Origin of the sequence: Sulfitobacter sp. (assembly GCF_036960155.1) — a bacterium.
Classification (GTDB): Bacteria; Pseudomonadota; Alphaproteobacteria; order Rhodobacterales; family Rhodobacteraceae; genus Sulfitobacter.
Map to the genome: position 1 here is coordinate 321 of NZ_JBALWB010000021.1, position 57671 is coordinate 57991.

The 57671-nt window shown below is 52.6% G+C and carries 51 protein-coding genes, 1 tRNA gene and 2 pseudogenes (1 of these 54 only partly in view); 25 read left to right on the plus strand and 29 right to left on the minus strand.

Annotated elements, in window-relative coordinates; genetic code table 11:
* From V7775_RS23130 to V7775_RS23145, 4 genes and pseudogenes are all read right to left on the minus strand, one after another.
* Positions 1–2280: beta strand repeat-containing protein (locus V7775_RS23130; protein ID WP_335754307.1), on the minus strand; the 2280-nt coding region annotated here is incomplete at its 3' end.
* Positions 2281–3348: 1068 nt separating this feature from the next.
* Positions 3349–4472 (minus strand): annotated as a pseudogene (locus V7775_RS23135) (IS256 family transposase); the annotation flags it as partial.
* 438 nt (positions 4473–4910) lie between these two features.
* Positions 4911–5498 carry a GcrA family cell cycle regulator gene (locus V7775_RS23140; RefSeq protein WP_335754308.1) on the minus strand — a complete coding sequence of 196 codons (588 nt, stop codon included), beginning with the start codon at positions 5496–5498 and terminating at the stop codon, positions 4911–4913.
* Positions 5499–5593: 95 nt separating this feature from the next.
* On the minus strand, positions 5594–6502 hold the full coding sequence (locus V7775_RS23145) for a DMT family transporter (protein ID WP_335754309.1): 909 nt from the start codon (positions 6500–6502) through the stop codon (positions 5594–5596).
* 272 nt (positions 6503–6774) lie between these two features.
* Here V7775_RS23145 and V7775_RS23150 point away from each other — a divergent pair, with 272 nt between their 5' ends.
* From V7775_RS23150 to gndA, 4 genes are all read left to right on the plus strand, one after another.
* Complete coding sequence (locus tag V7775_RS23150; protein ID WP_335754310.1) at positions 6775–7950, plus strand: aspartate aminotransferase family protein; 1176 nt, start codon at positions 6775–6777, stop codon at positions 7948–7950.
* Positions 7951–8020: 70 nt separating this feature from the next.
* Positions 8021–8926 (plus strand): ornithine carbamoyltransferase, encoded by a 906-nt coding sequence (gene argF / locus V7775_RS23155; protein WP_335754311.1) that lies wholly within the window; start codon positions 8021–8023, stop codon positions 8924–8926.
* Entirely contained in the window at positions 8916–9923 is a 1008-nt protein-coding gene (locus tag V7775_RS23160) for a 2-dehydropantoate 2-reductase (protein ID WP_335754312.1), read from the plus strand. Before argF ends, V7775_RS23160 begins: the two co-directional genes overlap by 11 nt.
* A gap of 63 nt (positions 9924–9986) precedes the next feature.
* Positions 9987–11414, plus strand: a complete 1428-nt coding sequence (gndA, locus tag V7775_RS23165; protein WP_335754313.1) for an NADP-dependent phosphogluconate dehydrogenase — start codon at positions 9987–9989, stop codon at positions 11412–11414.
* Position 11415: 1 nt separating this feature from the next.
* On the opposite strand, the gene hrpB is transcribed toward gndA, so the two are convergent.
* Positions 11416–13839 carry an ATP-dependent helicase HrpB gene (gene hrpB, locus V7775_RS23170; RefSeq protein ID WP_335754314.1) on the minus strand — a complete coding sequence of 808 codons (2424 nt, stop codon included), beginning with the start codon at positions 13837–13839 and terminating at the stop codon, positions 11416–11418.
* 95 nt (positions 13840–13934) lie between these two features.
* On the opposite strand from hrpB, the gene meaB reads away from it, so the two are divergent.
* The 3 genes from meaB to V7775_RS23185 all read left to right on the plus strand — a co-directional run bounded on the left by meaB (position 13935) and on the right by V7775_RS23185 (position 15952).
* The gene (gene meaB / locus V7775_RS23175; protein ID WP_335754315.1) at positions 13935–14906 is read left to right on the plus strand and encodes a methylmalonyl Co-A mutase-associated GTPase MeaB; all 972 of its coding nucleotides are present in this window, start codon (positions 13935–13937) and stop codon (positions 14904–14906) included.
* 144 nt (positions 14907–15050) lie between these two features.
* Positions 15051–15350 carry a 50S ribosomal protein L28 gene (gene rpmB, locus V7775_RS23180; RefSeq protein WP_335754316.1) on the plus strand — a complete coding sequence of 100 codons (300 nt, stop codon included), beginning with the start codon at positions 15051–15053 and terminating at the stop codon, positions 15348–15350.
* Between the two features lie 125 nt (positions 15351–15475).
* Positions 15476–15952, plus strand: coding sequence for a copper chaperone PCu(A)C (locus tag V7775_RS23185; protein WP_335754317.1), 477 nt, complete (start codon positions 15476–15478; stop codon positions 15950–15952).
* A gap of 7 nt (positions 15953–15959) precedes the next feature.
* Here V7775_RS23185 and V7775_RS23190 read toward each other — a convergent pair whose 3' ends face one another.
* A complete protein-coding gene (locus V7775_RS23190; RefSeq protein ID WP_335754318.1) occupies positions 15960–16655 on the minus strand; it encodes an NAD-dependent deacylase in 696 nt (231 codons plus the stop codon).
* A gap of 12 nt (positions 16656–16667) precedes the next feature.
* Positions 16668–17627, minus strand: a complete 960-nt coding sequence (locus V7775_RS23195) for a LysR family transcriptional regulator (protein ID WP_335754319.1) — start codon at positions 17625–17627, stop codon at positions 16668–16670.
* A 138-nt stretch (positions 17628–17765) separates the two neighbouring features.
* On the opposite strand from V7775_RS23195, the gene V7775_RS23200 reads away from it, so the two are divergent.
* From V7775_RS23200 to V7775_RS23225, 6 genes are all read left to right on the plus strand, one after another.
* Complete coding sequence (locus V7775_RS23200) at positions 17766–18653, plus strand: carbon-nitrogen hydrolase family protein (RefSeq protein WP_335754320.1); 888 nt, start codon at positions 17766–17768, stop codon at positions 18651–18653.
* Between the two features lie 66 nt (positions 18654–18719).
* Positions 18720–18938, plus strand: coding sequence for a translation initiation factor IF-1 (infA, locus tag V7775_RS23205; protein WP_005978431.1), 219 nt, complete (start codon positions 18720–18722; stop codon positions 18936–18938).
* Between the two features lie 42 nt (positions 18939–18980).
* Positions 18981–19559, plus strand: a complete 579-nt coding sequence (locus V7775_RS23210; protein WP_335754321.1) for a Maf family protein — start codon at positions 18981–18983, stop codon at positions 19557–19559.
* Positions 19556–20581, plus strand: coding sequence for a ribonuclease E/G (locus V7775_RS23215; RefSeq protein WP_335754322.1), 1026 nt, complete (start codon positions 19556–19558; stop codon positions 20579–20581). Before V7775_RS23210 ends, V7775_RS23215 begins: the two co-directional genes overlap by 4 nt.
* The gene (locus V7775_RS23220; protein ID WP_335754323.1) at positions 20578–20763 is read left to right on the plus strand and encodes a DNA gyrase inhibitor YacG; all 186 of its coding nucleotides are present in this window, start codon (positions 20578–20580) and stop codon (positions 20761–20763) included. The genes V7775_RS23215 and V7775_RS23220 overlap by 4 nt, the downstream gene beginning before the upstream one ends.
* 101 nt (positions 20764–20864) lie before the next feature.
* A tRNA-Phe gene (locus V7775_RS23225) sits at positions 20865–20939 on the plus strand.
* A 746-nt stretch (positions 20940–21685) separates the two neighbouring features.
* On the opposite strand, the gene V7775_RS23230 is transcribed toward V7775_RS23225, so the two are convergent.
* The 5 genes from V7775_RS23230 to V7775_RS23250 form a co-directional block, all read right to left on the minus strand.
* Complete coding sequence (locus tag V7775_RS23230; protein WP_335754324.1) at positions 21686–22024, minus strand: hypothetical protein; 339 nt, start codon at positions 22022–22024, stop codon at positions 21686–21688.
* Positions 22025–22048: 24 nt separating this feature from the next.
* Positions 22049–22276: a hypothetical protein gene (locus V7775_RS23235; RefSeq protein ID WP_335754325.1), complete on the minus strand. Its 228-nt coding sequence runs from the start codon at positions 22274–22276 to the stop codon at positions 22049–22051.
* A complete protein-coding gene (locus V7775_RS23240) occupies positions 22273–23106 on the minus strand; it encodes a DNA adenine methylase (protein ID WP_335754326.1) in 834 nt (277 codons plus the stop codon). The genes V7775_RS23235 and V7775_RS23240 overlap by 4 nt, the downstream gene beginning before the upstream one ends.
* Positions 23107–23240: 134 nt before the next feature.
* Positions 23241–23561 (minus strand): DUF7694 domain-containing protein, encoded by a 321-nt coding sequence (locus V7775_RS23245; protein WP_335754327.1) that lies wholly within the window; start codon positions 23559–23561, stop codon positions 23241–23243.
* A gap of 13 nt (positions 23562–23574) precedes the next feature.
* On the minus strand, positions 23575–23946 hold the full coding sequence (locus V7775_RS23250) for a DUF1353 domain-containing protein (RefSeq protein ID WP_335754328.1): 372 nt from the start codon (positions 23944–23946) through the stop codon (positions 23575–23577).
* A gap of 278 nt (positions 23947–24224) precedes the next feature.
* Here V7775_RS23250 and V7775_RS23255 point away from each other — a divergent pair, with 278 nt between their 5' ends.
* The 7 genes from V7775_RS23255 (at position 24225) to V7775_RS23285 (ending at position 33481) form a co-directional block, all read left to right on the plus strand.
* Complete coding sequence (locus V7775_RS23255; protein WP_335754329.1) at positions 24225–25421, plus strand: hypothetical protein; 1197 nt, start codon at positions 24225–24227, stop codon at positions 25419–25421.
* The gene (locus V7775_RS23260; protein WP_335754330.1) at positions 25403–25897 is read left to right on the plus strand and encodes a hypothetical protein; all 495 of its coding nucleotides are present in this window, start codon (positions 25403–25405) and stop codon (positions 25895–25897) included. Before V7775_RS23255 ends, V7775_RS23260 begins: the two co-directional genes overlap by 19 nt.
* A gap of 155 nt (positions 25898–26052) precedes the next feature.
* Complete coding sequence (locus V7775_RS23265; RefSeq protein ID WP_335754331.1) at positions 26053–26343, plus strand: helix-turn-helix domain-containing protein; 291 nt, start codon at positions 26053–26055, stop codon at positions 26341–26343.
* On the plus strand, positions 26343–27656 hold the full coding sequence (locus V7775_RS23270; protein ID WP_335754332.1) for a type II toxin-antitoxin system HipA family toxin: 1314 nt from the start codon (positions 26343–26345) through the stop codon (positions 27654–27656). The genes V7775_RS23265 and V7775_RS23270 overlap by 1 nt, the downstream gene beginning before the upstream one ends.
* A 62-nt stretch (positions 27657–27718) precedes the next feature.
* On the plus strand, positions 27719–30619 hold the full coding sequence (locus tag V7775_RS23275) for a UvrD-helicase domain-containing protein (protein WP_335754333.1): 2901 nt from the start codon (positions 27719–27721) through the stop codon (positions 30617–30619).
* Positions 30620–30788: 169 nt separating this feature from the next.
* A complete protein-coding gene (locus V7775_RS23280) occupies positions 30789–31346 on the plus strand; it encodes a hypothetical protein (RefSeq protein WP_335754334.1) in 558 nt (185 codons plus the stop codon).
* An 863-nt stretch (positions 31347–32209) separates the two neighbouring features.
* Positions 32210–33481 carry an alpha/beta hydrolase gene (locus V7775_RS23285; RefSeq protein ID WP_335754335.1) on the plus strand — a complete coding sequence of 424 codons (1272 nt, stop codon included), beginning with the start codon at positions 32210–32212 and terminating at the stop codon, positions 33479–33481.
* A gap of 660 nt (positions 33482–34141) precedes the next feature.
* On the opposite strand, the gene V7775_RS23290 is transcribed toward V7775_RS23285, so the two are convergent.
* The gene (locus tag V7775_RS23290) at positions 34142–34387 is read right to left on the minus strand and encodes a hypothetical protein (protein WP_335754336.1); all 246 of its coding nucleotides are present in this window, start codon (positions 34385–34387) and stop codon (positions 34142–34144) included.
* Between the two features lie 168 nt (positions 34388–34555).
* Between V7775_RS23290 and V7775_RS23295 the strand changes: the two genes are divergently transcribed.
* Positions 34556–35104, plus strand: coding sequence for a hypothetical protein (locus V7775_RS23295; RefSeq protein ID WP_335754337.1), 549 nt, complete (start codon positions 34556–34558; stop codon positions 35102–35104).
* 174 nt (positions 35105–35278) lie between these two features.
* On the opposite strand, the gene V7775_RS23300 is transcribed toward V7775_RS23295, so the two are convergent.
* The 4 genes from V7775_RS23300 to V7775_RS23315 all read right to left on the minus strand — a co-directional run bounded on the left by V7775_RS23300 (position 35279) and on the right by V7775_RS23315 (position 41153).
* Complete coding sequence (locus V7775_RS23300) at positions 35279–36100, minus strand: aspartate dehydrogenase (protein WP_443070159.1); 822 nt, start codon at positions 36098–36100, stop codon at positions 35279–35281.
* 504 nt (positions 36101–36604) lie between these two features.
* A complete protein-coding gene (locus V7775_RS23305; RefSeq protein ID WP_335754339.1) occupies positions 36605–38632 on the minus strand; it encodes a TRAP transporter permease in 2028 nt (675 codons plus the stop codon).
* 87 nt (positions 38633–38719) lie between these two features.
* Entirely contained in the window at positions 38720–39724 is a 1005-nt protein-coding gene (locus tag V7775_RS23310) for a TAXI family TRAP transporter solute-binding subunit (RefSeq protein WP_335754340.1), read from the minus strand.
* A 148-nt stretch (positions 39725–39872) separates the two neighbouring features.
* A complete protein-coding gene (locus V7775_RS23315) occupies positions 39873–41153 on the minus strand; it encodes an aminotransferase class V-fold PLP-dependent enzyme (RefSeq protein WP_335754341.1) in 1281 nt (426 codons plus the stop codon).
* A 100-nt stretch (positions 41154–41253) separates the two neighbouring features.
* On the opposite strand from V7775_RS23315, the gene V7775_RS23320 reads away from it, so the two are divergent.
* Positions 41254–42156: a LysR family transcriptional regulator gene (locus V7775_RS23320; RefSeq protein WP_335754342.1), complete on the plus strand. Its 903-nt coding sequence runs from the start codon at positions 41254–41256 to the stop codon at positions 42154–42156.
* Between the two features lie 325 nt (positions 42157–42481).
* On the opposite strand, the pseudogene V7775_RS23325 reads toward V7775_RS23320, so the two are convergent.
* From V7775_RS23325 to V7775_RS23360, 8 genes and pseudogenes are all read right to left on the minus strand, one after another.
* Positions 42482–42754 (minus strand): annotated as a pseudogene (locus V7775_RS23325) (transposase); the annotation flags it as partial.
* 255 nt (positions 42755–43009) lie between these two features.
* Positions 43010–43339, minus strand: coding sequence for a hypothetical protein (locus tag V7775_RS23330; RefSeq protein ID WP_335754343.1), 330 nt, complete (start codon positions 43337–43339; stop codon positions 43010–43012).
* 266 nt (positions 43340–43605) lie between these two features.
* Positions 43606–44616, minus strand: coding sequence for an ABC transporter ATP-binding protein (locus tag V7775_RS23335; RefSeq protein WP_335754344.1), 1011 nt, complete (start codon positions 44614–44616; stop codon positions 43606–43608).
* Positions 44616–45605 (minus strand): ABC transporter ATP-binding protein, encoded by a 990-nt coding sequence (locus V7775_RS23340; protein ID WP_335754345.1) that lies wholly within the window; start codon positions 45603–45605, stop codon positions 44616–44618. The genes V7775_RS23335 and V7775_RS23340 overlap by 1 nt, the downstream gene beginning before the upstream one ends.
* Complete coding sequence (locus tag V7775_RS23345) at positions 45602–46486, minus strand: ABC transporter permease (protein ID WP_335754346.1); 885 nt, start codon at positions 46484–46486, stop codon at positions 45602–45604. Before V7775_RS23345 ends, V7775_RS23340 begins: the two co-directional genes overlap by 4 nt.
* Positions 46486–47460 (minus strand): ABC transporter permease, encoded by a 975-nt coding sequence (locus V7775_RS23350; protein WP_335754347.1) that lies wholly within the window; start codon positions 47458–47460, stop codon positions 46486–46488. Before V7775_RS23350 ends, V7775_RS23345 begins: the two co-directional genes overlap by 1 nt.
* A 68-nt stretch (positions 47461–47528) precedes the next feature.
* A complete protein-coding gene (locus V7775_RS23355; protein ID WP_335754348.1) occupies positions 47529–49100 on the minus strand; it encodes an ABC transporter substrate-binding protein in 1572 nt (523 codons plus the stop codon).
* Positions 49101–49198: 98 nt separating this feature from the next.
* Positions 49199–50143 (minus strand): LysR family transcriptional regulator, encoded by a 945-nt coding sequence (locus V7775_RS23360; protein WP_335754349.1) that lies wholly within the window; start codon positions 50141–50143, stop codon positions 49199–49201.
* Between the two features lie 135 nt (positions 50144–50278).
* Between V7775_RS23360 and V7775_RS23365 the strand changes: the two genes are divergently transcribed.
* On the plus strand, positions 50279–51922 hold the full coding sequence (locus tag V7775_RS23365; protein WP_335754350.1) for an amidohydrolase: 1644 nt from the start codon (positions 50279–50281) through the stop codon (positions 51920–51922).
* The gene (locus V7775_RS23370; RefSeq protein WP_335754351.1) at positions 51919–52818 is read left to right on the plus strand and encodes a CobW family GTP-binding protein; all 900 of its coding nucleotides are present in this window, start codon (positions 51919–51921) and stop codon (positions 52816–52818) included. The genes V7775_RS23365 and V7775_RS23370 overlap by 4 nt, the downstream gene beginning before the upstream one ends.
* Before the next feature lie 535 nt (positions 52819–53353).
* Here the strand turns inward: V7775_RS23370 and V7775_RS23375 are convergent.
* The 4 genes from V7775_RS23375 to V7775_RS23390 form a co-directional block, all read right to left on the minus strand.
* A complete protein-coding gene (locus V7775_RS23375; RefSeq protein ID WP_335754352.1) occupies positions 53354–54097 on the minus strand; it encodes a phosphate/phosphite/phosphonate ABC transporter substrate-binding protein in 744 nt (247 codons plus the stop codon).
* A 17-nt stretch (positions 54098–54114) separates the two neighbouring features.
* Positions 54115–55800 (minus strand): hypothetical protein, encoded by a 1686-nt coding sequence (locus V7775_RS23380; RefSeq protein WP_335754353.1) that lies wholly within the window; start codon positions 55798–55800, stop codon positions 54115–54117.
* 107 nt (positions 55801–55907) lie between these two features.
* Positions 55908–56303, minus strand: coding sequence for a GFA family protein (locus V7775_RS23385; RefSeq protein ID WP_335754354.1), 396 nt, complete (start codon positions 56301–56303; stop codon positions 55908–55910).
* Between the two features lie 346 nt (positions 56304–56649).
* Positions 56650–57504: an alpha/beta hydrolase gene (locus V7775_RS23390; RefSeq protein ID WP_335754355.1), complete on the minus strand. Its 855-nt coding sequence runs from the start codon at positions 57502–57504 to the stop codon at positions 56650–56652.
* Positions 57505–57564: 60 nt separating this feature from the next.
* Here V7775_RS23390 and V7775_RS23395 point away from each other — a divergent pair, with 60 nt between their 5' ends.
* On the plus strand, positions 57565–57671 hold the start of the coding sequence (locus V7775_RS23395; RefSeq protein WP_335754356.1) for an AraC family transcriptional regulator. It continues 865 nt past the right edge of the window; 107 of the gene's 972 nt are visible here — the first part of the coding sequence; the start codon lies at positions 57565–57567; the stop codon falls past the right edge of the window.

Here is a 57671-nt window from a genome sequence, read left to right on the forward strand (position 1 = left end):
AACATAGAAACCGCCATCAATGGTATCATCACCTGCGCCGCCGGTAATCGTTTGGTTGTTCGTCCCACCAAACAACAAATCGTCGCCGCCATTGCCGTGAACTGTCGTGTTGGAGAAACCTCCTGTGGTGATCTGATCACCCTGTTCCGATCCCAGAACAACGTCGATGTTGGTTAGCTCGCCCGAAAGACCAGATACAGAATACGCGCCTCCGGTTGCCAAACTTGCCACTGTCAGGAAATTTCCCGTCAATCCTGTCGCGTCCAGCGTGTTCACACCGGCGCCGCCGTCGATAATGTCGGGATCGTTGTTATCAACGATAAACGTGTCGTCGCCATTGCCACCGCTAAGGGTATCTACCCCTCCGCCGCCGTCAATCGTGTCATTGCCCGCGCCGCCGTCTACCGTGTCATTGCCGCCGTTTGCAGTGATTGAATCGTTATCATCGCCACCAAGGATCGTATCATTACCGTTTGCACCGGTGATGTCGTCGTTGCCGAGGCCACCCTCCAGCTGATCACCAAGGCTAGAGCCAACATAGAAACCGCCATCAATGGTATCATCACCTGCGCCGCCGGTAATCGTTTGGCTGCCCCCCCCACCAAGCAACAAATCGTCGCCGCCATTGCCGTGAACTGTCTTGTTGGCAACAGTTCCCGTGGTGATCTGATCACCCTGTTCCGACCCCAAAACAACGTCGATGTTGGTTAGCGTGCCCGAAAGACCAGATACAGAATACGCGCCTACGGAATACAAACTTGCCACTGTCAGGAAATTTCCCGTCAAACTTGTCGCGTCCAGCGTGTTCACACCCAAGCCGCCGTCGATAATGTCGGGACTGTTGTTATCAACGATAAACGTGTCGTCGCCATTGCCACCGTTCAGGGTATCTACCCCTCCGCCGCCATTAAGAGTGTCATTGTCGTCACCGCCATTCAGGCTGTCACTGCCTGCACCGCCATTGATGGTATCGTTGCCGCCACCCGCATTGATGGTATCGTTGACCGAGCTGCCGGTGATCAATTCGTTATCGCCATCGCCCGTGATGACGATGCCATCGCCCGGCTCGGTAAAGCCGAACACACTCAGGCCAGACAGGTCGAGCGTGGTTTCGGTGTCCATAAACAGGCTCAGCGTGACGGACTGGCCCGCATGACCCGAAGCTCGGAGAGTTGTGAAATCAGCAAACTGCGCTGCATTCATTTGCATTTCGTCGACCACAAAAGACGGGCCACCTCCGTTGTCGGAGAGGTTCAGACTCTCAATACCCGTCACACTATGGTCGCGCAGATCGACTGTACCTATCCCGCCTAACTTAATGGCCAAAAGAGTATCGAAATCCGCTCCTCCGTCAAACACTTGTCCTGAAGTGTCTTTGTTTGAAAAAAGAGCTAAAAAATCATCCCCCGCACCGCCAAGCATTGTGTCAGCACCGGCCCCTGCGAAAAAAACATCATTACCGTCCCCGCCATCGAACAGATCATTGCCATCGTTACCGGCGAGTGTATCGTTCCCGCTGCCGCCATAGAGCCTGTCATTGTCCGTGCCGCCACTGATGAAATCATTGCCAGCCATGCCATAAATCACATCATCGCCCGAACCGCCTAGCAGTGAATCATTCCCGCCCTGCGGCGCGCCTGTTGCGGCATGGCCCGTGACCGAGACGTTGAGCGTGTAGGTGTCGCCCGTCACCAGCGCCAGCGTGGTGGCACCGGTTAGATACCTGCCAAACTCGATGTAATAGGTGCCCGCTGTCGCGACAGTTGTGGTCAACAGCGGATCACGCGAGTTCGAGCCATTGAGATCAAGGGTGCTGCCCAGACCGCCATCGGCGGCGGGCGAATCGTCATCCGTGGCAACAACAACACCGCTTGCATCCAATAACCGGACAACGCCATCAAATGTATTGCCGCCCGCGCTGCTGTTGCCCCAATCCGCATCAATGGTGATCGTCTCGCCCGCGCCGATGGTGACGGAAAAGAAATCACGCTCGTTCGCCCCCGTGCCCAGAACGGTGGTGTAGGGGATGGCAGTGTCGCCCACATCAGGGTTTTCAAACGTACTCCACTGGCCCGAAGGATCGAGGTCAAAGGCATTTGCGATGGAGCTGTTAAACTGGATCGTATCAGCAATCAACGTGTTGTGATCCCCGAAGATCACGTCGTTGCCTACGCCCCCGTCAATTGTCGTCGCCCCCGACGATGCGTTGTTGAGGCCAATGAGAATGTCCCCGTCGGCGGTTCCGGTGATGGTGCCGGATATGGATGCAATGTTGGTCATGATGAAATCCTTTGGAATTTTTTTTGTTTAGCTGTCGGGAGCAGTGTTTAGGCGGCGCTAACCGATGCGGTCGCGCGGCGCGGCCGCGAGGTCAAGATCGCGCGCGCTGTTGGCCGCGCAATGGCTCGCGCTAAATGTGTCCCGTTCAAAGTTGCGAGGCGAGGCAAAAATTCTATAGATGATGTCGGATACGCCCGATGACCCCGCGTCAGTATCTGCTGTTGAGATGAAGCCACAAGAATGTTGCAGTTGGTCAGATGATAGACTTGGGGGGCAGACTGGAGTGTATTATTCGGATTGACCGTTTCGATCAGTCCAAGGTCTTTCCAGAGCTCGGGTGTAGATGGCATGGGGTCGTCCTTGTGTGAAAATGTTGGGTGCGCCTGAATATCGTCCACGATTACAACGCCCTTAATTTTTGTAAAATTTGCTAGTGAAACCAGAATATTGGATCCTGAAAATTGAATAAATCTGGCACATCCTAGCTGAGTTTTTCAGTATCGTCATTCATGGTACTGTCAGACCAATTCGAACCTTTATCCCGTAACGGCCTTTGAGACAGCTCTGGCTTGCGCAAGATCTGGTTCAACCCAAGTGACCGGAAAATCCAAGTGACCGGAAAATTGCCATTCGAGAGGCCGACGATTTCGGGTTTCCTGACCAACTCATTGTTGGCGGTGCCAGTGTTGATCTGAAATACGGGTAACCATTCGACGGGATGGGCATGGTGGATGTCCAATCGGTTTAATTAACCAAATTTAAGAATCTTCTTATTGTATCAATAATTTGTATATATGATTTCTCAGCCGATCCATATACCATATGGGATACGCGCTCACGATTCATTCGTAAGTTGAAAGCTGTGCGAGACCCATACACCTTTGCAACATGTGCGGCGCACGCGTCCACTCAGCCTTCATCGTTCCACGGGAGGCCTCGGAGCAAATGTTAAATCTCATGTGACTGCCAGCGCTGCGATTGGCGTAAGTGTTTCTGGAATATGAGTTATTGTCAAATCTGGTGTTTGAGGTTTGTCGGTCATGCGGCGATCTGGTTGGGGTTTGTGGCTTAAGTTCCGTCTTTGAACGTGATGCCAGTGATGATTTTGGCAAGGCAGTCAAAGCCGCGTAGCTTCCGCTAGTTTTCTTCAGTACATTGTCCCAGCTTGAACATCCGCTGCCCGGCAATGCATTGCGCAGCAATGTCACGAGAGGGGTGTGCAGCATGCCATCGCGTGAGAGCCAGCCCTTTGAACGTTTGGTGCGATGCCTGATTGTGGCGAAGGCAGATTCAATTATTATCAGGCAGGGCATTTTTATATGCCCGAACGGGCGGATTGCTGGTGCGGATGCTCTGCCAGTGCTGGGCTGGAAAGTCGAAGAATGCCATGAGTTCGTCGCGTTCTTTTTGCAGGCAAAGTACTGCCTTGGGGTATTTTGCCTCGTAGGTTTTGCTGAACAGATCAAAGGCTTGTTCAGCATCGGCTTTGGTCTCAGCCTGCCAAATATCGTGCAAAGCAGTTTTGGCCTTTGGCTGAGAAAGCTTGGGCAGACAATTCAGTACGTTCATCGTTTTGTGCATCCAGCAACGCTGTCGGCGTGTTTCAGGGCATACCTCATCCAGCGCAGCCCAGAATCCCATGGCTCCGTCACCGATTGCCAACTTGGGTGCCTTCATGCCTCGACTTTTGAGTGACAGTAGCACCTCTCGCCAGCTCTGGGTGGACTCTCGCACTCCATCCTCAATCGCGAGGAATTTCTTTTGTTCACGGTCATTTACGCCAATGATGACAAGAGCGCACAGCTTGTCGCCTTCACCGCGCAAGCCGCTGTAGACGCCGTCGCCCCAAATGTAGCCCCATTGCTCTTTGTCCAACGGCACCTCTCGCCAGCCGTCATATTCTTTGGCCCAATCCCGTTTCAGGCGGGACACTGTGTTTGCAGACAGTTCCTTGGCGTCAGGCCCAAGAAGAACCGTCAGAGCGGCTCCCAACTCGCCGCTCGAAACCCCTTTTAGGTACAGCCATGGCAGAGCCGCTTCCAGCGTCCTGGTCTCGCTTATATATGGTGGCATCAAGGCGGAACGGAACGTGACCGGGGTGCCGTCTTTGGATCAAACCTTGGGAATACGTACATTCACCGGGCCATTGCCCGTTTGAACCGGGTGGCAGGGTGATGGCCGTTGCGAACAAGGGTTTCACGAAACCAATCCACACCATATCATCGATCTCACAATAGCAAATCGGCGGCGGATAGCTTTCCACCAAAGTCCAGACCCCGGTGTGCGCAGAGGCTGTGAGGAAACTCGGCTGATCATGGCCCTTAGGACCGTTTTTGATGTTCACTGGTATCTTGGCGCAAAATCTTCACCTCGACTGATCTGGTGGATTGTGTGGGTCGTCAGGGGGCATATCCTTCCCACCCATAGGCGTCTGGCTCTCGCCATCACGTTTTAAAAGCGGCCATTGGCCACGCGGACGGCAAGGCCGGCTTCGTCCGCATAGCAGACTTTGAGGGTGATGAAATAGCAGGCTCTAGTTCAGGGCAGGATTGTTTGAAGCGCCCAAATTATCGGGGCTGAAAACCTAAACGTCGCGCATGTATGCGCGACGTTATTAATTCTTGGGTCGCTTAACGGCGACGGTCGCGTCGCGCGCTCATCGGTTGGAACGCTACGCCGACGTGTGCTTCGCAATAAGGCTTGCCCGTTTTGACGGGGAGACCGCAAAACCAGAAATCCTCGGTTGCGGGGTCACCAACAGGCCATTTGCAGGTCCGTTCGGTCAATTCCATCAAGCTGATCTTTTTGGCCTTCTTCTCGATCTCGTTGACCTTGGCGAGGGCTTCGGGGCTGATTTCGTTGGCGGAAGGCTGCGGTGGCAGCGGCTGGCCCGCAGGAATGATCTGCTTGCGGGCTGGCATGTTGTGCTGTGGCGCAATTGCTGGCTCGGTTTTCAGGTCAGGCTTGGCGGACGCGGGTGTCGGCGTGGGCTCTGGACTTGGCTTAGGTGCCGGTTTGGCCTTTGGGGCTACTTTGGCTTTTGGCTCTGCTTTAGCTGCAGCGCCGGCTGTTGTGCGGTTGGACAGGCCAAGGCGGTGCACCTTGCCAATCACGGCGTTGCGGGTCACGCCGCCCAGCTCTTTGGCGATCTGGCTAGCGGACTGGCCTTCGCCCCACATCTTCTTTAAAATCTCAACGCGGTCATCAGTCCAGGACATGGAAGCTTCCCCAGTGTAAAAAGCGGCCCGTGGTTGGACCGCTTTGGCAAAATTCAGTCCCCTATAGTAATGCCTGTGGCGGCAGGTGCAAGGGATCAGACGGATGTTGGCGCGGTTGGGGCCGGCTTTTTCAGTCGCGCTTCGCGTAAAGCCAGCCAAAATGCCCCCGCAAGGATGATCCCAGCGCCAATGTACGTGACGCCATCAGGGCGTACGCCGTAAAAAAGGGCATCGTAAAGTGCTGCAAAAATAAGTGTGGCATAGCTGAAAGGCGCGACGAAACTGGCGTCAGCGCGCGCCATTGCATTCACAAAGCAGGTTTGAGCCACGGCCATACACAGCCCGATCCCAGCCAGCAGTGCCCATTGTTGTCCTGTCGGAACTTGCCAGACAGGCAAAACTGCGAATGTAGCGATGCACAGGCCGATCAGATTATTGACCAGCAATATCTGAAAAGGGTTTTCACGACCTGCCAGCTTCTTGATGAAGACCAACTCAAGCCCCATCACCATCGCAGCGCCCAAGGCAAGCAAAGCGGCGGACTGAAAGCTGTCTGGGGTAGGCCGCAATAGAATCAGTGCGCCGATCAATGCAAGGACTGCCGCCGACCACCGCACACGACCAACCTGTTCGCGCAGCAACGGGATCGCCAGCATCATACCAAATACAGGGTTAAGGAATGAAATCGCTGTCGCATCGGCCAGTGGAATATAGGCGACGGAGGCAAACATAAGCGTCACACCCGCCCAGCCAAAACTTGTGCGTGCAATGTGCAATCGCCACCGTGGCTTTGACAGTTTTGGCCGCACGATCGCAGCAACACTGCTGAGCGCGATGAAGGCAAACAAGAAACGGCCATGGCTGATCTGCAACGCTGGCAGGGCAGGGCCCAGTGTATCCGTGCCAAGGCTTTTGGCCATCAGCGTGGTTGCTGCAATAAAGGCAGTTGCGAAAAGGATCAGCGCAGCGGCCAACGCATTATTCTGTTGTCTGGGTTGGTACATGCATCTGCTATGGCGCGGATATCGCGCCCTCGCAAGTAATGAAACGAGGCACTTGCAAAAGCGCGCTGAGGCGTTAAACCATCCTCATGATCACACGTACACATACCCTGTCACGACGACGCCGCAGCTAATCTGCCGCCCGTAACCTGCCTATTGGCAGGTTTGATCCTTGGTGCCTGATTTGGCACCGCCCCCCAAACCTACTTGACCCGCCGCAACGCCCATGCCCTTTTGTGCTTTTCGCGGCTTTCTTTCCTGAAAGGATGATCTAGATGATCGCTTCTATTCTGCCGACATATTCCCGTGCACCTCTGAGTTTTGAAAAAGGTGAAGGCACTTGGTTGATCGAGGCGGATGGCCGACGGTTTTTAGATCTTGGTGCTGGTATTGCTGTGAATGTGTTGGGTCATGCCAATCCTGATTTGATTGCTGCGCTGACCGAACAGGCGGGCAAGCTTTGGCATACGTCCAACTTATACGAAATTCCGCAACAGCAGGCGCTTGCGGATAAGCTGGTCGCACATACCTTTGCGGATACTGTATTTTTCACCAACTCTGGCACAGAAAGCTGTGAGTTGGCTGTGAAAATGGCGCGCAAGTACTTTTATGACAAAGACCAGCCAGAGCGGGTTGAGATCATCACTTTCTCAGGGTCATTCCATGGGCGGTCCTCAGCGGGGATCGCTGCTGCAGGGTCTGAGAAGATGACAAAGGGCTTTGGCCCGTTGTTGCCCGGGTTTGTGCATCTGGAATTTGAAGATGAAGAGGCGCTGAAAGAGGCAATTACCGATCAAACCTGTGCGATTATGGTTGAACCGGTTCAGGGCGAGGGCGGTATTCGCCCGCTGTCGGATGCGACGTTAAAAGGCATGCGGGAACTGTGTGATGAACACGGTATCCTGTTGATCCTTGATGAAGTCCAATGTGGCGTTGGCCGTACTGGCAAACTGTTTGCCCATGAGTGGGCAGGCATCACGCCTGACATAATGATGGTTGCTAAAGGCATTGGCGGCGGCTTTCCCCTTGGGGCGGTTCTGGCCACTGAAAACGCGGCAAGCGGGATGACGGCAGGCACGCACGGTTCGACCTATGGCGGCAACCCGATGGCTTGCGCTGTGGGTTGTGCGGTGATGGATACCGTTGCCGACCCTGAATTTCTGGCAGAGGTGAACCGCAAGTCTGGCCTGTTGCGTCAAAAGCTAGAAGGGTTAGTGGCCTCGCATCCAGATGTCTTTGAGGAAGTGCGCGGCGCTGGTTTGATGCTCGGCCTGAAGTGCAAAGGTGCGCCAATTGATCTGGTCAACTCAGGCTACGCGGCCGAAGTGGTGACCGTGCCTGCCGCCGATAATGTTGTGCGCCTGTTGCCCCCGCTCAATATCACGGATGAAGAAATCGCTGAGGCGGTGACACGCCTTGATCGCGCAGCAACATCGCTGGGCGCAGCCTGATTTCATCCTGTAAATTGTAGACTGTTGGGGGCCTCGCCCCCGGCCAAAATATCCCAAGTAAAGAATTACCATGAAACATTTTCTCGACATCCATAAGACAGATCAATCTGAACTGCGGGGTATCATCGACAGCGCTGCCTCAATGAAGGAAGCACGTGCAGGCCGTCCGCGCGGTGCGCTGGACGATGATCAACCCCTCAAGGACCATATGGTTGCGCTGATCTTTGAAAAACCGTCCACCCGTACGCGCGTTTCCTTTGATGTGGGTGTACGCCAGATGGGTGGTCAGACGATGGTGCTATCTGGCAATGACATGCAGTTGGGCCACGGCGAGACAATCGCCGATACCGCCCGCGTGCTGTCGCGCTATGTTGATCTGATCATGATCCGTACATTTGAAGAGCAAACGCTGCTGGAGATGGCAGAATACGCCACTGTGCCTGTGATCAACGGCCTGACTGACCGCACGCACCCTTGCCAAATCATGGCAGATATCATGACGTTTGAGGAACATAACGGCCCCATCAAAGGCAAGCGCGTTGTGTGGTCTGGTGACGGCAATAACGTCTTTGCCAGCATGGCCCATGCGGCGAAACAGTTTGACTTTGATCTTGTATTCACCGGCCCCGAACCGCTGGACCCCGAGCGCGCGCTTGATGGCCTTTATACCACGGTGCGTGACCCGAACGAGGCCGTTAAAGGTGCTGATCTGGTGGTCACTGATACATGGGTGTCCATGCATGATCCGCAATCTGCACGCGAGCGGCGTCACAACCAGCTGCGCGGCTATCAGGTCAACGAAGAGCTGATGGCGAAGGCCAAAGACGATGCGTTGTTTATGCATTGCCTGCCAGCCCACCGCGACGAAGAGGCGACAAGCGCCGTGATGGATGGTCCACGTTCGGTTGTCTTTGATGAGGCCGAAAACCGTCTGCATGCCCAAAAAGCTGTGATGCGGTGGTGCCTTGAAAAATAGCGCCACAAAATCCCCCCGCATCGTTGTTGCAGGGGCTGGGGCGATTGGCTGCTATGTTGGCGGCTTGCTGGCCCACGGCGGAATGCAGGTCAGCTTTTTGGGTCGTGCGCGCATTCTGGATACGTTGCGCAGCCATGGTCTGCGGCTAAGCGATTACAGCGGCATGGATGTATCTGTGCCGCCTGACGCATTGGACCTGCATGAAGCCCCTGCAATTTTGGCTGATGCTGATCTGATCCTTGTGTGCGTAAAATCCGCGGCAACCGCCGAGATGGCGGATCAGATAGCGGCCTACGCAAAGCCTGATGCAATAATTGTTAGTTTGCAAAACGGCATGGGCCATGCAGATACCTTGCGCGCAGCGTTGCCGTCGCATGATATTCGCCCTGCAATGGTGCCGTTCAATGTGGTCCCAAAGGAGCTGGGGCAATTCCACCGTGCCTCTAGCGGAGATATTGTCATTGGTGCAGGCCCTGCTGGCATTGATCAATTGATGAGCGTGGCTGGTCTGGATGTATCCCAAAGCGACGAGATCGAGGCGGTGCAGTGGGGCAAGTTCCTGCTTAACCTCAATAATGCGCCAAACGCCCTATCTGGGCTGACCCTTCATGAGCAGCTGCTTAACCGCCCATGGCGGCGACTGATGGCAGATCAAATGGCAGAAGCCCTGCATGTATTGCGCGCGCACAACTGCACGGTTCGGCCTACAACGCCTGTTCCCGTTGCATTGGTCCCCCATATCCTGCGCCTGCCCACGCCGTTGTTTCGTCGTGTGGCTGCAAAGATGCTTACCATTGATCCTGAGGCCCGCACATCTATGGCGCATGATCTGATGGCGGGGCGGATCACCGAGATTGACGCATTGCAAGGCCGGATCATTGCAATGGGCCGTGAGAAGTCCGTGAAAACACCTTTGTGCGAAGCAATGTTATTGGCTGTAAAACAGGCCGAGCAGACAGGCGCAAAACCTCACAGTCCCGAAAGCCTGCGCAGCTAGGTCTTGCACCGCACCGTTAAAACCCCCAATTGTCGTAGTGAAATTGCGAAATGAGGAGGTCCCATGACCAAAGCAAAAGCCGATATCGGTGTGTACGGGTTAGGGACAATGGGCAGCGCGCTTGCGCTCAACCTTGCTGAAAAAGGGTTTCACGTTGCAGTGACCAACCGTGAGGTTGAGTGGATTGCGAATTTTGTGCAAGGGGCGGGACCTCTAGGATCGCAGATCACCGCGACAGATACGCTGGATAGCTTTGTCAGCGCCCTCAAAACACCGCGCACCATTTTGTTTATGATCCCGTCTGGCGCGCCGATGGACGCGATGATTGATGCGGTTCTGCCGCTGCTGGAAGATGGCGATACCATCATCGATGGCGGCAATGCTGATTTCAACGCCACCCGTCGCCGATTTGATCGCCTTAGCGGCACAGGTGCGCATTTTGTTGGCATGGGGGTGTCTGGTGGCGAAAAAGGTGCACGCCACGGTCCTTCCATGATGGTTGGTGGCAGTGCACACAGTTGGCAGCAGCTAAAACCGATGGCCGAAGCGATAGCGGCGCGGTTTGAAGGTGATCCTTGTGTGGCGCACCTAGGAACGGATGGTGCAGGGCACTTTGTAAAGACCGTGCACAACGGCATTGAATACGCTGACATGCAGATGATTGCCGAAATCTACGGCATCCTGCGCGATGGTGCGGGCTGGAATGCGCCGCGCATCGGCGCGCTGTTTGAAGAATGGCAGAGCGGTCCGCTCAGCTCATACCTGATTGAGGTCAGCGCCGCAGCCTTGCAAACCATGGACCCTGAAACGGATCAGCCGATGGTTGATGTGATCCTTGATCGCGCGGGGCAAAAAGGTACAGGCCGCTGGACAGTCATTGAAGCATTAAAGATGGGCCAATCCGCTAGTGCAATCGAGGCCGCAGTAGGCGCGCGCGGTTGGTCGTCAGAAAAACCAACGCGCGAAGTTGCTGAGACGGTTCTGAGTGCGGGTACATTGCCTGCAGAGGTGCCAGAGGGCGGCGATCTGGAATCCGCATTTTTGGCGGCACGTATTTTGGCACATGCGCAGGGTTTTCGTGTCCTTGCTGCAGCGTCCGAGGAATTTGACTGGGCGCTTGATATGGCGCGTATTTCGGAGATCTGGCGTGCAGGCTGTATCATCCGCTCGGCGTTGTTGGATGATTTTGCGCAGGCCTTTAGGGATGAACTGCCCGAGGGCCATTTGATTTTGGCACCTGCGATGGTTGCGACATTGGCTAAAACGATACCCGCATTGCGGCGCACGGTTGCGGCTGGTGTTGCGCTGGGCACACCGCTGCCTGCCTTGTCGGCGTCCCTTGCGTGGTATGATAGCATGCGGCGCGGGCGCGGCACGGCCAACCTCATTCAGGCACAGCGCGACTTCTTTGGTGCGCACGGATTTGAGCGGACCGACCAAGAAGGTAAATTCAACGTGGATTGGCCTGAATTGGCCAGCGAAAACAGCTAATTCACGTGCCGCGCGGCTTGGCCCTTAGGGTTGGGTCAGCGGCGCGCGGATCATCGGGCCAAGGGTGGCGCGGATATTGGGCGCGCATGTCTTTGCGCACGTCCTCGTAGGAACCCTCCCAAAAGCGTGGCAGGTCCATCGTTACCTGAACGGGGCGCTGGGCAGGTGACAATAGCGTGACCTGCAAGGGCTGTCCGCCAACTTGCGGGTGGCGCGTCACGCCAAACATTTCCTGCAGGCGCACAGCGATTTGCGGTGTGTCCCCGTCATAATCAATTGCAATACGCCGCCCAAGTGGCGTTTCGAAATGGGCAGGCGCGGCGCGGTCTAGTTGCTGTTGCTGGTCCCAATCCAGCCGCGCGCGCAGGGCGGGCAGCAGATCAAAGCGTTTCCAATCAGCGGTACTGCGCGTGGTGCCCAAATGGGGCAATAGCCACTCTTCCAAGGTCTCCATCAGGTGGGGTTCGGAGAAATCGGGAAAATTCGGTTGATCGGCAACCAATGCGGCGCGACGCAAGAAGCGCGCTGCTGCTTTGTCGGGGCGCAGGCCCAGTTGGGTTACACCTGCCAACATTGCCTGTGCTACGCTTTCTTGCGGGGCATCGCTCCATGTGCGGTCATCCAGTACCAGCGCGCCAAGGCGTTCTTGGCGGCGTGTTTCAACACGGCCCTCACGGCGGGACCATGCGCAATGGTCATGCCATGCGATCTGGTCGGAAAATGCATCGCGTAGCTCGGTTTCTGACAGTGCGGTACCTTGGCGGATGCGTGCCTCGCGCGGGTCACCATCAAGGTCGGTGGCAACGATCACACGTTCACCTGCCAAGGGGTCGCCCGCCGGAATAACTGCGCCTTTGCCGCCGGATAAAACAAACCGCGCTCCGTCGCCTTTGCGCCGCAACCCGATCCTGTCAGGGTAAGCAAGGGCGGCCAATGTGCCGATGTCTTCGGGGCCATCATGCGCGGTGGCGCGGGCTAGGCGTTTGGCCTCTTGGCGGATGCGGGCGAGGGTGGCGTGGTGGACTTCACCAGGCACACGTTCCCCTGCTACCGCGCGCATTCGGTGGATCAGGTCAAGCGGCGCACCGCGCAGTGGATCACGTTCGGCAAGGATCGCGGCCAGCGTTGCCGCCTTACGCCCACCGCGCGCTACCATATGTGCAAGACGGGGGTGCAGCGGTAGCTGTGCCAGCTTGCGACCATGGGGTGTGATGCGGTCGTTGGTATCCAGCGCCCCCAGCATTTGCAGCAATGCCTTTGCTTCCTGTAAACGCCCTTCGTGGGGCGGTGTTACAAAGGCCAATTCAGTTGCCTGTGCGCCCCACAACGCCAGCTCTAGCGTAAAGGCACTCAGATCGCCGCTTTCGATCTCTGCAGGAGGGTAGGCAGCCAACGCGCCGTCTTCGCCGCGCGTCCACAGTTTGTATGCCACGCCTTCGCTCACGCGGCCCGCACGGCCTGCACGCTGGGTCGCTTCGGCCTGCGTGACGCGGGTTGTGATCAGGCGCGACATTCCTGATGAGGGATTGAATTCGGCACGCCGCGATCGCCCGCCGTCCACAACGATGCGGATGCCCTCAATGGTCAGCGATGTTTCGGCGATAGACGTGGCTAGAACTATTTTGCGTCCTGAGGCTGCGGGGTTGATCGCCGCACGCTGGGCTTTGAAATCCATCGCGCCAAATAGGGGCGCGAGCGTACAATCTTTTGGGACTTGCTGTGCCAGCAACCTCTCGACGCGCCTGATCTCACCCTCACCGGGAAGGAAAACCAGCGCAGAGCCGCTTGTTTCGCCAATGGCATGTAAGACCAGATCGGCAACAGCCTGTTCATAGCGCATCGTCTTGGCGAGCGGTTTCTCCAGCCAATGAGACGTGACGGGAAAGCTGCGCCCGGCTGAGGTCACGATTGGTGCCTCCATCAGCTTGGCCACAGGTCCTGCGTCCAGTGTTGCAGACATGGCGATCAACATTAAATCGTCCCGCAAAGCACCAGCAATTTCCAAACAGAGGGCCAGCCCTAGATCTGCATTGAGGGAGCGTTCGTGAAATTCGTCAAAGATCACCGCGCCAATACCGGGCAGTTCGGCATTCTCTTGGATCATTCGGGTGAGGATGCCCTCGGTGACCACTTCGATCCGCGTTGATTTGGACACCGCCGAGGCCCCGCGCACTCGGTATCCTACCGTCTGTCCAGCCTCTTGGCCCAATGTTTGCGCCATACGCTCAGCGGCGGCGCGCGCGGCAAGGCGGCGGGGCTCCAACATCAGAATACGCCCCGATGTGAGGTTCGCCTCTAACATCGCAAGCGGTACACGGGTTGTTTTACCGGCACCTGGGGGGGCTTGAAGGACAAGACGGCCGTGGGCGCGCAGGGCGTCCAAGACTTCGGGCATGACTTCGTCGATAGGCAGAGCAGTTTTCATATGCGTCTTATCGGCGCTGGGCACAGGCGGGGCAAGGCTGGACATTCTTTGCGCGGGGCGTGAAAAACACACAGGAACGGCGCGGAGGACCTCCCATGGACATCACTGATATGGCAAAACGCATTCGCGCAGGTGAGCGGCGTGCGTTGGCGAGGGGGATTACCTTGGTTGAGAGCGGCCGCGATGATCATCGCGTGCAGGCAACACAGCTGTTGACGGAATTGGGTCAGAGCAAAGAGGCGTTGCGCATTGGGCTGTCGGGAACGCCGGGTGTGGGGAAATCTACATTTATCGAAAGCTTCGGCCTTATGTTGACAGGGCAGGGGCTGCGGGTGGCGGTCTTGGCCGTTGATCCCAGTTCGTCGCGCTCGGGTGGATCGATCTTGGGGGATAAGACCCGCATGGATTTGCTAAGTCGCGATCCAAAGGCGTTTATTCGCCCCTCCCCTAGCCAAACCCATTTGGGCGGTGTCGCGCGGCGCACGCGTGAGGCCGTTGCACTGTGCGAAGCCGCTGGTTTTGACGTTGTGCTGATCGAAACTGTGGGTGTTGGCCAATCCGAAACAGTGGTGGCGCAAATGGCTGACCTGTTCTTGTTGTTGCTTGCGCCAGCGGGGGGCGATGAGCTGCAAGGGGTCAAGCGCGGCATCATGGAAATGGCGGATGTGATTGTGGTCAATAAGGCCGATGGCGATCTAAAGGCCACGGCGACCCGTACACAGGCCGATTATGCTGGGGCACTGCGCCTGATGCGTAAACGGCCACAAGACCCTGAGGGGTATCCCTGCGCCATGAACGTGTCCGCGCTAGAGCAACGTGGACTGCCCGAGGTTTGGGAGACACTTAAGAAACTGTCTGAATGGCGCCGTGAAAACGGATTTTGGACTCAAACCCGAGCGGCGCAAGCGCGCTATTGGTTTGAGGATGCGGTGAGAAATGCACTGTTGGCGCAGCTTGATACGCCTTCAGCACGGGCCGCACTTTTGCGTCTAAGTGATGCGGTTGCGGCCGGTGAACAGGAGCCAGCAGCCGCTGCCGCCGCATTTGTGCGCGATTTGCGGGTGTAAGGAAGAGAAAGCGGGCTTCTCGGGTTGACCTATCTGGCGATTCCTCCTAAAGCCAGCAGACCAATTTACGGGTCTCCGATTGTGTGACCTGATCAGCTGTGGTGCTCTTTGTGAGACACTGCGTCGAACCAAAAGGATGAACCCATGTCGCGCCGTTGCGAATTGACCGGAAAAGGCCCGATGTCGGGCAACAACGTATCCCACGCCAAAAACCGCACGCGTCGTCGGTTTTTGCCAAACCTGAACGACACAACACTTCAGTCCGAAGCGTTGGGCCGTGGTTTCAAACTGCGTATTTCTGCAGCTGCTCTGCGCAGCGTTGATCACCGTGGTGGTCTGGATCTGTACCTTGCAAAAGCAAAAGATACAGAATTGTCAGACAACGCGCTGAAGATCAAAAAAGCGATCGCAAAATCTAGCGTTCAGGCCGAAGCCGCTTCTTAAGCGCCAGCCTATTATGATTTAGAACGACCCCGACCTGATTGCAGGCTCGGGGTCGTTTTCGTTTAGCATGCCATTTTACGGTGCCATGCGGCGGGACTACCCCAATCAATTTAAAGGAACTCTTCATGCCAAACCCAAAATCGACGGTAGGTGTTGTTGTTTTATTCGCGGTGATTGCTGTGATCATGGCGGTGGTGTCGGTGAAAATGTCCCCGTTAGACAAGAGCACGGCGGCGTTTGCGGTTGAAGAGCCGTATCTGCGTAGCAGCTTGCCGACGTCAAAGTCTGCTGCAGCGTTTTTGGTGCTGCGCAATCAAACCGGAACCGATGATCGTCTGATCGCTGTGCGATCTGGTCTGTCGGGTCGCGTTGAGATGCACAGCCATTCTGAGGACGCAAATGGCGTCATGCGCATGGGCGAGATTGAAGGTGGAGTGCCACTGGCGGACGGTGACAACCACGCGTTCAAGCGCGGCGGCGACCACTTTATGTTTATGGGATTGGATGCGCCGCTCAGCCAAGGGCAGTTAGTGCCTGTGACATTGGTGTTTGAGCAGGCAGGCGAGATCGAAATCATTGTTCCCGTTGATTTGACCCGTTAAGGCGCGCTTAGCGGCCCTTTAGGATATCATCCACCCATGCAGGTACTGTCTGGGTGGCAGGGCCCATGATGGCGTTATCAAACTGCGAACCAACCGCTGAGGGTTCCAGATTGATTTCCACAGTCTGCGCGCCAATACGCGCGGCCTCGGCCACAAAACCCGCCGCAGGATAAACATTACCTGACGTGCCGATGGCCGCAAAAATATCCGCGCGGCCAAGGGCGTCGATGATCCGGTCCATCTGATAGGGAATTTCGCCAAACCATACGATGTCAGGTCGTGCGCTGGGCGCGCTGCAGGCGGGGCAGGCATCGCCTACGTTCATTTCCATAGGGGCAGGCCAGCGGTGTTCGCAGGACGCACATAGCGCCGATCCTAGCGACCCATGCATGTGTAACACATTTTGCGCACCACCTCGTTCGTGCAGGTCATCAACGTTTTGCGTTACGATCAATACCTCGCCGTCATTTTCGGCCTCTAGCCTTGCCAGTGCTTCATGGGCCGCGTTTGGCAGGGCGCTGGCACCGTGGGCGCGGCGGGCATTGTAGAAATTGACCACAAGTTGGGGATCACGGACAAACCCTTCGGGGGTGGCGACGTCTTCGACGTTATGCTGCGCCCATAGGCCCGTTTCGGCGCGAAATGTTTCAATGCCGCTTTCGGCAGAAATTCCTGCACCTGTTAGAATGACGATGTTGGGCATGTGGGCTCCGAATTACAAAAGGTGAAGTTGGCCCTCAAGCCAAGGCATCTGTTCAATGGCGGGGCTGATCATGCGCCGCTCGATTAATCCGCGAAAGGCGTTTGTGATGTCGCGCGGCACGTCGCCCTTCCAATCCGCACCAGTGAACAGCGAGATTTGGCGCGCGTCGCCTGTACCGGGCAAAGGGTGCGCAGAAAGACGGTCATGAAAACGCGCAGCACGCATAAAGCCAAGTGGGGTGGTGATCGTCCAACCCGTGGCGTGTGCCACCATAGACATCAGTGCAAGGTGGCTGCCGATTTCAAATCGTGCGGGCAGTGGTGCCCAATCCTTTTTTAGAAAGTCCTCGATCTGGTTGGCAATCAGTTGGTCGCTCTCATAGCGCAAGAACGGCAAGTCCGAGGCCGATTTTAGCAATGTTTGAGGGTGTTCTGTGCACTCTTTGGGCATAACCAAGATCAACGGGTCACGTACCAAAGGATATTCCACCAGCTTTTCATGCGTTTCATGGGTGCTGGCGGATATTGCCATATGTAGCTCATCTTCACAAACCATGCGCACTAAATCTCGGCTGCTTTTTGAACTCAGGCGAAATCGACAGCCTGCGATACTATCTGCAAGAATGACAGCGAGGCGCGGCGTTAGATCATCATCAAAATCGTCAATCACGCCAAGGTTGAGTTCGGACAGGTGTGCCAAGTCCATGATTGAGACTTCTGATGTGGCGAGGCGGAGCTCAGATAATGCAGCAGTTGCATGGCGCAAAAAACCACGGCCAGCTGGTGTTAGGCGCATGGGTCGACGCGAATGGTCGATCAGCGTGGTGGACAGTGCAGTTTCAAGGTTGCGCATCTGTTGGCTCACCGCTGGCTGGCTAAGGCCAGTATCAAGTGCGGCCTGTGCAACGGTTCCGCTGCGGGCGAGCGCTTCAAACACCTCAAGTCCGCGTAGGCTGATGCCTTTCATTTGCATATCTGGTCCCTTTTTCATCGCTTCGTTGTGGGGATGCATCCCAAAGGCGTCAAGGCTGAGGTTAAGCCTATTGCTGCTTTGTTTTGGGCGGGGCAGAATGGCAGGGATCAACATAGTTCAATTGGAGCAAGAGTTCTCATGAGAATCGCAACTGCTGCTTACCCGCTAGATGTGCTGGAATCTTGGGCTCAATTTGAAGACAAAACCGCAAGCTGGGTGGCTGAAGCAGCTGGGCAGGGCGCTGATTTGCTCGTGTTTCCCGAATATGGCGCGATGGAAGTTGCCACGCTAGATGGGTTGGATGTGGCGGGGGACCTCGAAAAATCTCTGTTTTCCGTGTCGGACCGGTTGCCCGAGATTGACGCGCTGTATGTGCGACTGGCTGCGGAACACCGTGTGCATATTGTTGCGGCCTCGGCCCCTGCAGCCACGCAAACCCGACCAGTAAATCGCGCACGGCTGATCACGCCGGACGGCCAGATAGGCATTCAAGACAAACAAATCATGACCCGCTTTGAGAGCGAGGTTTGGGATGTGATTGGTGGTGGACCGCTTCAGGTTTTTGAGACGGCTTTGGGCCGGATTGGCATCCTGATCTGTTATGATAGTGAGTTCCCGCTGCTGGGCCATGCGCTGCAAAGCTGTGATATCATTGCAGTACCTAGCGTGACCGAGGCATTGGCGGGGTATTGGCGCGTTCGTACAGGCGCGATGGCGCGCGCATTAGAGAATCAGTGTGTGACTGCCATGTCTTCGATTGTTGGTGATGCCAATTGGAGTAGCGCGCTGGGGTCTTGCGTGGGGGCAGGGGGTATCTTTTGCCCACCTGATGTCGGCTTTCCATCAACAGGTGTATTGGCTGCAGCAGAGCTGTGCGTGGCGGGTTGGACCTATGCGGATGTGGATTTAGGGGCCATTGCAAATGTTCGTTCTGACGGCGTTGTGCTTAACCGTGCGCATTGGGACTTGCAGGTCGGTCGCGATGCTCCTGCGTTAAATGTAGCTTTGAATCGCTTCTCCTCTTGAAAATCCGCGCGGAACCCCTCATTTAGCGCTTGTCCCTGCTACGGGGATGTTTTTACAGGAGAGACCATGGCCAAGGAAGATACGCTCGAATTTCCCGGTGTCGTTAAGGAACTCTTGCCAAATGCGACGTTCCGGGTCGAGCTTGAAAACGGCCATGAGATCATCGCACATACGGCAGGAAAGATGCGCAAGAACCGCATCCGCGTTCTGGCAGGTGATAAGGTACAGGTCGAAATGACCCCCTACGACCTGACCAAAGGCCGGATTAACTACCGTTTCAAGTAACGAAATCCCCCGCCCGCCCTGCAGGATGGGCGAGGAGTGCTCATGAAATTTATCCTCGGATCAGGATCACCGCGCCGCAAGGAATTGCTGGCGCAAATTGGCGTGGTTGCGGATGATATTCGCGCCCCCGACATTGACGAAACCCCCCACAAAGCAGAGCTACCGCGACCCTATTGTGCCCGTATGGCGCGCGAGAAGGTGGCGGCGGTGCCTGCGGATAGCGACGATATCGTTCTATGCGCAGATACTACTGTTGCGCTGGGTCGCCGAATCTTGGGCAAACCTGCGGATCGCGCCGAGGCAGAGGCGTTTTTACGTTCCATGTCTGGCCGCCGTCACAAAGTGATCACAGCCGTCGCCGTAAGACGCGGTGACAAGCTGTGGGAGCGCGATGTGATGAGCACAGTGCGCATGAAAAACCTCGCCGAAGACGAACTGAAAGCCTACCTTGATACTGGCGATTGGGAGGGCAAGGCGGGTGGCTACGGCATTCAGGGGCCTGCGGGTGTGCTGATTCCATGGATATCCGGCTCGTTCACCGGCATCGTGGGCTTACCGCTCGCTGAGACTGCAAATTTGCTGCGCGCCAGCGGCTACCCGATATATGGAGAAGGCTCATGAAAGGCCGTACAATTATTCTGGATCACCTTGGTGAGATCGAAACCGCTGCCCTCATGGTTGATGGCAAGCTGGATGATCTGCTGGTGGATGTCACTGATGCGCCGCGCAACGGTACGATTTACCGCGCAATCGCGGATCGCCCCGTAAAAGGTCAGGGGGGCATGTTCCTCAAAACGCCTGATGGTTCAGCGTTTTTGCGCCAGATTAAAGGCCTTGCGCCTGGCCAGCCGATTCTTGTGCAGGTCACAGGATTCGCCGAAGACGGCAAGGCGATTCCCGTAACCTCGAAGCTACTGTTCAAAAGCCGGTATGCGATTATCACGCCAGAGGCTCCGGGCCTGAATATTTCCCGCTCAATCCGCGATGAACCCGAACGGGATCGCCTATTGGAAATCGCACACGATGCGATGGACGGGTCCGAGTACGGCCTTATCCTGCGTTCCTGTTGTGCAGGGGCGGACAGTGACGCAATTGCCGAAGATATCGAATCCATGCTTGGGCTGGCGCAGGCTGTTCTCAAAGATGACAGCGCCGAGATGGAAACCTTGGCCGAGGGCGATGGTCCTCATGTGCTTGCGTGGCGTGATTGGGTCGAACAGGCTGAGATCGTGACCGAAGCAGGTGGGTTTGAGGAACACGGAGTACTGGATGAGCTGGATGCGCTGGCGCAAGACCGCGTTGCCCTATCTGGTGGTGCGTCCATGTACGTCGAACCGACACGTGCGCTGGTCGCTGTGGATGTGAACACGGGCTCTGACGTGTCATTGGCTGCGGGGATCAAGGCAAACATGGCCTGCGCCCGCGCATTGCCGCGTTCACTGCGCCTACGAGGCCTAGGGGGGCAGATCGTCCTTGATCTGGCTCCAATGCCTAAAAAGGATCGACGCCCGTTTGAGACGGCCCTGCGCGCCGCCTTTAGGGCTGATGAGGTCGAGACGACCTTGGTTGGCTGGACGCCACTTGGGCACTACGAACTGCAACGCAAACGCGCCCGTGCGCCGCTGAGCGAGCTGCTAGCGTGAGCTGCCCGATCTGTGAAGGCGAGACCGCAGAAAAGTACCGCCCTTTCTGTTCCGGACGCTGCGCTGACGTTGATTTGTCGAAGTGGTTTTCTGGTGCCTACGCCACCCCGTCACAAGACCCCGACGACCTTGAAAAACTCGTCGAGGCACTAGAAAAAGACCCGGATCAAAAGCCACATTAGAACAGCGATCAAACTAGTTGCGGAACAATGCAAATAGAGGCTGGACACCCGCGCGTAGAGAACCTAAAACGCGCTCACCCGACCAGTTAACTGGTCTCCGTGCCCGGGTAGCTCAGGGGTAGAGCAGTGGATTGAAAATCCTCGTGTCGGTGGTTCAAATCCGCCCCTGGGCACCATTTAACTCTCTGATATTAAATGGATAATGCGACTTCGTGTTTCGCGAGGATGTTGCTTCTCAATCACGTGGGTGCCGTATGGGTGCCTAGAGACTCCTAGTCATGCACCCAGTGCACCGCCTTGAATAGCCTTTGTGTGGCGCGCCGCCACCTTTGCGACAGATTAACGCTACCTTTGTGTGGCGCGGCGCTACCTTTGGGACGGATCGGCGCTACCTTTGGGACACCAAACTGTGGCGCGCCGCTACCTTCTGGACAGATGTGGCGCGCCGCTACCTTCTGGACAGATTGACGGTACCTTCTGGACAACTAATTTGAAATTCTAACGCTTTTGGGCTTTGGAGCGTTAGAATTGCAGTCATCAGTTTGGCGTTCTAACGCTTTCATGATGCCCAGCTCTACAAATCTAACGGTCTAAGTGTGGCGCGCTGCTACCTTCTGGACAGATTAACGGTACCTTCTGGACAACTAATTTGAAATTCTAACGCTTTTGGGCTGTGTAGCGTTAGAATTGTGGTCCTCAGTTTGGCATTCTAACGCTTTCATGAGGTTCAGCTTTACAAATCTAACGGTCTAAGTGTGGCGCGCCGCCATGTTTGATGCGCTTTGACATCAACGCCCCAAAGCCGACCTTGGTGGCTTTGATGTGGCGCACCGCTAGACTTGAGACAGATTTGCACCAGACTTGAGACACCAAATTTGAAATTCTAACGCTTTTAGGCTTTAGAGCGTTAGAATTGCAGTCCTCAGTCTGGCGTTCTAACGCTTTCATGAGGTTCAGAGGCAGCGTGTTCAATTCGCTGCAGCTTTTGCATTGCAACACACGCTGCACATTCACCACTCTCATTCATTTCAGCGAAAGGTACAGCTGCCTCGCATAATTGGCAGATACCCGCATTCATTTTATCCAGCATAGTCACGTTCTCTTTGGTAAGGTAGCGAACTAGGTTAGTACCGATTCTGACAGCAAGGAGCGAAGAATGGCGATTTGTCCAAAGTGCGATAACTTGATCACCTACACAAATTTCAAAGGACTGGAGACCAAAGAGCATTTTGGTGGCAACGCTTGGAAGGCGCTTGCTCATTGCTGCCCCAGCTGTGACGCTGTCTTATCGGTTGAGATCGACCCGATTGCGATCAAAGGAGATATTCTTGACGGTGTCAAAAAGCTTCTTGATCGACGCTGAAAATTTCAGAAAGGCACCTTTCGGCTGGGATTGTGTGCTGGTCGCTCCTTGAGCGTTTAGATTACGAGAATCGACATTGACTGCCTGTCCATCCACGTGAAGTGTGGTGGCATTGATTGAGTTCGGGTTGTTTGCGTCAACATTATTCATGCTTGGTCTCCTAAGTTGATATTGAGATTAGAAATGATCAGCTCTTTGCGGTTGTTTGAGCCACTTGCATTTGGCCCCACGGTATAAGTTGTTTTGACCTCATCGATGTGGAACGCAGAAAACACGTCCCTGATCTCTGGCACATCATTTATCGACATTATGAATTGGCCTTTGATCTTGCCAAGGATGCTGCTCAGTCGGGCGAAATCATCCCGCTCAAAGATCAGCTTGCCGTAATCCGTCTCACATCCCCAGTAGGGTGGGTCCAAATAGAACAGCGCGCCCTCATGATCATAGCGGGTGATGAAGTTAGCGTAAGGCAGGCATTCAATAACGACACCACTGAGCCGCGTGTGCAAATCTTCAAGCATGGGTTCCAGCGACGTCATGTTGAAATATGCGGGCCGCATTTTCGACACACCAAAGTTGCGGCCAACTGACTTGCCCCCAAAAGCCGTGCGTTGGAGATAGAGGAATCGTGCTGCGCGCTCTAAATCGGTGAGCGTAGTTGGGTCCGTGCTCACCAGCCGATTGAACTCAGTTCGTGTTGTGAGTTGGAACCGCAAGACCTCTAAGAACTGCGGATAATGGCGCTGCAATATCCGAAACAGCGTCGTGATATCCTGAGAGATGTCATTGATCGCTTCGGCCTTCGGTCGCTTCGTTCGTTTGAGGAAAATCCCGCCCATTCCTACAAACGGCTCGGCGTATGTCGTATGGGACGTGTTGTCGATGATGTGTGTGATGCGTTTTGCGAGGTTACGTTTCCCGCCAAGCCAAGGTGCTACAGGCTTACTTGGGTCTACGGGTGTTAAATTGTCTGTTTTCATTGGGTCTAGAATCAGTCCTTATGCCGTTTCCCTGATCAGGGATGGGAGCGGCTATGATTTTCGTCTGGTCGGTGGGGTTTTAGTGAAATTTGGCCCCATGTTGGGGGATGGTGAGACATCCCTCGACCTCTCAACTAAGGATCAGGCCACGCGGACCTAAACCGCTGCTCTAAGGTCTGTTTCGCCTCATATCGCCCCAACAAATCAGGGGCGAAGTCGTCTTTTCCCAAGCGCCAAAGGTGGCGCATCTGCGTGTTGTTCACGACACTGGGTTGAACTGGGTAAACTTCAATGGCGCGTGCATCCACGCCCCAAATGAGGTTCTTGATGGCTTGCAGCTGATCCCAAGTGATGGTGCCGTCATGTGTCACAGCGAGATGGCCAAGTCGGTCATCGACCATGACAGCAAAGCCCATGGCGTCCATCTCAACCGGGTCTGGATAATCGTGCTGCATTGCTCAGGTTTCCTCAGATGTTGATTGGTGAACGGCCCAAGGACCAAAGCGCAAAGCGGCGGGTTCTCATGGCGCTGTAGGCCAGCCAGACGCGCAGTGGCGGGGCGTGTTCGGACATGGCGGCTTCGAACCATTGGCTGTCTGCAAAGGCCTGCCGAAAGCCGTGTTCCAAGAGCGTGTCATGGATGCAGGCTGACAGAAGAAAATGCGGATCATCGGGCGGGAATAGCCAGCGCAGACCACGGGGAACCGAGCTTTCAAATTCACGCCCGCTCGGCACGGTCAAAAGCCACATGCTGCGCTCTTTTCCGATCCACCATTCCACCGGGCGCGTGGTCACATACCCACGCGCGCCGCCTTTGATGCACCAAGAGCCGCCGGACATTTTAGACGCCAGCGATCAAGGCTAGGGCTTTCAGGTATCTGTCTGGCACACATGCAACTGTCGAGCAAAGGCTAACGGTGATGCGGGAATGCATTGAATCAGACAACCCGAAGCGAAGATCATTGGGGTTCAGAATGCTGTCTGCTGCACTTGACGGTCCACCCTGGATGGGTTCGGGGATGAACGAGTTTGGTGCGCGTTCGAGGGACTATGGGTATTGACCCAATTACGATCAACTGGTTGCATTGCGGTGCGCGTTCATCGATGTCGCGGTCAAGTTGGGAACAACTGATCAAACCGCTGTTGCTGGTCAAGCCAGACAAACACTTGCAAACGAATTTCGCGGGATGTGGCACCAAGACGCCCTGCGTGACCACCTGGTCGATGCTGCTCGGGCGCTCCATGCACACCAACCATGGGGGGAAGGCTGGAAAGCCGTCCGCTACACGATCTATTTTGACTATAAAAAGAGAAAAACCGAAGACGGTTCTGAACCCGCTCCAAATAGTCTGGCGGCACTTGAGGCAGACCTCGAACCCCATGACCTACTGCCGATGATCAAAACATTTGTCTTGAGTAGTGGCCGCAATCAGTGGGCGCTCGACGAAGAGTTCGATCATGATGATCCTGAAAAACATCGAAACGCCCAACTGCGGCTGGAAGCAAAAACCCAAAAGCTTGGCGAAGATTTTGCCACCGCCGATCAGGAAATCGCGATCCTGGGCCCCGAGTTGTTTAGTAGTAAATGGATGCCATTTCGCTCGGCGTTCGGTCGTGGCCTCGCGAAAGGTGCAAATGACAGAGTTGTTGTTTGGCGAGCACTGGTAGAACAACTTGAGAAATATCCAGACACCAGCTTCAACTATTCGGTCTTTGATGGCTTTATTGCAGAACTGGCGTCATGTGATCCTGCACTGGCACAGGAACTGCTGGATCAAAGCTCCAAACACCATTTACTTCGCAAAGTGCTAGTTGGACTCCATCCATTTGTAGGGTTCACAGAAACGGATTTGTCTCGTTGCATCAGCGTGTTGAACGAACCCGAGGTCTCCGCATGGATGTATGGTGGGATTCTTTGGGGCGATAATTTTGCCGCACTACCCTATTCCCGCATCGTTGACCTAGTTGAATGCCTCATGACGAAGCCGAATGGCTGTTCGGTGATTTTGGATGGCCTATCCATGAAGCTGCACGACAAAGACGGTGCGGTGGACACATTGGGCGGCGAACTGAGGCGTTTGGGCCTAGTTGCCGCAACCCAGCAGTTTCTGAGTGACTACAGCGATCCTGGTGGATCAAAAGACCATGATACTGTGCGTGTTGTGGCCGCTGCACTTCAGTTTAATGGAAACGAAAATGAGAAGTTAGCCTGGTTGGACGCCATTTTTGCGGTGATCGACGAGAAACATGGATACCTTCATGATTTTAAGGAGCTGTTCAGACGACCGCTGTCAAGATGCCAGAGGTGTTCCTAGATAGAATCTTTTCTGGTGACAACCAGGCCAAAGAGCGGCGAAGGTTCTTCATCGAACGTGGCGGAATGGATCGGCTGCCGTTGGGGAAGCTTAATATTGAAACTCTGATATCCTGGTGTGCTAAACAAAGTGATGTAAGTGTCTGGCCGATTGTTGGTGCAAATATCAACCTTTGGAAAACCAAGGCCGAGGACAAGTCAGTTTCATTGAGCGAAGATGCTATGAATTTCCTAGTGGCGGCCCCAGATGCACACTCGGTTCTGAATGCATTTGCTAGCCGTTTGGAGTCCCGTAGCGGTGGTGGGGCGGAGGCCATGAAGGCACGAGTAGAAGCCCTTCGGAAACTTACAAAGAGCGCGAACGCTGACATCGCCAAGGCAGCCGAAGTGGTTGTAACGGAAGCAGATAAACATGTTGGTGCACTTGGTCATATGGAACAACGACGAGATGAAGGGTGTGAGCAAACGTTTGAGTGATCTATTTTGTTGAATGAGAGTGATCGATTTTATCGTGTGTGATATTTTTTTGTATTTTGATCATTTATAGCTGCAATTTATCATATGTGATAAATGTTGGTGACATTGGGTAGTATTGCATCCATATTACTCTCGATGATAAATTCTGGTGAGACATGAACGTTGAAACAAACCTGAGTAGATGGGCTGTCAAAATAGGCACCCGATTGCGCAAAAGGCGCAAGGACGTGGGGCTAAGCCTTACCGAATTGTCCCGCTTGTCTGGGTCTACGGCATCAACACTATCACACATCGAACGGGGAACACGGGACGTAAAGCTGTCCACTCTTGTCGCACTGGCAGATGCTTTGCGCATCCACTTGCCTGACCTCTTGGCAACGCAAAAGAATGAGGCCCATACCGACCAACCTAACGCTATCGGCGGCTATGATCTGGATGACGATTGATGGCTGTCACCGATAGGGTAACCGTATACTACGAGCGGTTTAGCGTCGGAGATATCGAAGTTCACGACGATGGTGGGCTATCATTCCAATATGATCATAGATGGTTGGTTACCAAGGCCAACTTCCCACTGTCGGTAACGATGCCGCTGACGGAAGATGACTACCCCGATCATGTCATCACACCTTGGCTTGCAAACCTTCTCCCTGAAGAACAGCAGCTACTGACCCTTTCACGGGCGTTGGGTTTGTCATCGACAGACGCACTCGCGATCCTCAAAGAAATTGGCGGCGACACAGCAGGTGCAATTTCAATCGGTGAACCCAGTAATAAGACTGCTTGGTCATATCGGCCCATCACCGACTACTACGCCACGCAGGACCCACAGAAGGCGCTGTCAGCGCACTTCAAGGACCTTGGTCAGCGTCCGTTCCTCGCGGGGGAAGATGGTGTCAGGTTATCCCTTGCTGGGGGGCAAAAGAAGACCGCACTCGCAGTGTTGGACGCCGCAGGTGCACCGAGGTTGGGATTGCCGGAAAAGGGTGATCAACTTGCCATTCCGATGTCAGGTGCACCCTCCACCGTCATCATCAAACCCGACAACCCAAACCTCCCTGGCATCGTTGAGAATGAAGCCTACTGCCTGATATTGGCGAAACTCATTGGAATGGTGGTTGCTGAAGTTGGCATTATCGACGTTGGCAGTAGAACCGCACTGGCCGTTGCACGGTATGATCGGACGACACGCAAGGACGGGTCACTACGACGCCTTCACCAAGAGGATTTCGCACAAGCCAACGGTATATTCCCCAGCCAGAAATATGAGCAGGGCACCTTGGCAGGTTTAGACCTCAATCAACTTCTCATGACCGCGCAACATCTGCCTGCACAGAACGCGCTCACGCTGCAAGATCAGGTGATCTTCAACATCCTTGTCGCCAACACTGATGCCCACGCTAAAAATTATTCGATGTTACTCAGCGGCGGGCCGTCGATGGCACCGCTCTATGATGTATCGACAGTGCTGCACTGGGATCACGTGAACCAATACCACGCCCAAAAGCTGGGAGGGCGCAAGCGCAAGCCCGCTGACATGGCACGGCGACACTGGGAGCGGATCGCTGATACAGCAGGCTTCAGCCCCCGAGGTATTAGATTGCGGGTTCAGGAACTGGTCGATGCAATGGTGGCAAAGCGTGTGGAAGCTGTAGAGGCTGTCTGTGCGCACCAAGGTGCCGAGCGGGGCATGGTCGAACATGTGGCAGTGCTGGTCGAACAAAATGCACTGCGGATCGCTGGGCGTCTAAAGGAATAGGGATATCCTGACCAAACTTCACGGCACGTTCGAAGCCTAATGATAAGAAACGAGATTTGAGATTGAAGCGTATTGAACCCAAGCCATTGATAGGTTTTCTGTTGAACCCATTTGGCACCCACGCCCGCAGCATTGATTACGAAAACGGTGTGGTGAGCATCAATGCGAGGCGTAAGCAAAACATCCAAGTCGCCGACCTTTCAGCACCTCCGTTGGTTACGAGAGGGCTTGTCGGAAGCACGTTGAATATAACTGTTGATAAGGGCACTCAGGTCTTGCTTCGGGGTGCCAATCACAAAGACGCCCGATCATTCAGCGACCGCGTCAAGACGGGTTGGACTGCCCACAACATTGCGAAGTTCAATGCTGAACGTTTGGCCATTCACGAAGTCCTGCGCGTCATAACCGAGCTATCCCAGCCGACGCGATATCCGTCGGCATGCATTGTGTCACCCACCCTCGAACAGGCACGGGTTCTGGATAAGCAACTCCTTTCGAAACTGTCCGAGGAGGCGGTTGGCGAAGAGATTTTCAATCAAATTCAGACCATCCAAGGGTTCCTGCAAAACGCAGGTTCGATGCGCGACGATGCCATCAGGAAGTTTGAACATCAACAACTGCCCAAATGGCAAACGTTCCTTGATACCTTTGAAAGCAATCCTCTGACCCCCGAACAGCGCACATCGATCATCGCCGATGAAGACGCCACACTGGTTTTAGCTGGCGCAGGATCGGGTAAGACCAGTGTAATCACGGCTAAGGCAGGCTACCTGATTAAATCTGGCATCCGACAACCAGAAGAAATCCTATTGCTGGCATTCGCAAGAGAAGCCGCAAAGGAGATGTCAGAACGCATTGAGGAACGGTGTGGTGAGCCACTCGAAGCCCGCACATTCCACTCACTGGCCTATGACATCATTGGGGCTGTCGAAGGTAGCAAACCTGCACTGGCGGCACATGCCACCGATGACAAAGCCTTTCTTGCGCTCATCAAAGACATCCTGCGGGCACTGGTTCACAGCGTGGCTGAGGTATCCAAGTCAATCATCGGCTGGTTTTCCTACGCCCGTCTTGAAGGCAAGAGTGAGTGGGATTTCAAGCAAAAGCATAACTATTACACCTATGTTGAAAAACTGGACCTTCGGACGCTTCAGGGCGAACAGGTCAAAAGCTATGAAGAGTTGATGATCGCCAACTGGCTGTTCGAAAACGGGATCGAATACGAATATGAACCCGATTACGAACACAAAGTTTCAGAGGAGGGCTATCGTGACTACTGCCCCGATTTCCGCCTTACCAAGAGCGGCGTTTACATTGAACATTTTGGGGTGCGACGGACGAAAGCCGCAGATGGGACATATCACCTAAGCACCGCCCCATTTGTGAACCGTGAGGAATATCTGGAGGGGATGGAATGGAAGCGTGGCGTTCACGCCAAGCATAACACCCAACTCATTGAGACCTTTAGCTATGATCGTGAAGAAGATCGGCTGCTGGAGGCTTTGGCAGAAAAGATCGCGCCGTTCGAAACAGTTATGCCCCGATCACCTGAAACTCTGTTCGATATTGTGATTGAGATGAAGCAGGCTGACAGCTTTGTGCAGCTAATCGGCACGTTTCTGAGGCACTACAAAGGTGGCGGCTACCAACTGGCAGAGTGCGCGGACAAAGCTGGAAAGATGAAACTGGGCAAGCGGGCCAGTTCGTTCTTGTCAATCTTCGAACCACTCTATGCGGAATATCAAAAACGGTTGGGGGGTCGGATCGATTTCGAAGATATGATCCTGAGAGCCTCTGGCTATGCGGAGGACGGAACGTATCGCAGTCCGTTCAAGCACATATTGGTAGATGAGTTTCAGGACATTTCCCGCAGTCGTGGGAGGTTGGTGAAGGCATTGAAGGCGCAGCATTCCGACGGAAAAGTCTTTGCGGTTGGCGATGACTGGCAATCAATCTATCGATTTGCAGGGTCAGACATCAATATGATGCGTAATTTCGGTAACGAGTTTGGCGGCGTGTTCAATGGACGGACTGGGGTGCACCGTGTTGTTGACTTAGGCCGAACCTTTCGATCCGTGGATCAGATTGCATTTGCGGCCAAGAAGTTCGTTCTTCAAAACCCAGCACAGTTGAACAAAACCGTTATTCCCGCAGGCACAACCGAAGTCCCAGCGTTGCGGGTAATTTCGACACTACGTGGTAACGCAGATGAAAAGCTCAGGCAGATGTTGCGGACGTTGCAAGACATTGCAGCACCTGAGGGCAAGAGAACATCTGTGCTTCTGCTGGGGCGTAACAGGTATAACGAACCGACCGATCTTGCCCAGTTGCGGCGGGCATTCCCTCGCCTCGACATTGCCTTCAAGACGATCCACTCGTCCAAGGGACAAGAGGCGGACCATGTGATCCTTGTGAACCTCTATGGAGGGCGCACAGGGTTCCCATCCGAAATCGTGGACGACCCTCTATTGAGTTTGGTATCACCCGAAGCCGAACCGTTCGAGAACGCCGAAGAACGCCGTGTGATGTATGTAGCCCTCACCCGTGCACGTCATTCAGTGACATTGATGAGCGCCGCGTCGAAGCAGTCGGCATTTGTAACGGAGTTGTTGGACGATCCTGAATACGGGGTCGTCGGCGATGTTGAGCAAGATCAAGCCAACCATACCTGCGGGGAATGTGGCGGGCACCTCGTCGCGGTTCCAACGAAAGATGGCCGCACATGGTATAAATGCGAACACGCCAACCTGTGTGGATTTTCACTGAATGCCTGTTCGGAGTGCGGCAACGGTATGCCTGTCGTGCAAGGGAAATCAGGGTTGAAGACTTGTGCGTGTGGTGCTGAGTATCCGAGTTGCCCAACATGCGATAACGGCTGGCTGGTCGAAAGGCGGGGGCGGTATGGTAAGTTCTACGGGTGCGTTAGTTACCCTCGCTGTAAAGGTAAGATGAAAGCGAACTGATGTCTGCTCAGTAACATGCGCGGTTCATTTCGGTGTTGATGTCTTCAGGCAGGATTCACCGTTGCGAGCGACCTGCTCCGTCGGATTAGCCTCGTATTCTAATGCGGTTAGTCATACTATATCAGTGGCTGCGATTAGGCGGTAGATTTTGTGAAAATGGATAGATCAGTTGTTTGGCTTCTTTAAGAAAAAACATTCCAGTGCTATTACCGTTTCAGGCAAAACTGCGTTGGTTGTATCGATTACACGCAACGGTGAAGTCCTCTACACTGATGACGCGGTAAAAAAATATCCAAGAGATCACCTTGAAGGAAAAGTCTTTGAGGTCTCATTCCCAACTCAGTCAGGCAACCCATACTTTGCATATTATCTTTGTGATGAATACTATGTCGAAGTTACGAACCCGAACATTCAGGGAACCATGCAGATGGCAATGGGAACCTCCGCTTTCAGATCAGAGGTCTCACAAAAAATGGGGCTGTTCGTTGCTCAATACTTGAAGAGTGCATTAGGGATAGATGCGAGTAAAGAAATAGTAAATTTTAGCCACAACCGCGCTCACACAAATGTTCTCGCATACATCGAGTCACTGGACGACTGGTATCCTATTCAGCATTGCGATGCGGAGGGGGATGACGCGTCGGAATTGAAGGCCAGCAAAGTAAACCGTGGAGTACTGACTGCTTCGGAGGTAATAGCGGTTACAGATTTATCGCCCACTGGATAAGCTTCTTCATTGATACTAAAACATGATCGGCATACCCTGACTTCGATTGGCCTAGGCTGGATTGACTTGCTTCTTCCGCACTGCAAGAATCTCCAACGGTGATGGGGATCAAAGCTGAGTTTTCTTGCATCTGAGGTGAGCCATGCGTGGGACAATCTAGCCGAAAATACTTCGGTTTTTACTGTCCCACTTTTCGCTAAGCTATTGATTTCCGTAACTAGGTGGACCTCGCCCCTGGGGACCATTATATATAGAATATAACCAATGTGTTAGCGTGACGCTTCTGTGGCGCGCCGCTACCTTTGCGACAACTAATTTGAAATTCTAACGTTTTTGGTGTTCGGTGCTCATGTCGAACACAACCTTCAAAATTGGAAGGTCCTCGATACTCGCGCGCCAACTGTTCCGTGAACTATCCAACAATCGTCACTTCAAAAGTCCTAACGTAATTTTCTGATTCATATCACTACTATAACTAGAAAGGAAGTTGGAGTAACTTTAAGTCCGCTCCCTGCGCATAGCAGACATAGGGGCGCATCGCAGCATCAAGTATTTTTGGCTTGAAGCGGCCGTTCGCCACGGTCTGGACCGAGGTCAGTTCAGTGGGACAAAGCGGCTGTACACTCATCCCATTTAAATGGCGGCTTCCGTTCACATAAATCTAGCGGACGATTAAACTTAACGCGGGAGCAATTACGTTACTGTTGGTTTCCACAACCCGCAACGGTTTCAGCTGAGGTGACACCATTCTTGAGATAATGTTCTACAAAATTCCATCGTACTTGATTTTCATTTCAAGAATATCCTACTTGGTTTTGAAACCATAGTACTCTGTAAACATAACGGTTGCGAAGGATATTGATGTGCGGACGCATTTCTTAAGAAAAATTACGGTCTTTGCATTACTTTTTGTTGCGGCGTCATGCACGCCGCCGGGGGAAGAATCGGCCATAATCGTAGAGGAACCAGTTATCATAGGAGAAGTTATTTTGGAGCTTCCCGTAGAGCCCGTTTATGAGGTGATTGTTGAGCCAACATTAGACGATGCGACGCCAGATGAAATTCTTACCGGTGATTTGAGCCCAGAAGAAGCAAGCGTTGGGATTGTGATTGAAGATGACAAGCAGAAGGTGCAGGTTTTCTATGGCACCAACCGAGTATTAAGAAAGAATAATAGGGCTACCAGTAAAATAAAGTCGCGTTACCCAGAACGGGTGTATGGCGATACACCAGACATCCTACGCTATGGAAAAGCACAAATTATCATCCCTCCGCAACATGAGAGAGGGACCTTGGAAACGCCTCTTTTCGGGAAAGCGAATAACGAAAAACGGTATGTGGTCTTAAAGCAATTTGAGCAAACGAATTACAAAACCGTAATGTCGGAAGTGCAACAAGAATTAAAGGACGCCGAGGCGCGGGGAGATCAGAAAACGCTGATAGCCTATGTTCATGGTTTTAATACAAGTTTCGAAAAAGCAGCCCGTCGCGCAGGACAATTGAAATACGATTTAGATTTCGCGGGTCCCTTCTTCTTTTTCAGCTGGCCATCAAAAGACAGCGCTTTTGGATATACCCATGCATCAAATTTGGCAGAAATTTCCTACACTCAAATGACACAGTTCTTGAAGCACTTGACCGAGCAAGATGCCGACAGAATAATTATAATCGCACACTCAATGGGTACACGTGTGTTTTCGCATGGATTGGTTGATCTAGCTGCACAAGACCCTGAAGCAGCTAGGAAAATCACAAAAGTCATCTTAGCGGCACCAGATATTGATGCCATTGTCTTTAAGGAACGTTTGCTGCCCAAAATGTCATTCTTGAAAAACCCAATAACACTTTATGCATCATCAAATGACATTGCTTTATTAGCGTCTAAGGAAGTGAACGGTTTACCCCGCATTGGTGACGTTTCTGGGAGGATTCAACCTTTACCAAACGTCGTAACAATTGATGCATCTGATGTAGATTCCAACCTATTAAACCATACGTACTTTGGTGACAGTGTTTCAATTGTGGACGATTTCAAAGACATCGTTAATGGTCCACTAGCAGCTGAATTTCGACCTTTACTCAGACCTGTGCGCAAATTCAAAGGCAAGGTTTGGCGTATTCGTAGTGCAAATTGAAACTGATCCAATAGTAACACTTCTCTGCGTGCTTACCTAAAGCCGACGTTCATGCAACTTGCAGTGATTGACGCTTCGGGCTCTTTGCTGACTTTCGCTGCATTTGCATACGAGATCAACGTCAAATAGGAAGGCGAGAGACTATGCGGACATAGTTGCCGTTCGACGCAAGCATGCCAACGTCAGCTTTACGTAGGGTTGGCCTCTAGTTCTTCCAACACAGCATTTGCACTTGTGCCAAGTTCGAACCAGCTCGGCGTGTAACTAAAAATGTAACGTTTTCCAGTGCTGTCCTGCAATTCCTCGCCACGTGCGTGTATCGCGCTGACCATTCGGCGAAACAGCGCAGTCCGAGTGAAGTCACCAAATCTCCGTCAGTTCTGATCGCAAGACATGCTGGACGAGATCACAATCACCGCGGTGATTTACGACGAAGTCCATAAGCAAGTTTTCGACTTCATCACACTTTCCGTGGGCTTTGAGTATTTGCCCCGTAACCTCATTTTGTATGACCCCGTGATCAAGATCCCACAGGTTCATGAAGCGATTATATACTGACACAAACTCGCGAAACCTTATTGCCAGAACACTTATCGCAGGCTCTCCGAGTTGACTTTTCTCACTTTCATTTATCATTTCGTATACATTAGATTGCGCGAGTTAATCCTCTTGCCTCGCAAGCCATTTGCGGAGTCCGGACAATGCGTCGGCTTTATTAGCGAAGTTAGTCCAAGCGACAATGTTGTCTTCGCCCATTGGATCGAATTCACCCGAACCTGCCTTTTTCTGTTTGGCCCCATAGCGTTTTTGAGCTCTGGTTCGCAGACGGGTTTCGTTGATTTTTTGCTGTTTCAGTGCATTGGTCAATGGCAGATCGAAATGGGGCATCTCTGGTTTATCTCCCAACTACTTTTTCTCAGTATCCTCTATGCCGTTTGGCGGGCAATTACGTCAGCGCAAAAAATCGAAACCCAGAATAATCACAGCGCCAAGCAATAGCAGCATTTCGATCAACGCACTGACCTTGGGCATTGTTGGGATGATTATTCAAAGCTTTTTCACCAAGATTATTGGGTGAAAATCCCAGGTGTGGTCCCTGCAGAGCAGGTTCATCTGCCTCAATATTGGAGCCTTTTTGCCATTGGGATTGTCGCAGGGCGCGGGAAATGGCTCGAGAGCATACCCTCCTCTTTGGGCCCGAAATGGATGGCAATTGGCATGGCTGTTTTTGTCATCGCTCTCATCACACAGCCAAATGGATATGTGTTCTCAGAAAGCATATTGCCTGACGCGATGACACTTGGGGCCAAACAATGGGGCATTTTGTGGGGATTGCTGGAAGCCTTTGTCTGTGTCGGCCTAATCATCGGGCTATCAATATTGTTCCGTGACCAGTTTTCGGCCCCAAACAAGTGGATTGGACATCCCGATAAGAGTGTTTTTGGCGTCTATTTCTTCCATGTTTTTATCCAAGTTGGATTGCAGGGCGCTATGCTCAGTATTGATCTGCCAGCACTGGTGAAATTCGCGATTGTTGCAATAGCCGGATTGATCATCAGCTTCCTCCCCTCCGGCTTGTTACGCCTTATTCCGATCATAAAACGGGTTATCGAGTTTTGTTAGCAGCAATGCGCCAGTGCCCGAAACCTGACATCCAAGCTATCCTTGGGCATGCACATTTTGTCCGCGATGCGGTCATTTGTGCAGAATGCAGCGAATGGCTTCTAAGAGCCGACCGTACACAATATCAATCCCAACGTCTGCTAATGTTGGCGTGTAAACAAACATGTCGCAAAATCAGATAATGATGGAGGCGTTGTTGCGCAAAATTCGATCTACCACACTCATTGCGGCGAGTGCTGATGTGCGTGGCGTGTCAGGAAGACTGTTACCTGTAATCGTAAACTCAAATGTACCAAATGCACCTTTCGCAGAGATCGTGTGAGTATTGCCAGGCGCCTTGGGATCAGCAATCAAACGGGTTTGCGTTTGGTCAAATCCTAGTCCTGCCATTGCGACCGCGGCCGCAACATTTGCATTCTTGGGATAGCGGAGAGCTGCGTCTCTTGCTGAACCGTTGAAATGTGTCACTGGCTCAACCAAAGAACCAAGATCCAAGATTTCTTCGGCGAGTGTCCCATGCCAGCTCTCTGGGGGCTTCACACCTGTGTAGCGTACATGCTCTAGCCCTCCGACTCTCGCTGCGGACAATGCGTCCAGTGCGCCAATTGCCCCTGATGCTAACTGCAGCTGTGTTTGACCTTCCTGTGCGGCTTCATCCAACATGCGATGGGTCTGAGTGTCCGCTAGTGCGCCAAGAGAGGCGCTAACCAATGGTATACCTTTGCGTAGCACAGCAGCGCCATGGGCCCTCAGCCCAAGATGGCCAGCGCAGTCAACAACAAGGTCTGGTAGTGTATCGAACTCATCAACGCCGCAGACTAATGTTGGTTCATCGCCAATTGCAAATCTCGCTTCTTTTTGTCGGCCCTTCCGGATCACACAATAGCTTATTTGCCATGGGCTCCTTCGGAGGTGATTTGCGACGAAACTTGCCATCGCACCGTAGCCAATTAAAGCAACCGTTCGCATACTATTTCCAATTTGATGGGAACTCATTTGCTTATGCGATATTTCTGGGTTCTCAATAGTGCGAAGAGCCCATAACCGGAAGCTGACATTGTGGTCCGTGCAACGAAATACTGACTTGTCTGCAGTGCCGACCTAGATCTCAACAAAACCAACGGCAGTTCTGAGTTAGCGGGGAGGGTAGTTTCCTAAAGGTTAGCAAGAATTTCAACACTTAGTCAAATCCGCATAAGGATCATAATGTTAAATACAGATTTCGAGATCTTCAATTTGTGGGTGAAACTGTTAGTTCAATTAGGTAAGTGGACCTTCGCTGCATCGCAATCTGATGTTCGCTACGTTGGGCAAAACCGACCCTCAGGTAAACCGGATAAACGTCGGCTATTGGCGTTTCGCAACATGACACGCAACAACCCCTTTGGTGAAGCTGTTTTGTACCGACCACATCAAACTCACCAGATCGCGCAGGCCTTCTGCCGAAGTTTACGCAAATTCCATATAAACAACCTAACCTGACTTTTCAGATTAAATTAACTATGCAGATTGCGTTCCACGTCGCATTTGCAACAGCACAATCGGTGCCATCAGAACCAAACCAATGCCCATCGTTAGAAGACCCGGTGCAATGAACAGGAATGAAACAATGGCGACCCACCAACGTTCCCAAGTTTTCAGCGGCGCGAACAAGTACCCTGAAAACGCCACCCCAAGGCTTGCGATACCAAGCATTGCGCCGAGCAGTGTGATGGTGAACGCCATCCATGTGAACCCGTTCGCGACCAGCAAAAGTGCGGGTGAGTAAACAAATACAAACGGCACAAGCGCTTTGGCGATCCCGAGGCGGAAGGCCGTGTTGCCGGTCTCGAACGGGTTCGACCCAGCGATCCCGGCTGCCGCGTAAGCTGCGAGTGCCACGGGTGGCGTAATGTCCGCTAGAACACCGTAATAGAACACAAAGAAGTGGGCCACGATGGGTTCGACTTGGAGTTGGGCCAAGGCGGGGGCAGCGACTGCGACGAGGATAATGTAGGTCGCCGTTGTCGGGATGCCTGCGCCCATTATGATGCAGGAGATGGCAATCAGGACAAGCGATACGAACAACGCCCATTGCGTCACGGTGAAATAGCTAAGCACGGGAAGCGCACTTAGGAATGTGCCGATGTCGGTGGCCGTTTGAACCACAACATAACCCAACCGAAAGCCAACGCCTGTCAGTGTTACAACGCCAACGACGATACCAACCGTTGCAGCTGCGGCGCCCACAGCAAGTGTGTTTCGTGCACCACTAGCAAGGCTGTCCCAGAGACCCTTGATCGTGAGACGGTGGTTGGGGTTCAGGAAACCAACAACCACACAGGCAATGATGCCATAGACAGCCGCGAAGTCTGGCGTTTTGCCCGATAGGATTAAGTAGACCAAGATGAACAGGGGGATGATGCTAAGCCACTGATCTTTCAATACCACACCCAGTTTTGGGAGTTCTTCTTTTGTTAAGCCGCGAAGGCCTAGTTTCTTGGCCTCTAAATGGACCATGATGAAGATGCCAAAATAATGCAGCAGGGCTGGAAACAAGGCGGCTGCCAAAACATCGCGCAGTGGGATTTCCAAATATTCGACCATGATGAACGCAGCCGCACCTAGGATTGGCGGGGTAATTTGGCCACCAGTTGAGGCAGTAGCCTCAACCGCTGCGGCGAATTTGGCGGGGTAACCAACGCGCTTCATCGTGGGGATGGTCAAAGCCCCCGTGGTCACAGTGTTGGCAATTGAGGAACCGGAAATCGTGCCCATAAACGCGCTGGAAAAGATCGAGACCTTGGCGGGACCCCCAGCATAACGACCTGCGATAACCATCGATAGATCAATGAACAATTGGCCAAGACCCACCCGCATGGCTAACGCGCCAAACAGCACGAATAGAAACACGTATTGTGCCATAACACCTAAGGCGATGCCGTAAATGCCTTGGTTGGTCATGTAGAGGTGGTTGATGATCCCAAGCCAGCTAGAGCCGCCGTGTTTCAAAGCACCCGGCATCCATGGACCGAAGAATGCAAAGGCGATAAAGCACAATCCGATGATGGGTAGCGTGGGGCCGACCGAGCGGCGCGTGGCCTCGAGGACCAGCAACAAAAGGGCTGTGCCCATGAAGATGTCAGAACCAGCAGGATTGCCAACGCGCTGAGATACAATCTCAGGGGGCAACAGCGGTAGATACATCGCAGCCGCAACGCCCAGACAGGCCAAAGCAATGTCAATTAAGGGGACGCCGTCAAAGCGGTACCATGCTTTGGGCGGCAAAATGGGGTCGGTTTTGCGAACGCCGAACAGCAGAAAAACAAGGCCCAAGACAAAGGACAAATGGATGCCACGATGCAGCAGCTCGCGGATCAAACCAAAGCCAGATGCGTAGAAATGGTAGATGGACATAGCCACCAGAAAGCCTGCAATAATGAAGGCTAACGTCTTGCCTGTGGGGCGAAACGCGGTTTCTGGATCATACTTCCGTTCGATCTCGGCCAGCTGTTCAGGGGTGAGTTCTGGGGTGCTGTCAACGGCCATAACGATGTGTCCATTCGTGGAGGAATTTAGGGAATAATAAGATATGCTGGGCACATGTGATGCGCCCGGCAAGATATTTAGAAAAGCTTACTTAAGCAGGCCAGCTTCTTTGTAGAAACGTTCCGCACCTGCATGCAAAGGAACACCAATACCGTTCAAAGCAGTCTCCGCAGTAACGGTCTTGCCTTTGGCGTGACCCACATCCAACAGCTTGCGGGACTGTTCGTTCCACAACGCTTTGGTGATGTTATAGATCAGTTCTTCGTCTTCTTTTGCATTGGTGAACCACTGCGCGCCAACAGCGACAGTATTAACACCAGCAACACCTTCATACGCATCATCAGGGATCGCTGATTGGGCGAAGAAACCATACTTTGATGTCAAGGCTTCTGCACCTGCACCGTCGATTGGGATCAATTTGATGTCCGCCGCAGAAGACAGTTCAACAATCGCACCCGTTGGGTAACCTGTCACAACAAAAAATGCGTCGATCTTGCCATTGCGCAAAGCTTCGGATGCTGCGTTGCCTTTAAGGGCTTCTGGTGTCAGGTCGCTCTCGGACAAGCCATTGGCTTCCATGATCAACAGCGCATCAACACGTGTGCCAGATCCAGGCTCGTCCAAAGAAACCCGTTTGCCTTTTAGGTCTGCAACCGAATTGATGTCGCTGTCGGCCAAAGCAACAAGGTGAATGTGCTCTTCAAACAACGCCGCGATTGTGCGCAACTCAGTGGCTGGTTCTTTGCCTTCCATCGTGCCTGTGCCAGAGTAAGCCCAGTATGCTACATCAGATTGTGCGAAGCCGGAGTTGCGCAAACCTGAAATGATTGCGTTGACGTTGTCGACCGAACCGCGTGACGAAACAGCGGACGCAATCAAACCATCAACACCACATGACCCGCCGGCGTCGCATTCGCGTGAACCCGGTGGTTTGGAAATGGCATTGGCGATAACGCCACCCATTGGATAGTAGGTAAAGGCTGTGCCGCCTGTCCCGATGGTAAAGAATTTAATGTCTTGAGCGACAGCAGTGCCTGCCAAGCCCAAAGCCAAGACCGCACTGACTGCGGCCGTTTTGATCGATTTAATCATTTGGTTCTCCCGGTTGTTGTAGCCCTACATTTATAGTTACGCGTAAGGCCATTTATATGAAGGTCATTTGGTACCTTCATTTTCCTCAACGGCACTTTCAACATCATGAAACGCCGCTTTTTGTATCCTTCCTTTGGATTTCTTGTGCCTAAGCACTCTTCCTTGGAAAAGAATTTGAACTGACAATCTCTTGGATCACGCCCAACGCTTTGGTGACCTCTTGTATCGTATTATAATGGCACATCGAAATGCGAACACAATCGGGTAAATTGAGCGGTGTCAGAACATTGCCGCTATAGTGGTCCGCCGTGCGTGTGTGTGTGCGTATCCCCTGACTTTTCAAAATTCTTACAATTTCTGGAGATTCTATTCCTGCCACAACGAAAGACACGGTGCCTTCACGTCCCGGATTGTCCGCACCTGATAGAATAGTCAGATTATCCATATCCCGAAGTCCGGGAAGGTTTCCCGTCCCGTTTATAAGCGCATTTGTCAGCACCGTTTCGTAGCGTTTGATCGCTTTGCCCGCAGCCTCAATCCGGCGACGTGGTTCGGTTTCCCTGGAAACCTCCCCGCCCAACCAATCGAAATAGATCACAACATCCGAGATCGCGGCAAATGCGCCTGTATCACGGGTGCCCAGTTCCCAATTGTGTACTGGTCCCCCTTTCAGCGCCTCATGCCGTAAAGCCGTCAACCGGTCCGAGATCCAAGCGACCCCATATCCATGACGAGAAAAGACTTTGTAGGGTGAAATCGCGTAGCCATCGATATCATAACTGGCCAAATCCATATGACCATGTGCGGCATGCTGAATGCCATCAACAATGATCAGGCAATCGGGGGAAACCAAACGGATCGCTTTGACAATCGAGGTCACATCCATGCCAATCCCTGTTACGGGTGATGCCTGAAGTATTGTCGCCACGGCCACATCGGGCGTCATTTGCGCGGCGTAATCTTTGGCCGTGACACGCCCGCCCTCTGGGTCATGAGGCACATTTACGTACTCCATTCCAGTATGCTCAGCCCAGTGCAATGCGGCACCCCTGCTGGATGGATGCTCAATCGAGCTGCCAATGACCTTGGACCCATTGGATGCACTAAGACAGGCGTTGCGGATCATACGGAACAACAGTTCGGTCCCTGTTTCACCTATGATAAACTGGCCCGCATCCGAATTCATCAACAAGGCCAAGTCGGCCTTTGCCTTTTCGATTATGCCCGTCAGCGCATCAGCCGCTGGGTTGTCGCGTCCTTGATTGTCGGGAATTGCGGCATATTTTGCTGTCGTCTCGACCACTGTTTTAAGGGTTAGCGCACCGCCGCCGTTCTCGAAGTACACGCGCGGGCCTTGGAAGGGACAGCTGTCCACGTGGGCAAATCGATCACGTATTGCGTCAATAAGACTGGGGTTAGCTTGGATCATCGGGTCAAGTTTCTTTCAGAAGTTAGAGAGAGGTTGCCCCAAATGATTGGTTAATTATAGTGATCAATTATCATCATTAATCATCAATAAAAGGAATAAAATGGGGATTACACACAACCAACTCCTTGCGATGCTTGCGGTCGTTGATTGTGGAACGTTCGAAAAAGCGGCAGGTCGACTAAATCTGACGCAATCCACGATCACAAAAAGGATTCAAGAACTTGAGGCGTCAATGGGATTTTTAGTTTTTGATCGTTCCAAAAGACAAGCCATCCTGACACCACAAGGTGAACAATTTACCAACCTCTCACGCGAAACTGTAGCCAGCTTTGAAAAGCTGGCATCATTCAACTCGGATGCGAAAGTGATCTCTACGCAAGTTAGGCTCGGAGTGACCGAAATCTCAAGCTTAACTTGGTTACCGAAATTTCTTGAAATTTCATTGGCAAACGACCCAAGCACCCAGTTCGACCTAACAATTGACATGAGCCGGAATTTACATAGCAGCTTAGAGGACGGTGACCTCGACATTATTGTGGTACCGGAAATGCCGTTTCAGTCAAACGCGCACATGCAAAAGATTGCTGCTGTTGAGCTTAGCTTAATCGGAAAGCCGGGCTTGATACCTGCTGGAAATAAGGTTGAAATATCTCAACTGCAAGAATTTGAATTCATTAGCCAAGGCAAAGCATCCGGGTTCTCCAAGAGTATCCGCGATTGGTTTTCAAACTACGGCTTGAACACACGAAACAGCGTTAGCGTGGACAGCCTGCATGCAATGGTAGGTCTTGCTGTCGCGGGACGTGGAGTCTGTATCGCCCCCAGAGATTATCTTGTTCCATTGATCGAAAGTGGAAGGGTGGTTGAAATTCTAACGACACCTAGTTTGCCGAATATGAACTATTGCGTGGTCCATTATACGTCACCACACGAAGCACTGTTTTCGAGGGTTGCAAATGACATTAGGAGCGCAGCCGATTTTACGAAACCATATTTTATTTAGAAACTGTACTTGGGGCGATAACACTCGATCCGCCAAGTACTAGATATTGCGATTAGCGGCCTTTTGTGAAGCATGCAGCATTTGCCAAAGTAAGCTCTTTCCAGGCGCTCGCTGCACAATGCTGCGATGGCCGTTTTTGGTGTGAGTTGTGAAATTCATGCAGACCATGTGAAAACTCGAACTGTTAGAAGACAGTCTGTCTATAGCGTTGGATTTCCCAATCTGACGACATTCTCAATGCAAGGGGGCTCAAAGGCCGCCTATGAGCAATGTCGGGCAGACAAATGGCAGATTTTACTTGGGGATTGACCCAATTCCACTGAATTTAGCCCATTGCGGCGATCAAACCCTTCACACCGACCCGGTTCAATGCACGCCTGATGTTGTAAGTGAGCGCGGTCAGACTTAACTCGCCACGGACATTTTCTAAACGGTGCATTAGGCACGCCCCTTGGTTCATGGTTTGCTTGATTGTGCCAAAGGGGTGTTCGACGCTGTTGCGCCGCTCGGTCAGAATTTCTTGATTTTCGCTGAGCCGTTTTGCCATCTGTTCAAGAACTGCGTCCCCCTCATATCGAGTCACCGTTCGATAGGTACCCTTGGTGCATTTTTAAAGCATCGGGCATCCTGCACAGGCTTTGACGTCGCAATAGTCCAGCTTGACGTTCGTGCGCACAAATGAGCGTCGCCGAAGCTTCAGTTCTTTCTCCGGCGGGCAGACATAGACGTATTTGGCCGGATCATATTTAAATTCTTCCCTTGAGATAAGGCCTGCCGCCACCGCCGAGCCGCGCAGAGGTTTGGGGACATATGCCTCAATTCCAAGAGCGGCGCATTCTGTGATGTCCTCAATCTAGAAGTAGCCCTTGTCGGCGACGACTTTGATTTTTTCTACATCCAAATGCTTCATGGCTGCCGCCGTTGTTTCGGCGAGAAACCCATGATCAAGAACCCGATTGTTAACCTGTTGTTCGGCGATCAATTTGTGCTTTGCATCTATGGCTATCTGAATGTTGTAGCCCTCACCAACCTTTGTGATGTGTGTCATGGCCCTGCTATCGGGATCGGTAAGTGATACTTGGGTTTCTCCGCTTTGCTCCAAGGTTTGAAGATGTCCGATCAACCGGTCTTGCTTGCCTTTGATCGCATCGATTTTATCATTTAGATCAGCGCCAACTTGCACGCCTGCGCATGGCAGATGGTGAAACTTGCCATACCATAGGGCGGGACTTGGGCGTCGTTGACGCGACGATTTTATGACTACAATGACGGGAATTGGCGCGGAGCGATCGACACCATGGGCGGGAAGCGGACTTTCACTGCGATTATATTAAGGCAATTTTTTTCAAAAAAAGCAGTCATTACCTTAATGTTTTTAGACTCCATAACTCTACCAAGCCGTGAAAGAGACTTACCTTTTCCAACTTTGTCACCCAAATGGTTGTGGATCTAAATCGGCGCGGAACCGGTGTCGCTTACCAGATGACAGGCCACTGAATGAGCTTGTGTTATTTCGTTTAAATTTGGCTGTTCTGACCTACAACGGTCTTGTGCGACCGGGCAACGGTTTGCGAAACGGCAACCTTCGGGCAAATCCAATGGATCGGGCGGATCGCCAGGAATAAGAATGCGCTTGGTTTCAGCGCGCCTTTTCTTGTCGACAGATGGCACCGCCGATAGCAAGGCCTTTGTGTAGGGGTGTAGTGGGTTGGTAAATAACGATTTGCGATCCGCATATTCAACGATCTTACCCATATACATCACAGCGATGCTGTCACACATGTGCTGCACTACGCCCAGATCGTGGCTAATAAATAGGAAAGTTAGGCCAAAATCAGCCTGTAGTTTTCGCAAAAGATTTAGGATTTGCGCTTGGACTGCGACATCTAAGGCCGAGACAGGCTCGTCACAGATAATCAGGTCAGGTTGAGTTGCAAGAGCGCGGGCGATACCAATACGCTGTCGTTGACCACCCGAAAATTGATGTGGGAAAAGGCGCTGCTGTTCAGGATGTAGACCCACAGCTTCAAAAAGCTTGTCGACGATCGCTTGCCGTTCTTCACTCGGAACTGTGTCTAAGTTGTCGAGCGGTTCCCGAACTATTTTTTCAGCGCGAATGCGTGGATTTAGGCTTGAGTAGGGGTCCTGAAAGATGAACTGCATCTTTGAACGCGCCTGACGTAAATCTTCATCTTCGAGGCTAAGAAAATCGGTTCCGTCTAAATTTACACTGCCCTTGTAGGCGTTAACCAGCCGCGCGACGGCAAGTGCCGCGGTTGTTTTGCCAGAACCACTTTCCCCGACAATCGCCAGTGTTTCGCCACGTTTGATTTTGAAGGAAATATCATCGACCGCATAAAGATGTTTTGCCTGACCAAATAGCCCACCGCGTTTGACCGCGAAACGTACGGTGAGGTTTTGAACATCTAGCAGCGGTTTGTTTTGCGTCTCATCTTTCATCACACGGCCTCCGCATGCCAGCAGGCAGATCTTTGGCCATCACCAAACATGGCCTCGGAGGGGCGTTTATCTAGACACTTCTGGCTTACCATATTGCAGCGCGAAGCGAACAGGCAGCGATCTTGGCCAAACTCTCGCAACGGGGGCACAATCCCTGCAATCTCGGTCAGTTCATGTCGTTCATCTGTGAGCGTGGCCATGATGTGGGGTACGCAGGAAATCAGCCCTTTGGTGTAGGGATGACGGGGATGGTCAATGATTTGCTCCACGGGTCCCTGTTCAGCGTTGCGGCCCGCGTACATGACGATCATGCGTTCCGCCATTTCTGCTACGGCCCCCATATCGTGGGTAATCATGATGATCGCGGTACCCGTTTGGCGTTTGAGTTCATTTAGCAGGTCAAAAATTTCTGCTTGAACGGTGACATCAAGTGCAGTTGTCGGTTCATCCGCGATCAATATCTTTGGTTCGCAAGCCAGTGCGATGGCAATCATTACCCGTTGTCTTTGTCCGCCTGACATTTGGAAAGGATAGTCTGATACCCGCCGTTTGGCATTGGGGATACGCACTGCATCTAGCAGCTCAATCGCGCTTTTCCATGCTGCCGCTTTGCTGAGGCCTTGATGGGCGCGCAAGACCTCGGCGATCTGCTCACCCACGGTGTAGACAGGGTTCAATGAGGTCATGGGTTCTTGGAAAATCATCGAAATTTCATTGCCGCGAATGGCGCGCAGTCGTTTTTCTGTGACGGTGGTCAGTTCCTCGCCGTCGAACGTGATTGTACCTGATGCGATGCTGCCTACTTTTTCAGGCAGCAATCCCATGATCCCAAGCGCTGTCATTGATTTGCCGCAGCCGGATTCCCCGACAAAGCTGATGCTTTCGCCAGCGCCCAACTCGAACGACAAATCATCGATTACTGGTGCGATACCGTGGCGCAGTGCCAGCTCAATCCGCAGGTTTTGGACTTTTAGGAGGGGTTCGCTCATCGCTGTCTCAACTTTGGGTTTAGGGCGTCGTTCAGACCGTCACCGACCAGTGAAATAGCCAAAACAGTAACAAAGATCGCAATGCCCGGGATGGTCACCGTATAGCTGGCGTCCAAGATGTATTGGCGGTTTGAGCCGATCACTTGCCCCCATGACACCACGTTCGGGTCAGTAAGGCCAAGGAAGGATAGACCCGCCTCAAACAAGATCGCGGAGCCAACCATAAGCGCGGCTTGCACAATGATCGGGGGCAGGGCGTTTGGTAAGATGATTTGGAACATCAGTTTGGCGTTTTTGGCCCCTGAAGCGCGCGACGCGGTGACGTATTCCAATTCACGTATTCGCAGAAATTCCGACCGTGTGATACGGGCCACGGCTGTCCAACTTACTACGCCGATTGCAAATGTGATCATGGGGAGCGATGCCCCGAACAGGGCGACGATCACCATGGCAAATAGAAGTGTCGGCAGGACTTGGAAAAATTCGGTAATCCGCATCAGGAGCTCTTCGACCCAACCACGGTAAAACCCAGCAAGCGCGCCAACAGTGACGCCAATAAAGACGGACATGAAGGCGGCGGCTACCCCGATGACAATTGAAACACGTGCCCCGTGGATCAAGGCCGCCATTAAATCGCGCCCCAAATAGTCAGTTCCCAAAAGGAAACCGTCAACGCCGGGCGGTGAGAAAGGTGCCCAAACCATCTCGAATGGGTCTGTCGGATAGATGTAGGGGCCGATGATGGCAGTGATGATTATCAGAGTTAGGACAACCAGCGCGGCCATAGCTGCGTGATTGCCGCGAAACATCTCCCATGCCTCTGCCATCGGATGGCGGGCTTTGGGTGCGTCTTCAATGGGCTGAATTGGTGGGGTGCTCATTATTTGCTTCCTACACGTGGGTCGACGAAGCGGAGCGCGATATCTGTCAAGAGATTGCCAATGATCACAACAAGAGCCGAGAAGAAGAGGATGCCTAGAATGGTTGGCGTGTCGCGCGCGATGATGGATTGGAATGCGAGTGTGCCAAGGCCCGGCCAGCTAAACACCGCCTCGACCAGTACTGCCCCAGAAATGACCGCGGAGAATTGCAAACCAGCCAGCGTGATGACGGGAGACAGAGAGTTCTTGAGGGCGTGCTTGTAGACGACTTCGCGCTCGGACAACCCTTTGGCCTTTGCGGTGCGCACATAATCTGAGCCGAGCACCTCCATCATAGTGGCACGGGCGAGGCGCGAATAAAGTGCGAGGAAAATTGAGCCGAGGGTAATAACGGGCAAGACCAAATGACGCACAACGTCAACGAAATGCACCCAGAACCCCCCTTCAATTGTAACGTCCCGCATCCCTGCAACTGGGAACAGTTGGATGTTGAGGGAAAAGCCGATCAACAGCAGGATGCCAGTCCAAAAAACTGGTGCTGAATAACCGAACAAGGCTAGGATCGTGACGAAATGACTGGCGATCCCATTGGGTTTGCGTGCCGAGATAACGCCTAAGATAACGCCAATGAACAGTGCAAGAATTTGAGCCGTGAAGACCAACAGCAAGGTTGCGGGTAAGCGTTGCAAAATCAACTGCGTTACAGGTGTATTGTAGAAAAACGAATACCCCAAATCAAAGTGCAGGACGTTGCCCATGTAACGGCCAAGCTGCACTAGAAAGGGTTGATCAAGGCCATAATCGGCCCGGATTTGGTCCAATATTTCTTGATCTGCGCCGCCCATAGATTGGCTGATTGTGTCGGCCACGTCGCCGGGCGCAAGATGCATCATTGAGAAATTGAGCACCAGAACTGCCATCAACAAGAAGAATGCGTAAACGATGCGCATCAGAAGGGATTGGAGAGTTGCCACTAATTAGGCCTTCTTTTGGTCAGAGGATTGTGCGGCAACCCAGATCGAGCAGCCGCACAAGGAAGCGATTACTCTTTCAGATAAGTCATATCGATGGGGGTAGATGAGCCCCAGATACCTAAAGGTGGATTTCCGACTTTGTCGTTGTAGACCGTGTGATATGGCACTGTGTTGGTATGATAAACTGGCAGTTCATCAGCGATGATTTGCTGGAATTCACCATATAACGCCTTGCGCTTTGCTGGATCGGTCTCAACCGCGGCCATCGCCATCAATTCGTCCACACGGGCGTTGGAATAGCCTTGTGTGTTTGACCAAACGCCTTTGGCAATGTTGGTGCTGTCGTATGTACGGTGTACGCCGATCACTGGGTCACCCCAGTTGAACACGGTGTCCCAAGACATATCAAAGTCCATGGTGCCCATCTTTTTGGCCCATGTTGGAAAGTCTGCAGATGCACGGACTTGGACGTCGATGTTTACCTTTTTCAAGGCCGCTTTGACGTATTCAACCTGCGGCTTTACGCCCGGCCAACCAAAGTCGATCGTTAGGGTCATCCGCTGGCCGTCTTTGACAGGAAAGCCCGCTTCGTCCAGCAGTGCCGCTGATTTTTCTAGATCAACATCATAACCTTCTTGCGCTGCATAAAACGGGCTGTCTGGATGAATGCCAGAGGTGGAGTCCGATGCTGTACCTTGCATCAAGGCCTTATGGATGAAGTTCTTATCAACCGCATAAGCAATAGCTTTGCGGACACGGACGTCGGCCAGTGGACCTTTGGTCGTGTTCATCGCCAACCAATCAATAGGACCAATTGCGCCGTAGCCTTCAGCGGTCACGGTCAAACTGTCGACCTTCTTCAAACGGTTGATAATGCGTGGCAGCGATTCAAATGCACCCATGTGAATTTCGCCATTTTCATAGGCAATTGCGCGCGCGGCCGGATCCGTGATGATCCGCATCACAACTTTATCAAGGTACGGACGCCCCTCGATAAAGAAGTCGTCAAAACGTTCAAGAATGACGTGCTCACCGTTCTTAAATTCAGTCAGTTTGAATGGACCGGAACCGACAACGTCTTTGTTGTTGCGCGGGTGAGTTTTGACGTCGCTGATTTCACCGTCGCCGTAAATATGTTTGGGAATGATCGACATCAACTGGCCAGACATCGCCAACATCAACGCAGGGTGCGGTTTAGACAGATGCAAAACGGCAGTATGCGCGTCGGGTGTGCTAACGCTTTCCACCGGTGCAAACATGGCTTTGAAGGGGTGGTTCGCTTTGATCACTTCAACGGAAAACGCGACATCCTCAGATGTGAGTGGCGTGCCATCATGGAACTTGGCGTTCTTCACCAAGTTAAGCGTGACGGTCAGCCCATCCTCAGACACTTCCCATGTTTCGGCCAAATATGGCTGAGGTTCCCAATTTTCATCATAGCGAAGTGGGGACGCAAAAAGCTGTGCTCCTGGAAAACCTGTTACGATACCAGATTGTACGGCAGAGTTCAGGTTGCGGACGTTCGTTCCTAGAACGGTGATTAACGTACCGCCCATTTTTGGTTCTTCGGCGGTGGCAAACGTGGCAAAAGACGCTGTAAGCGCTGTTGCCATCGCCAAGCCTTTGACGAGTTTATTCACTTAACTTCTCCCTTATAGATCGGATGTTGTTCTTTTTATAAGGAAAGCCTAGACCAGCCCATTTCCGGTACAAAACAGTTTTAATACGTTTCCTTGCATCATTTTTTGGGGGAATGGCTGGGCAATTTCACGGTGATATCGTCAAACGCGCCCTCTGTTTCTAGATCGACGCATTGTCCAATGAACACCTGAACAATATTGGGTTTCCGGATGCCTGCGAGGGTAACAATTCCAAATGTGGGCACATGCAGCTTGTCACGGAGCGGTAAGACACGGAACCGGGTGTCATTGTGTCGGTAGTCTGGAGGGCAAATATTGAGCAAGGAATATCCATGACCACCGGACACCAAGGCGCGGGCAATTTCTGCGGACCGTGTTGAGTGTACGATGTTTGGTTTCATACCCAAATGTTCAAACATGTTAGTGAAATACGCCTTTGTGCGGGGCAAATCCAACATGATCATGGGCCGTTCCGCTAGGTCTTTAAGGCAGACTGAACTATTTTGGGCCAAAGGGTCATCTGCCGCGATCAACACATAAGGTGGCGCATCAAAGAGGGGTGTGAAATCGTGGCTATCCTCAACCATCTCGTCATAACAAAAAGCCAAATCCGCTTCACCATTGGCCAAATAGACCATGGTGGCCTCCATGTTGCCCTCAAGTAGAGTGATTGAAGTGTTGGGGTGGCTCGCTCTGAATTTTTTAAGAATTGGCGGCAGAAACGAAGGCGCAGCAGTTGCGTAGCACGAGACCCGAATAGAGCCAGTCGAGTCCCCTCCCACTGACATCATTTCAGATTCAAAATGACGGCTTTGAACAATAAATCCACGGATCAATCTCAGGGTCTCTTTACCTGCGGGTGTGACGCTAATCCCCTTGGCGGGTGTGCGTACAAACAGATCAAACCCGATTTGACTTTCCAACGCTCCGATTGCCGCAGTGATAGAGGATTGTGAAATGTTCAATTCGGCCGCTGCATTGGCGATCGAGCCCAGCCGTCCTGTTGCCTCGACATATCGCAACTGTTTGAGAGTAAAGTTCATGGCGTGTCACTTCCAACAAAAAATAGTGGTTATTCAGCAGTAAAAACTATTTTTCGCATCAAAGAAAGCATCTTAGTCTGATGAATATCTTAGCTAACTGCCCACTAATTACGCCACCTAAAAAGGATGCGCCCCATGGTCGACACCACAATCTACTCTGCCCGCAAGATTATTACGATGAATCCTGCACGACCAACCGTCACCCATGTCGCCGTGCGTGATGGTAAAATCCTTGCAGCTGGAGATCTAGCAGAGCTTGAGACATGGGGTGAGTACAAGCTGGATGAGACATTCGCTGATAAGGTATTAATGCCGGGACTGGTCGAGGGCCACGCGCATACGATGGAGGGCACGTTGTGGCGGTATGTCTATTGCGGATTCTTTGATCGCGCCGACCCGGACGGCAAGGTTTGGGATGGGCTACAAACCATTGAGGCGATATTGGATCGCCTGAAAGAAGCCGAAGTGCAGATTGAAGATCCCGACGTTCCATTGTCTGGTTGGTCTTTGGACCCAATTTATATGGACAACACCCGCGTCAGCCGTGCAGATTTGGATAAGGTTTCGACGACCCGTCCAATTGGTGTTTTACACGCGTCCGGTCATATCTTGAATGTGAACACGAAGGCGTTGGAATTGGGTGGGTTGATGAAAACCGGGATCAATCATCCCGGCATTCCGTTGGGCGCTGATGGCTACCCAAAGGGTGAACTTTTTGGCCCAGATACCATGACGCCTGTCGGCGTGCATGTTGGCTTTAACCGGTCCCTGACGGACAGCGACGAACAGGGTTTACGTGACTTCGCCAAACTATGTGTACGCACTGGTGTTACCACCATTACTGACCTTGCAGCACGGCTTGACGATGACGGTGTGGAGGCGATGTTGCGTGTCACTGGTGAGGATAATTATCCTGCTCGGGTGGTTCCATTGCAGCTCTTTATGGGGGCTACACCAAAGGAGACCGTCGACAAGGTGGTTGGCCTGAAATCCCGCGCCACCGATAGATTGCGGCTAGGCCGGATCAAAGCGGTGGCAGATGGCTCGATCCAAGGGTTTTCGGCCCGGATGCGTTGGCCGGGCTATCACAATGGTGCGCCAAATGGGTTGTGGTACACAGCGCCCGAGCAATTGGCCGAACTTTACCGCTTGGCGTTGGCTGCCGGAGTTCAAATTCATACGCACACCAACGGGGATGAGGCGACCGAGATGGTCCTCGAAACCCTAGCACCTGCTTTGAAAGATGTCCCAAGCCCCAATCACCGATTTACCCTACAGCATTGTCAATTGGCCGACGCAGCACAGTTTCGAAAGATGAAAGAACTGAACATGTGCGTTAATTTATTTGCCAACCACCACTTTTATTGGGGGGACGAACATTACCGCCTGACTGTGGGGCCAGAGCGGGCGTTGCGTATGAATGCGTGCAGGACAGCCTTGGAAACGGGTGTTCCGATGGCGATCCATTCGGACGCACCAGTTACGCCACTTGGTCCGTTCTTTACGGCATGGAGTGCGGTAAATCGATTAACCGCCTCGGGACGTACGCAAGGTGAACACGAAAAGATCGGGGTCGAGGCGGCGCTGTATGCCATCACTTTGGGCGCAGCATATACGCTTCATCTGGATGACGAGGTTGGATCAATTGAGGTAGGTAAAAAAGCTGATTTTGCTGTTTTAGAAGACGATCCAACCGAAATTGGCGGCGACAACCTAAAAGACGTTCGGGTTTGGGGTACAGTTCAAGGGGGGCGGATTTTCTCGGCTGCTAAACTGTGACTGAACAACTGCCAGTAACAGTTATTGGCGGCTATTTGGGGTCGGGCAAGACGACGATGGTCAATCATTTACTGCGCAATGCAAATGGGCTGCGGCTTGCTGTGTTGGTGAATGAGTTTGGTGAGTTGGCCATTGATGAGGATCTGATCGAGGCTGAGGATGACGACATTATCTCAATTGCGGGCGGTTGTGTGTGCTGCTCATTTGGCAGTGATCTGACTGGAGCCTTGATAGAATTGGCAAAGCTGGTTCCACAACCGGATCATGTGTTGATTGAATCTTCTGGTGTGGCAATCCCAAGTGCTATCGCCGGATCGGTCTCCTTGCTTGAGGGTTTTCGCACCGACGGAATTGTGATTGTCGCAGACGCAGAAACCGTACAAAGCAGTGCGTGTGATAAGTATATGAGTGACACCGTTCTTCGACAGATAGCCGATGCCAACATTATCGTTCTGAACAAAACGGATCTGGTCAGCGAAACGCAACTTTCAGATACCAAGCAATGGCTTGGCCTGCAAAACAGTGGTGCGCGGGTGGTCGAAACCACTCACAGCATTGTCCCTCCGTCCGTTATTCTTGACAGTTTCTTGGTCCTAAAGACGTTAACTGCTCCGCACTTCGAGGCTTCCAATCTTGAAATGATGACTATCAATTTTGAGAAACCCGTAGACGCCAAAAAATTGGCCAAAAAGCTTGCTGATGACGATCTTGGTTTGATCCGAGCGAAGGGGTTTGTGACATCGCTAAAAGGGCAAAATACCTTAATCCAAGTTGTGGGGCGTCGCTGGGAGACATCGCCTGTACCCGACAACAAATTGAGCGGCATTGTATGCTTAGGGTTTAAAGCGATGATATCAAAACAAGATATAGCAACAATTGAGAACGCTATTTCCTGATGCCCTCGTGGCGCCAATGAAAACAAATAGACTTCCGAATACCAGCAACGTTGAGACGGACCTACGACTGGGGTGATAGATGGCAGGCCCCATGGGGTGTCAAATTGTGGCCCAATTTCTGCAATGCCCGCTTCGGGGACGTTGCGCTGGGGCGTCCAGAACTTGCAGGAACGGCAGCTTTGGGCCGTTTGCGGCGAAGGGCCAGTTTGAGCCAAATGTGCAAATTGCGGGGCTGCGTATGAACGATCGCTTTGCCTGAATTCGACTGTATTTCGCGGATATCTTGCCTAAGCATGACATATAGCATCATATCAAGTTGATCGCTGGCAGTGCTGTGGGGATGTGAGATATTTTATGAACTTGGGGTCATAGAACCGCCAATTTCATTCACCAATAGAACAAGAATAAATTAAATATCGTACGCTAATGCCAAAGAAGCTTAGTGGTGAGCTAGCGACTATTTATACCTGTCTTGTCAGCTATTTGTCTCCATCCTAAAAACCATGCATTTAAATTTATCATAGTACAACCTGCGCTATTGGGGTGGGTTACTGATACTCAAGTATTCTTCTTTTGGTATTTTCGCGATGCCTTCGATCCCAAGACTGGATTTATCGCCAGGGCTGAGTTCAGAAATAGCTTTTTGGATCGCGCCAAAGATTGTAGCGGGGTTATTTCCCTTTGCCGTGATGAACGGCAAGCCGGGCGTCGGGGACGTCCATTCCAGCACCCGCAAGCTGTCTGCGCATTGTTCATAAGTCTCGATATTGCGCCAAGACACAGCGTCCAAAGATGCAATGTCAGCACGCCCATCGGAGACGGCTTTTGCAGACAATAGATGTTGCTCCGTGTGCAGCTGGTTTTTAAACCAAAACCCCCTTGGCTCAATATGCCAGAAGGGCGCCGCATAACCAGACTGCGAAAATGTCTGATTGTAGCCGAATACCGCATCCTTAAAGGACGCGATATCCGTTCTGGGATCATCCTTACGGACGATCAACGCACTTCGATAATATCCGGGTGGGCATCCCTGAACCCCAAAATCGGGTGTTCCAACGAGTTCGACCTTGTCGTGCAGCCACGTCCGGTACGGCATACCACACGTTTGACTTAGAACCAGTTGCGGGTGCTTCCAAACGTAAAACTCCTCGGCATCTTGGGACAACGTTTCGGGGCTATCAATCCCTGCATCACCCAGATGAGCACGGATCAACTGCCAATAACGATTATGTGCCTCGATTAATTCAGGTCGTTGGTACATCATCAAGTTTGCAATCATAAAATCGTCCTTTTCGTTCAAGTGGCGCAATAGCCTGATGCAGGTGGCGTGGCCCTGCACAGGCACGATGACGTCACTGGTACATCCGTTTTCTCAAGCGCAGAGGCGAGCTTTGCTTCAAACGTTGCTAGCTCATCGGTAACGCCGCGCCGACGCAGGCATTCGACAAGGCCATGCAACGCCCAAACGTTATCAGGGTGTTGTGCGCAACGCTTTAGTTTTCCATTTAGACCTAAATCTGTGCGATACATATCTTCTGCTTCGTCAAAATGACCCTGTTCAGAAAGCAACGCCGCAAGCGCATGACGGGGCGGATGCATCCATGCCCAAGGCTCAGTGTATTCAAGATTATCATCGCGATGCACGCTATTACGTAGATGTTCAAATGCAGCGTTAAAATTGCCCTTATGGTATTCCAACTCACCGTTCAGCATTTCTTCCCCCACCGCGAGAATAGCGTGGGCTGTGTTGTTGAAAAACTTGCGTTCCGCCGGAATGCGTTTCACGGCCAAATAAAAGCAGCTGCGCTGTGCCTCGGCAGCCTCGAAATTCTTAAGCGCAGCATGGGCCACACCTTTGGCGTAATGATGCATCGCAGTAGACACGCAATAGAGCACTGGGTCATCTGGCATTGGCGTATCGACAATCTCTTGCCAGCGTCCAAAACGCACGAGAACGTGCATTTTCATCGAATAATATCCCTCCATTGTGATCGCCAGTTGCGGGCGATCTTTGACGCTCAGGACATCTTTGCTAAGGGTGGCGCACATTTGATTGGCCGCTGCAATCGCGGGCGTAAACTGTCCCAAAAACATACAAGTATACATCATCAAATGAAGGTCGTGGCAGCGGGCGGTCGTGTAGAAGTTAAACGCGCCTGCATACTCAACATACATGTCGTCCGCCCGAATTGCATCTTCGCTGGCAATCTTGGCCTTTTCATACTCGCCGCACAGAACATATGTGTGGCCCGGCATATGGTTCATATGCCCTGCATCAGGGCAAAGCGCCCCAAGAATATCCGCAGAACGCATTGCCCGTTCAGGCGTGTCGGACATCTCGGTCGCATGGATATGAAGATGTGATATGGCAGGGTGTTGGCGCACGTTTTCGGCGTCTTTTATGGCAATCGAACGCTCAATAACCTCGAGCGCTTCCAAAACGTCTGAACCAACAGCAGGTACGCTGCGTTTGGTATCCCATAACTGCCATGCGGTGCGCGTCATCATCGCTTCGGCGAAAATTGCAGCCACATCGTGGTCGCCCGTGTGGGCGGCATAGACTCCGCGCATTGCGTCGGCATAATCGTCATCCCAACGATCAAACGTTGCACCGTCAACGCCCCGCGGCTCTTGGAACCTCTGAGCTAACGCTTCAATTAAGGAGTTCTCCAGGCCGCTGGCCCGATGTGCAAAACCGCGCGCCTGCAGGACATGATCGTGGCACAATCTTGTAGCTTTATCGGCCTCAGCCTTACTGAATTGCCGCCATGTGTTGTTGTAAAAAGGGCCAGACCCGTAGGCCACGCCCCAATGCGCCATCACACATTCAGGATCATGCTTCAGAGCTTGCTGGAAACACTTTACGCCTTCTTCATGATTGAAGCCGTAACACCAGTTTAGCCCAATATTGAACCACTCCTGAGCCGCATCAGATGAGGTCGTGATCTGTTTCGTGTGTTGCCCTAAATCAAAACGCTTCAAGATATTTTCCATTAAATTTGGTCAAGACCAGCAGAGCATTACTGATGTGAAATCTTGACTGAAAAGCGGATGTTCCGGCACCGTTCTTCCAGCACCCAAATTGCATGTCAATTTTGAGTGTCATGCCGCAAAATCTCTGACAAATCGGACGTCCGCGGCAAGGCGGAGTTGCACCAATATTGAATTTTGGGCTCTAGGCTTGCACGTTGACGAATTGTGCCCACACGCAGCCTAAAAAACGCTTTTGGATTGCCTTTTGCACGGGCATGAATTCTTGTGCCGCACTCTGGGCAGAAGCTTAGTTGTCGTTTGCGCCCACTATCGGCAGTCTTTTCATATTCCTTCAGCGTCCCCGTAAGAAGTCGAAATTGTCCGTCAGTTACACCAACTACAACGCCATATGCAGAGGCTGAGTTTACCTGACAATCGGAACAGTGACAGATCAGAACGGTATCGGCTTCGTATGTGATTTTCCCACAAAGACACGCACCATCAATCTGCACTTTGCACCTCCAAAACTCACATAAATCTAGTGTCCAACAGCTAACTTATGGCAGACATCGGATCAACGGAATTTAAGAGAGTTATAACAAGTTTGATACTCGAATATGCAGTTCGGTGAATGCTGAAAATTTCTGCTGAAATGATGTTCGTTTCCTAAAAAGAAGGTCACTGACCTTTCCGCCGTCAAGGCCGGCCTTGTCCGCTGAGCGGGCCTTTAACGGCCCAAGTCGCAGTCTGTTAGCCTTGCAATTGTGGCGAACGGCAGCAAAGAGCCCAATTTGACCATTCCTGCGCAACATTCGAACGGTTGCTTAAACGACGAAGGGCCTACGCTATTTGTCGAATTCAGCTCGCTTTGCGCGATATGAAGTCCAAAGCAATTTGGGCGACGTCTTCCCATCCACTGTCAAAGACCAGAGAATGGCCACGGCCTTGAATTTCGACGATTTCGGTGGGGCTCGTGTTCTTGCTCTGCAGTCGAAAGCTTGCGCGGGAAATAGATAGTGGCACTGTATGATCCTGATCTGCTGCAACAATCAGCAGAGGTCCGCGGTCAACAAAGCGGGTGTCCACTTTTGCCTGCGTCCAAGGATTGAGATTTGCTGTTGCCGCCTGAAATATTGGAAGCCCGGGCGCGGGTACGTGGAAAGTTGAATGCAGCGATTTCGCCTCGACGTCGGAAACTGCGTTCGCAAAACCATATTTGAATTGCTTGAAAGTCAGGGCAATTGCACGGCCTCGATTTGCAGGGTTGGACAAAACCGGCCATGTTGCTTTGAGAACAGAGAATGGAAGCGGCAAGACCCCGCGAAAGGGGGCGGGCGAAATAGCGACAGCTGCTTTTGCAAGTCCGCGTGCCGCCAGTATTTGTGCTATCAACCCACCAAATGAATGCCCAACTATGATAGGTTTGACTTTCAATTGCGCGACAACCGACTGGCATCGATCAGCAACTTCAGTGATTGATTTTTTTGCCATCACTCCCGGGTTCGCATGTGCCTGCGCAACAGTTTCGGGATCGCCCGGCCAGTCTAAAGCGACGGCCGCAAACCCCGCTTCCTCAAAGAAGTCGATCCAATTGTTCCAAGATGCCGCCAAAAGCCAAAGACCATGGATGAAAACCACAGTCGGCTTTCCACTGGCGTTTGCAGTTTCGATCTCGGCGGTTTCGCGCGCCGTGGTATTTGGTGTTACGGTCATGTTATACCTACTCATAGTCCTAATTTTGACCTAAGCTAGGCGATGGAGGGTATTCGAGGAATGACAGAAAAACCTGAAATCTTAGCAGAGAAGCCAAACCTGATGTTGGATGCGTTCACGGAGCATGGTGATGTTCTGTCTGAGGTTCTCGACATCGTGCATGTGCG

What these genes read in the sequence shown, in the direction of transcription:
- V7775_RS23140 (WP_335754308.1), bottom strand. Translation starts at nt 5,498, where the DNA reads ATGTCCTGGACTGATGACCGCGTTGAGATTTTAAAGAAGATGTGGGGC.
- V7775_RS23145 (WP_335754309.1), bottom strand. Translation starts at nt 6,502, where the DNA reads ATGTACCAACCCAGACAACAGAATAATGCGTTGGCCGCTGCGCTGATC.
- V7775_RS23150 (WP_335754310.1), top strand. Translation starts at nt 6,775, where the DNA reads ATGATCGCTTCTATTCTGCCGACATATTCCCGTGCACCTCTGAGTTTT.
- argF (WP_335754311.1), top strand. Translation starts at nt 8,021, where the DNA reads ATGAAACATTTTCTCGACATCCATAAGACAGATCAATCTGAACTGCGG.
- gndA (WP_335754313.1), top strand. Translation starts at nt 9,987, where the DNA reads ATGACCAAAGCAAAAGCCGATATCGGTGTGTACGGGTTAGGGACAATG.
- hrpB (WP_335754314.1), bottom strand. Translation starts at nt 13,839, where the DNA reads ATGAAAACTGCTCTGCCTATCGACGAAGTCATGCCCGAAGTCTTGGAC.
- meaB (WP_335754315.1), top strand. Translation starts at nt 13,935, where the DNA reads ATGGACATCACTGATATGGCAAAACGCATTCGCGCAGGTGAGCGGCGT.
- rpmB (WP_335754316.1), top strand. Translation starts at nt 15,051, where the DNA reads ATGTCGCGCCGTTGCGAATTGACCGGAAAAGGCCCGATGTCGGGCAAC.
- V7775_RS23185 (WP_335754317.1), top strand. Translation starts at nt 15,476, where the DNA reads ATGCCAAACCCAAAATCGACGGTAGGTGTTGTTGTTTTATTCGCGGTG.
- V7775_RS23190 (WP_335754318.1), bottom strand. Translation starts at nt 16,655, where the DNA reads ATGCCCAACATCGTCATTCTAACAGGTGCAGGAATTTCTGCCGAAAGC.
- V7775_RS23195 (WP_335754319.1), bottom strand. Translation starts at nt 17,627, where the DNA reads ATGCAAATGAAAGGCATCAGCCTACGCGGACTTGAGGTGTTTGAAGCG.
- V7775_RS23200 (WP_335754320.1), top strand. Translation starts at nt 17,766, where the DNA reads ATGAGAATCGCAACTGCTGCTTACCCGCTAGATGTGCTGGAATCTTGG.
- infA (WP_005978431.1), top strand. Translation starts at nt 18,720, where the DNA reads ATGGCCAAGGAAGATACGCTCGAATTTCCCGGTGTCGTTAAGGAACTC.
- V7775_RS23210 (WP_335754321.1), top strand. Translation starts at nt 18,981, where the DNA reads ATGAAATTTATCCTCGGATCAGGATCACCGCGCCGCAAGGAATTGCTG.
- V7775_RS23215 (WP_335754322.1), top strand. Translation starts at nt 19,556, where the DNA reads ATGAAAGGCCGTACAATTATTCTGGATCACCTTGGTGAGATCGAAACC.
- V7775_RS23230 (WP_335754324.1), bottom strand. Translation starts at nt 22,024, where the DNA reads ATGAGCAAGCGCCTTCCAAGCGTTGCCACCAAAATGCTCTTTGGTCTC.
- V7775_RS23235 (WP_335754325.1), bottom strand. Translation starts at nt 22,276, where the DNA reads ATGAATAATGTTGACGCAAACAACCCGAACTCAATCAATGCCACCACA.
- V7775_RS23240 (WP_335754326.1), bottom strand. Translation starts at nt 23,106, where the DNA reads ATGAAAACAGACAATTTAACACCCGTAGACCCAAGTAAGCCTGTAGCA.
- V7775_RS23245 (WP_335754327.1), bottom strand. Translation starts at nt 23,561, where the DNA reads ATGCAGCACGATTATCCAGACCCGGTTGAGATGGACGCCATGGGCTTT.
- V7775_RS23250 (WP_335754328.1), bottom strand. Translation starts at nt 23,946, where the DNA reads ATGTCCGGCGGCTCTTGGTGCATCAAAGGCGGCGCGCGTGGGTATGTG.
- V7775_RS23260 (WP_335754330.1), top strand. Translation starts at nt 25,403, where the DNA reads ATGCCAGAGGTGTTCCTAGATAGAATCTTTTCTGGTGACAACCAGGCC.
- V7775_RS23265 (WP_335754331.1), top strand. Translation starts at nt 26,053, where the DNA reads ATGAACGTTGAAACAAACCTGAGTAGATGGGCTGTCAAAATAGGCACC.
- V7775_RS23270 (WP_335754332.1), top strand. Translation starts at nt 26,343, where the DNA reads ATGGCTGTCACCGATAGGGTAACCGTATACTACGAGCGGTTTAGCGTC.
- V7775_RS23300 (WP_443070159.1), bottom strand. Translation starts at nt 36,100, where the DNA reads ATGAGTTCCCATCAAATTGGAAATAGTATGCGAACGGTTGCTTTAATT.
- V7775_RS23305 (WP_335754339.1), bottom strand. Translation starts at nt 38,632, where the DNA reads ATGGCCGTTGACAGCACCCCAGAACTCACCCCTGAACAGCTGGCCGAG.
- V7775_RS23310 (WP_335754340.1), bottom strand. Translation starts at nt 39,724, where the DNA reads ATGATTAAATCGATCAAAACGGCCGCAGTCAGTGCGGTCTTGGCTTTG.
- V7775_RS23315 (WP_335754341.1), bottom strand. Translation starts at nt 41,153, where the DNA reads ATGATCCAAGCTAACCCCAGTCTTATTGACGCAATACGTGATCGATTT.
- V7775_RS23320 (WP_335754342.1), top strand. Translation starts at nt 41,254, where the DNA reads ATGGGGATTACACACAACCAACTCCTTGCGATGCTTGCGGTCGTTGAT.
- V7775_RS23335 (WP_335754344.1), bottom strand. Translation starts at nt 44,616, where the DNA reads ATGAAAGATGAGACGCAAAACAAACCGCTGCTAGATGTTCAAAACCTC.
- V7775_RS23340 (WP_335754345.1), bottom strand. Translation starts at nt 45,605, where the DNA reads ATGAGCGAACCCCTCCTAAAAGTCCAAAACCTGCGGATTGAGCTGGCA.
- V7775_RS23345 (WP_335754346.1), bottom strand. Translation starts at nt 46,486, where the DNA reads ATGAGCACCCCACCAATTCAGCCCATTGAAGACGCACCCAAAGCCCGC.
- V7775_RS23360 (WP_335754349.1), bottom strand. Translation starts at nt 50,143, where the DNA reads ATGAACTTTACTCTCAAACAGTTGCGATATGTCGAGGCAACAGGACGG.
- V7775_RS23365 (WP_335754350.1), top strand. Translation starts at nt 50,279, where the DNA reads ATGGTCGACACCACAATCTACTCTGCCCGCAAGATTATTACGATGAAT.
- V7775_RS23375 (WP_335754352.1), bottom strand. Translation starts at nt 54,097, where the DNA reads ATGATTGCAAACTTGATGATGTACCAACGACCTGAATTAATCGAGGCA.
- V7775_RS23390 (WP_335754355.1), bottom strand. Translation starts at nt 57,504, where the DNA reads ATGACCGTAACACCAAATACCACGGCGCGCGAAACCGCCGAGATCGAA.